This is a genomic window from Mycolicibacterium llatzerense (assembly GCF_000878195.1).
In the GTDB taxonomy this organism is placed as follows: Bacteria; Actinomycetota; Actinomycetes; order Mycobacteriales; family Mycobacteriaceae; genus Mycobacterium; species Mycobacterium llatzerense.
In genome coordinates this window covers 1-52,474 of sequence record NZ_JXST01000044.1, presented here as the reverse complement: position 1 = coordinate 52,474, position 52,474 = coordinate 1, and the positions used below count along the sequence as shown (strand labels likewise).

Below are 52,474 nucleotides of genomic sequence, written 5' to 3'. Positions count from 1 at the left end.
GGGAAACCAGCTCCGAAACTCCTGGAACGTGCGCGGATAGTCGACCCCGCCGACCGGCCCACCCTCTGCAGTACCCATGCTGACCAGCATAGGTCCAATTAAGCAGATAAGCAGTACATATGTTCGATAAAATCGAATCATGAGTACCTCGACGGAACTCGACACCATCGTCGATGGTGTCTGCGCTTTGCGTATCCCTGACGACGTCAATCGCGACGACGCTCTTGATGTGATGCGGGCGCTGGTGGTGTTGCGAAACGTCGTTGATCATCTGGCGGCGATGGTTGCTACTGCCTTGGGGCGGCTTGGTGTGGCGTCGTCGCAGGGCCGGACGCCGCGGGAGCTGCTGATTGGTCTTGGGTGCGCGCCGTCGGTGGCCGAGCGGCTGGTGCGTGTTGGTGCGGCGTCGCCGTCGCTGCCGACTTTGGTGGCGCATGCTGGTGATGGGGCGATTTCGGGTGAGCATGTCGATGCGATCATCAAGGGCGTCAATCACATTCGGGCGCGGTCGCCTGGTCCTGTTGATGAGGCGGCCCGGTTTGAACAGGTCACCGATTTGTTGGGGCAGTTCTTCTCGGGGGCGACTCCGGCGGCGATCGGTGACCGGGCGCGCCGGCTGGGGAATCGGGTGGCCGCTGCCGAGGGTGGCGTGCCCGCGGCGGAGGACCGGTCGATCAACACCGTGGACCATCGGGTGACCAGTGACGGCCGGCTACAGATCCGCGCGGATCTGGATGCCGAGGTCGGCGCCAAGTATGTGGCGGCGATGGAGGAGTTGTCGCCGCCGCGACCCGAACCGGACGGCAGCCCGGATGTGCGGTCGGCGGGGCGGCGGCGTGCTGATGCGTTGGAGGCGGTGCTGGATATCGCGGCCCGTGGTGGTGACGTCGCCAGTGCGCCGCGTACGCAGTTGTTGGTGACGGTGCCCGCTGATACACCGGACTTGGCGGAGTTGGAGTTCATGGGGCCGATCAGCGCCTTGACCCTGGACCGGCTGACCTGTGACACCGCGGTCACCACGGTGCTGGTCGACGGCGAACAGGTGCCACTGGACATGGGACGCGAGAAACGCCTGTTCCCCGCCCACCTACGCAAAGCCCTGTATCTGCGTGATCAGTGCTGCATCAAATGCGGCGCACCACCGGGACGCACCCACGCTCACCACATTGTGCATTGGAGCCACCACGGCGAAACCAGCCTGAGCAACGGCTGCCTGCTGTGCCCGGCGTGCCATGCCAACGTCCACCACGACGGCTGGGACGTCGTCATGGGCCTGGACAAACATCCGTGGCTCATCCCACCGGCCACCGTCGACCCGCACCGGCGACCCATCCCCGCCTATAACCGCCGCACCATGCGACTAGATGTGGCCGCGTAATACGTTGCGCACCTTGATAACTGAATAGTGACCCCGGCCGCAGCGTGCGGCTCGCCAATGTCGGACGCGAGCGTCGACCGGCGGTCAGTTAGTCGCTCAGCGCAGGAACTGGCCGGCGTGGTTGGCCAGGTCCAGTACTGGCTGGGGGACGGCACCCAGCGCGAGGGTCACGAAGGCCGTCAGCCCAATCATTGCGGTGCTGAGCGTTCCCGACTGCACCACTGGGCCGTCCTCGACCGGATCGGTGAAGAACATCAGGACGATCACCCGGACGTAGAAATACGCGGCGATGGCGCTGACGATCACACCGATGACCACCAGCGATGCGGCGCCACCTTCGGCCGCGGCCTTGAAGACCGCGAACTTGCTGACGAACCCGCTGGTCAGGGGAATGCCGGCGAAGGCAAGCAGGAACAGCGCGAACACGACACCGAAGAATGGATGCCGCCGGCCCAGTCCGGCCCACCGGCGCAGGTCACCTTCTTCGTCGCCGTCGGCGCGGCGGACCACGCTCACCACCGCGAACGCGCCGAGCGTGCTGAACCCGTAGACGAAGAGGTAGAACAACGATGCCGAGAGTCCGCTGGTGTTGAGCGCGATCACACCGGTGAGGATGAAACCGGTATGTGCCACCGAGGAATACGCCAACATGCGCTTCACGTCGTTCTGCGCGATGGCGATCACCGTACCCACTGTCATGGACAGCACGGCGATGATCGACAGCACCGGTCGCCAGTCGTTGGCGAGGGTGGGCAGCGCGACGTAGCAGACCCGCAGCAGCGCGCCGAACGCGGCGATCTTGGTGGCCGACGCCATGAAGGCCGTCACCGGCGTGGGTGCCCCTTGGTATACGTCAGGCACCCACGAATGGAACGGCACTGCGCCGACTTTGAACAACAGGCCGACGCACAGGAGCGCGATGCCGATGAGTCCGAGGGATGCCGGTCCGCGACCGGCGGCGACCCCCGACAGGCTCAGGCTGCCCGAATAGCCGTAGAGCATCGCGACACCGAAGAGGAAGAATGCCGACGAGAAAGCCCCCAGTAGGAAGTACTTCAGCGACGCTTCCTGCGACAGCAACCGATTTCGCCGGGCCAGGCCGCACATCAGGTACAGCGGCAGGGACAGCACCTCGAGCGCGACGAACATCGTCAGCAGGTCGTCGGATGCGCCGAACAGCATCATGCCGCCGAGCGCGAACATGGCGAGCGGGAACACCTCGGTCTGGGTCACACCGGCTTTGAGCGCGATCTGCTCAGCGGCGCTGTCGGGCACCGTCGCGGCCTGCGGCGTGAACGCGGCCAACCCGCTGCCATCCGAAACCCGTTGTGCCATCAGCAGGGTCGCCAACACACTGACCCCGAGCAAGGTGCCCTGCAGGAACAGTGCCGGACGGTCGATGGCGATGGCCCCGAGCACCGCGGACCGGCCGACCGGTGAATCCAGGTGCAGCGCTTGGCAAACCACGGCGACAAAAGCCACCGCCTGGCCGCCGATGCTCAGCACGACCTGGGCGCGGTACCGCGCGGTACGCGGGGCGAAGGCCTCCACCAGCACACCAGCCAGTGCGATGCCGAAGACGATCAGCATCGGCGACAGCAGGCCGTACTCGACGGACGGCGCGGGGATGGGCGTCACCGGGTCACCCCCTGCGCGGTGCTCGGCGCGGTATGGCCGACAGCGGGACTGATGATGTCGAGGGCGGGCTTGGGATAGACGCCCAGCACGAACAGCAGGGCGACCAGCGGCACTACCACGGCCAATTCGCGTGGCACCAGATCGCGCAGCTTGTCGTTGCCATCGGCCACGGGGCCGGTCATCATCCGCTGGTACATCCACAGGATGTAGAGCGCCGAGAGCACCAGCGCCGTAGCCGCCACGGCGGTGACGACCGGGTAGTGGATGAATGTGCCGACCAGGACCAGGAATTCGCTGATGAACGGGGCCAGGCCGGGCAGGGATAACGTGGCCAAGCCGGCGATCAGGAACGTGCCGGCGAGGACCGGCGCAACGGTCTGCACGCCGCCGTAGTCGGCGATGTTCCGAGATCCCCGGCGGGACACCAGGAACCCGGCGATCAGGAAGAGGGCGGCGGTCGAGATGCCGTGGTTCACCATGTACAGCGCGGCACCGGACTGCGCCTGCTCGGTCATCGCGAAGATGCCCAGGATGATGAAGCCGAAGTGCGATATCGAGGTGTACGAGATCAGTCGCATGACGTCCGTCTGCCCGATGGCGACGATGGCTCCGTAGACGATGCCGATGACCGCCAGCGCAATGATCAACGGCCGGAACGTCGCTGCGGACTGCGGGAAGAGCTGCAGGCAGTACCGGAGCATGCCGAAGGTACCCACCTTGTCGACGACGGCCATCATCAAGACGGCAGTAGCCGGCGTCGCGTGCACTGCCGCGTCGGGCAGCCAGCGGTGCAGCGGCCACAGCGGTGCTTTCACGGCGAACGCGAACATGAATCCGCCGAACAACGCGTTGGCCAGGCCCGGGCTGATGTTCAGCGTGCCGTAGCGTGCGGCGTCCGCGACGGCGCGGAAATCGAACGTGCCGTGAGCGAATAGCGGGCTGTTGGCAGTGGCCACGTACAGCCCGATGACCGCGGCCAGCATGATCAAGCCGCCGAACAGGTTGTACAGCAGGAACTTCACGGCTGCCTTCGAGGCGGCGGGACGGTCTGCTCCGAAACCGCCGATGAGGAAGTACATCGGGATGAGCATGGCCTCGAAGAACACGTAGAACAGCAAGATGTCCAGCGACACCAGGGAAATCAGCACCATCGACTCGACGGCGAGGATCAGCGCGAAGTAGGCATGTGTCGACTTGGCCTGCGCACCAGTGTCTTTCGTGTCAGCGTCATTCCACCCGGCGATGATCAGCAGCGGTACCAGGACCGCCGTCAGCGCGACCAACACCAGCGCCACGCCGTCCACGCCGAGGATGTAGCCGGTGCCGAACGATGGTATCCACGGATGGTTCTCGACGAACTGATAGCGCGCACCGGCGGGATCGAATCGCAGTGCCAGCACTAGTGCGATGACCAGCACCACCAGCGATACCGCGAGCGCGGCCCAGCGGGCGAAAGCCCGTGCGGTGGCAGGCAACAGGATCACTGCCGCACCGCCGGCCATCGGGACGGCCCACAACGCCGTCAGCCACCACATTCCGGTCACCACACCCTCACCGTGAGAATGGCGGCCGCAATCAATGCCGCTCCGGCCAACATGGACAGCGCATACGACCGGGCGAACCCGTTCTGCCAACGTCGAAGATCCTGCGACCCGCTGCGTACCAGGGCCGCCAGTTCGCGCGTGACGCCGTCGACCGCGACGTCGTCGAAGTCGACCAAGTCTTTGGTGAGCCGCCGGCCCGGCGCCATCAGCGCCCGCTCGTTGAACGCGTCGCCGTAGAGATCGTTGCGGGCAGCGACCGTCAGGCCGGAGACGTTGACCGGCGCACTGATCGGAATGGGTTGCAGCGCATACATCCGATACGCGATCGCCACTCCGACCCCGACCACCGCGAGCGTGACGACGGTCAGCAGCCACGCGGGGATGGCGTGCGCGGGCTCCTGGTACCCGACGATCGGTTCCAGCCAGTGCTCCAGTTTGCCGCCGACGGCGAGCAGGGCACCGGCACCGATGGACCCGCCGGCCAGCAGGACCATCGGCCAGCCCATGACCGACGGCGATTCGTGCGGATGCGCCTCGGCGCGCCAGCGCTTTTCACCGAAGAAGGTCATCAGCATGACGCGGGTCATGTAGAACGCGGTGATGCCCGCACCCAGCAGGGCCGCGCCGCCGAACAGCAGGCCTCTGGCGCCACCGGCCGCGAAGGCGGTCTCGATGATCGGGTCCTTCGAGAAGAACCCGGACAGCGGCGGGATACCGATGATCGCGAGATACCCCATGCCGAACGTCGCAAACGTTACGGGCATGGCGGTGCGCAGCCCGCCGTAGCGGCGCATGTCGGTCTCGTCGTCCATGGCGTGCATCACCGAACCGGCACCGAGGAACAGCCCGGCCTTGAAGAAGCCGTGCGCCAGCAGATGCAGGATCGCGAGCGCGTAGCCGGCCGGGCCGAGCCCCGCCGCCAGCATCATGTAGCCGATCTGGCTCATGGTCGACGCCGCGAGGGCTTTCTTGATGTCGTCCTTGGCGCAGCCGATCACCGCGCCGAACAACAGCGTGACCGCCCCGACGACGGCGACCGCCAGCCGGGCGTCGGCGGACTGGTTGAAGATCGGTGCCGACCGCACCACGAGGTACACGCCCGCGGTGACCATGGTGGCCGCGTGGATGAGCGCCGACACCGGCGTCGGGCCCTCCATCGCGTCCCCCAGCCAGGACTGCAGAGGCACCTGCGCGGACTTGCCGCAGGCCGCCAGCAGCAACAGCAGACCGATGAGCGTGGCGGTCGCCGCGGCAAGATGCGGAGCCTTGGCGAAAACACCCGTGTACGAGAGAGTTCCGGTGTGGGCGAACATGGCCGCCAGGGCCAGCGCCAGCCCGATGTCACCGACCCGGTTGACGACGAACGCCTTCTTCGCGGCCGTCGCGGCCGACGGCTTGTGCGACCAGAACCCGATCAGCAGGTACGACGCCAGGCCGACGCCTTCCCATCCGACGTACAGACCCAGGTAATTGTCGGCCAGGACCAGCAGCAGCATGGCGGCGACGAACAGATTGAGGTAGGCGAAAAATCGGCGCCGTGCCGGATCATGCGCCATGTAGCCGATCGAATAGATGTGGATCAGCGCGCCGACGCCGGTGATCAGCAGGACGAAGCACACCGACAACTGGTCCAGCCGCAGCCCGAAGTCGACCTGGAGTTGCGCGACCGGGACCCAGGAGAACAGCGTCTCGTGCACCAACCGGAAGTCGTTGGCACGCCCGGACATTGCCACGAACTGCGTCGCGCCGATGAGGAAGGCGCCGACCACCGTGGCGCAGCCGAGCAGATGACCCCACGCGTCGGTGGCCTTCCCCCCGAGCAACAGTATCGCGGCACCGGCCAGCGGCAGCGCGATCAGAAGCCACACGGATGTCGTCACGGTCACTGCTTCAGCAGGCTCGCGGCGTCCACTGACGCCGACCGTCGGGAACGGAAGATGGTCATGATGATCGCCAGTCCCACCACCACCTCACACGCAGCCACCACCATGGTGAAGAACGCCACCACCTGACCGTCGAGTTCGCCGTGCATCCGGGAGAACGTGACGAACGCCAGATTGGCGGCATTGAGCATCAATTCGACGCACATGAACATGACGATGGCATTGCGGCGTAGCAGCACACCGGCCGCGCCGATGGTGAACAGCAGCGCCGAGAGATACAGATAGTTGGTGGGATTCATGAGGCGTTCCCATCGTCGGTGGACACACTGCGCCGGGGCAGGACGGCGCTGACGGACATGTCGGCGTCCGATCCGTCGGGCAACCGGGCCAGGATGTCGACGGCGTTGTGCCGGGCGTACACACCGGGATTCGGTCGCGGCGTCGGATGCCCGCCCGGGGCGAACCGTTCGATTGCCAGCTCACGCTGGGTCTTTCGGTGTTCGAACCGTTCGCGGTGGGTCAGTACCATGGCGCCCAGCGCGGCGGTGATGAGCAGCGCGCTGGTGGTCTCGAAGGCCCACAGATAGCGCGTGAAGATCAGCACCGCCAGGCCCTGGACGTTGCCGGCCCGGTTCGCGTGTTCGAGACCAACGACGTTGGTACCGAGGCTGCCGATGCCGGCGATCACCGCGATGCCGAAGCCGATGCCGGCCACGATGGCGGCAATGCGTTGTCCCCGTATGGTTTCGACCAGGGAGTCCGCGGAATCGACACCGATGAGCATGAGGACGAACAGGAACAGCATCATGACCGCGCCGGTGTAGACCACCACCTGCACGACGCCGAGGAACACGGCGTCCTGGGCGATGTACAGCACGGCCAGGCTGATCATGGTGCTGGCCAAGAACATTGCCGAGTACACCGCTTTGGGCGCGGCCACCATCGCGATGGCGCCGAGCACCGACACCGTGCCGAGCACCCAGAACGTCACGGCCTCTCCGGTCACTTGGCCGCCTCGGGCCGCGACAGTCCGGCCGCGGTGATGTTGCCGCGGTAGTAGTCCTCGTCGGTGCTGCCCTCGGCCATCGCATGGGGCGGCGCGGTCATGTCGATCTCCAACGGAGCCAGCAGCTTGTCCTTGCCGTAGATCAGGCCGGACCGGTTGTCGCCGGCCATCTCGTAGTCGTTGGTCATGGTCAGCGCACGGGTCGGGCAGGCCTCGATGCAGAGCCCGCAGCCGATACACCGCAGATAGTTGATCTGGTACACCCGGCCGTACCGCTCGCCGGGCGAAAACCGTTGTTCCTCGGTGTTGTCCGCGCCCTCGACGAAGATGGCGTCCGCGGGGCAGGCCCACGCGCACAATTCACAGCCGATGCATTTCTCGAGGCCGTCGTCGTAGCGGTTGAGCTGATGCCGGCCGTGATAGCGAGGAGCGACCGGGCCGGGCTCCTCGGGATACTGTTCGGTGACCGACTTTTTGAACATGGTTCCGAAGGTGACGCCGAATCCGGCGATGGCGTCGATGAACTTGGGCCTACCGGGCATGGTGTATCTCCTTGGCCGGGATGGGTGGCACCGGGAACGCGCCGGGCTGAGGTTCGGCGGCCGGGACCGGGGCGCGAGCCGCCTTGCGCCGCACCGTATTCCACAGCGCACCGGCGATGGCGACCACAGCGATCAGGGCGGCGAACGCCAGTACGACGGGCCAGCTGTCGTAACCCTGCAATCGCAGCGTCCGCACGATGCTGACGATCATGATCCACGCCAGTGAGATGGGGATGAGCACCTTCCAGCCCAACGCCATGAACTGGTCGTACCGCAGGCGGGGGAGCGTGGCGCGCAGCCACATGAACAGGAACAGGAACGTCCACACCTTGCCGATGAACCACAGCAGCGGCCACCATCCGGTGTTGGCTCCGGGAATGAGGCTCAGCGGCCACGGGGCCTGCCAGCCGCCGAGGAACAACGTGGTGGCCAGTGCCGACACCGTCGTCATGTTGACGTACTCCGCGAGCATGAACATCGCGAATTTCAGCGACGAGTACTCGGTGTGGAAACCGCCGACGAGCTCGCCCTCGGCTTCGGGCAGATCGAACGGTGCCCGGTTGGTCTCGCCGACCATGGCGACGACGTAGACCAGGAACGACGGCAGCAGCAGGAAGACGTACCAGCGGCCCTGCTGGGAGGCGACGATCTGCGACGTCGACATGGTGCCGGCGTACAGGAACACCGCGGCGAACGAGAGTGCCATCGCGATCTCGTACGAGATCACCTGCGCGCTGGACCGCAACCCACCGAGCAGGGGGTAGGTGGAGCCGGAGGCCCAGCCGGCCAACACGATTCCGTACACCCCGATCGACGTGACCGCCAGGACGTACAACACCGCGACCGGCAGGTCGGTCAACTGCAGCGGGGTCTCGTGCCCGAAGACGTGGACCAGCGGTCCCATCGGGATGACGGCGAACGCCATGAACGCGGGGATCACCGCGATGATGGGTGCCATCAGGTAGATCGGCTTGTCCACCCCGGCCGGGACCAGCCCTTCCTTCAGGGCGAGCTTGACACCGTCGGCCAGGCTCTGCAGTAACCCGAAGGGGCCCACCCGGTTCGGCCCGATGCGCATCTGCATCCAGCTCAGTACCCGGCGCTCGAGCAAGATGGCGACGAGCACCGTCAGGACCAGGAACACAAAGATGCCAAGGGCTTTGGCGAGGACGAGCCACCACGGGTCGAGTCCGAACGACGACAGGTCGGGATAGTTCATGGCCTGGTCCCGTCACTGGCCCCGCTGATCGTGACGACGGCGCCCGGGGCGACGCCGAGCGTGGCGTGCACCGTCGACCCCGGGGAGTTCAGCGGCAGCCACACCACGCCGGTCGGCATATCGGTGATCTCCAGCGGCAGGGTGATGCTGCCGCGATCCGTACTGACCGTGAGCGTCTCGCCCGCGCCGATGCTCGCGGCCGTGTCGGCCGACAACCGGGCGACCGCCGGACGGGCGGTGGCAGCCAGATTCGGTTCGCCGTCCTGCATCCGCCCGGCATCCAGCAGCATGCGCCAGCCCGCGAGGACTGCCTGTCCGGGTCCCGGCACCGGGCTGGGCGGAGCGGTGAATTCCGGTGCGGCGGGGCGTGGTCCGGTCCAGCACCCCAGCCGGTTCATCTCATTGCGCACCGTCGTGACGTCGCGCAGACCCAGATCGATGCAGTGCTCATCGGCGAGCGCGGCCAACACCCCCATGTCCGCTCGCATGGCAGGTGGCAGCGCCGCGCCGAAAGATCGCCCGCGCCCTTCCCAGTTGACGAAACTGCCGGCCTTCTCGACCACCGGTGCCACCGGGAACACCACGTGCGCCAGGTCGGTGATGGCGCTGCGGCGCACCTCCATGCTCACGACGAACTTCGCCGCACCGAGTGACCGCTGAGCCAGCGCCGGGTCGGGCAGGTCGGCCAGCTCCACGCCGGCGACCAGGACCGCCTCCAGGTCACCGTCGGCTGCGGCGGCCAAGATCGCGGTGGTGTCGCGGCCCGGAGCGTCGGGCAGTTCGTCCACATGCCAGGCGACGGCAACCTCGGTACGCGCAGGCAGATCGGTCACCAAACGCCCGCCGGGCAACAGATTCGGGGCCGCCCCGGCCTCCAGGGCACCGCGCTCGCCGGCCCGCCGCGGCACCCAGCCGACGGTGGCGCCCGTCCGCCCGGCCAGCCGGGCCACCGCGGAGAACCCACCGGGGACGCCGGCCAGTCGCTCACCGGTGAGGATGACCGATCCGGGCGGCAGCACCTCGATGGCGTCGAGTGCGCGGGGCTCGCGGCCGGGTGCGGCCGTGATCAGGGTGCCGCCCATGTTCTCCAGGCCCCGGCTACTGAAAGGTGCCACCGCAACCACTTTGAGCCCGTGCTTGCGGAAGGCCTTGCGCAGCCGTAGGTAGATGATCGGTGATTCGTCTTCCGGCTCGAACCCGACGAGCAGCACGACGGGGGCCTTTTCCAGGTCGGCGTACGTCACCTGCATCGGCTGACCCGCGACGCTGGCCGCCAGGAACTGCGCTTCCTCGTCGCTGTGCACCCGGCTGCGGAAGTCGATGTCGTTGGTGCCCAACACGATCCGCGCATACTTGGCGTAGGCATAGGCGTCTTCGGTGGTGAGTCGTCCACCGACGAGCACTCCGGTGCGTGCGCCGGCGGCCGACAGGCCGCGCACCGCGACCGCGACCGCTTCGGGCCAGGACGCCGGACGTTGGGTGCCGTCGGCCTCGCGGATCAGTGGCGTGGTGATCCGGTCACCCTGCGTGGCATAGGTGAAGGCCCAGCGGCCCTTGTCGCAGTTCCACTCCTCGTTGACCTCGGGATCGTCACCGGCCAAGCGGCGCAACACCGATCCGCGTCGGTGATCGGTGCGCTGCGCACACCCGGAGGCGCAGTGTTCGCACACGCTGGGGGTGGAGACCAGGTCGAAAGGCCGGGCCCGGAAACGGTACGCGGTCCCGGTCAGAGCGCCGACGGGACAGATCTGCACGGTGTTGCCGGAGAAGTACGAGTCGAACGGATCGTCGCCGCCGATCCCCACCTGCTGCAGCGCACCACGTTCGAGGAGTTCGATGAACGGGTCGCCGGCGACCTGATTCGAGAACCGGGTGCAGCGCGCGCACAGCACACAGCGTTCGCGGTCGAGCAGTACCTGCGCCGACAGGTTGATGGGCTTGGGGTAGGTGCGCTTGACGTCCTCGAAACGAGAATCGCTGCGGCCGTTGGACATCGCCTGGTTCTGCAGGGGGCATTCGCCGCCCTTGTCGCAGACCGGGCAGTCCAGCGGATGGTTGATCAGCAGCAGCTCCATCACGCCGTGCTGCGCCTTGTCGGCAGCCTCCGACGTCACTTGGGTGCGCACCACCATGTCCGGGCTGACCGTGGTGGTGCACGACGCCAGCGGCTTCCGCTGGCCCTCCACCTCGACCAGGCATTGCCGGCAGGCGCCCACCGGCTCCAGCAGCGGATGATCGCAGAACCGGGGAATCTGGACGCCGATGAGCTCGGCCGCACGAATCACCAACGTGCCCTTGGGCACACTGATCTGCTGGTCGTCGATGGTCAGCGAGACCATCTCGACCGCAGTCGCGTCCTTCGCCGGCTCAGTCACCGTCACGCGCCCGCTCCTTCCGTGGCGAAGATCGTGGCGGCGTGCGGATCGAAGGGGCAGCCACCGTTCAGGTGCGCGACGTACTCATCGCGGAAGTACTTGAGCGAGGACATGATCGGGCTGGCCGCACCGTCACCGAGCGCGCAGAACGACTTGCCGAGGATGGCGTCGGAGATGTCGAGCAGCTTGTCCAGATCGGCCGCCTGGGCCTGCCCGCTCTCCAGGCGGGCGTAGATCTGTGCCAGCCAGTAGGTGCCTTCTCGGCACGGCGTGCACTTGCCGCAGGATTCGTGCGCATAGAACTGGGTCCAGCGCCGCACGGCCCGCACCACGCAGGTGGTCTCGTCGAAGATCTGTAGTGCCTTGGTGCCCAGCATCGAGCCGACCCCGGCCATGCCTTCATAGTCGAGCGGGATGTCCAGATGTTCGGGTGTCAGCATCGGCGTCGACGAGCCGCCCGGCGTCCAGAACTTCAACTGGTGTCCGGCTCGTACCCCGCCGGCGTACTCCAGCAGTTCACGCAGCGAAATCCCCAGTGGTGCTTCGTATTGTCCTGGCCGGGTGACATGACCCGATAGTGAGTACAACGTGAAGCCCGGTGACTTCTCCGACCCCATGGACCGGAACCAGTCGACGCCGCCGCGGATCACCGAGGGGACGCTGGCGATCGACTCGACGTTGTTTACCACGGTCGGGCACGCGTACAGTCCGGCGACCGCGGGAAACGGTGGACGCAAACGGGGTTGGCCGCGCCGGCCCTCCAGTGAGTCGAGCAGCGCGGTCTCTTCCCCGCAGATGTAGGCACCCGCCCCGGCGTGCACGACCAGGTCCAGATCGAAGCCGGTGCCGGCGATGTTGGTGCCGAGGTAGCCGTTCGCGTAGGCCTCGGCCACGGCGCCCTGCAGCCGGCGCAGGACCGGCACCACCTCGCCGCGCAGGTAGATGAATGCGTGCCGGGCGCCGATGGCGTACGACGCGATGATCGCGCCCTCCACCAGAGTGTGCGGCGAGGCCAGCATCAGCGGAATGTCCTTGCACGTCCCGGGTTCGGATTCGTCCGCGTTGACCACCAGGTAGTGCGGACGGCCGTCGTCGGGGGAGATGAACGACCACTTCGTCCCCGTCGGGAAGCCGGCACCGCCCCGGCCGCGAAGTCCGGAATCCTTCACCAGCGCAATGACTTCAGCGGGTTGCATTCGCAGCACCGCACGCAGCGGCTGGTAGCCGCCCTGGCGCAGATAGCTCTGCAGCGTCCAAGACTGCGGCTGATCCCAATGCCTGCTCAGTACCGGCGTCAGTCCCGTCGACGTCATTGCGGCGCCTCCATCCCGCGCTCTTCGGCGACGCGCAACCCGGCGAGGGTGGCCGCGCCGGGTTCGCCGTCGTTGCTGCCGGGGCGCTCGTCGGGGAACCCGGCGAGGATGCGGGCGGTCTCCTTGAAGGTGCACAGCGCCGCGCCCCGGGTCGGGGTCACCGACTCGCCGGCTCGCAGCGAGTCGACGAGATCGCGTGCCGAACCGGGGGTTTGGTTGTCGAAGAACTCCCAGTTGACCATCACCACCGGTGCGTAGTCGCAGGCGGCGTTGCATTCGATGTGTTCCAGCGTGACCCGGCCATCGGCGGTGGTGTCGCCGGCGCCGAGGCCGAGGTGTTCTTCCAGGGTCTCCAGGATGGCGTCCCCGCCCATGATGGCGCACAGCGTGTTGGTGCAGACGCCGACCAGATACTCGCCGGTCGGCGTGCGCCGGTACATCGAATAGAACGTCGCGACCGCGGTGACTTCGGCCGTGCTGAGGTCCAATTGCCCAGCACAGAAAGAGATTCCGGCTGGTGTCAGGTAGCCATCCTGGGACTGGACGAGATGCAGCAGCGGCAACAGCGCGGACCGGGCACTGGGATAACGGGCGATGATCGCGGCGGCATCAGCTGCCAATCGCTCCCGCACGTCCGCCGAATAGGACTGCGGCCCTTGGCCGATGGGAGGTCCCGGCTCGTCCGGACGCGGCCCGAGACGGAGTTCGATAGCGGTCACCTGTCCACGCCTCCCATGACCGGATCGATCGATGCCACCGCGGCGATGGCATCGGCGACCATGGATCCCTCGCACATCACCGACACCGCTTGCAGATTCGTGAACGACGGGTCGCGGTAATGCACCCGGAATGGCCGGGTGCCGCCGTCGGAGACCATGTGCACGCCCAGTTCGCCGCGCGGCGATTCGACCGCGACGTACACCTGCCCGGCCGGTACCCGGATGCCTTCGGTGACCAGCTTGAAGTGGTGGATCAGGGCCTCCATCGAGGAGCCCATGATCTTGGCGATGTGTTCCTTCGAGTTGCCCAGACCGTCGGGGCCGACTTTCAGGTCCGCGGGCCAGGCCAGCTTCTTGTCGGTGATCATCACCGGTCCCGGCCCCAGCCGACCCAATCGCTCCATGCACTGTTCGACGATCTTGATGGACTCGCGCATCTCCAGGACGCGAATCATGTAGCGGCCGTACGCATCGCACTGGTCGCGGGTGATGACGTCGAAGTCGTAGGACTCGTACCCGCAGTACGGCTGCGACTTGCGCAGATCATGCGGCAGCCCCGTCGACCGCAACACCGGACCGGTGATGCCCAGCGCCATGCATCCGGTCAGATCCAGGTAGCCGACTCCCTGGGTGCGTGCCTTCCAGATGTAATTCTCGTTGAGCAGGTTCTCCATGTCGCGCAACCGTTTCGGCAACAGCTGCAGCAGTTCCCGCAGGCGTGGCAGTGCGTCGTCGGGTAGGTCGGCCGCCAGCCCGCCGGGGCGGATGTACGCGTGGTTCATCCGGAGTCCGGTGATGGTCTCGAAGACGGACAGCACCAGTTCGCGTTCCCGGAATCCGAAGAACATCGCCGACATGGAGCCCAGCTCCATGCCGCCCGTCGCCAACGCCACCAGGTGCGACGAGATGCGGTTGAGCTCCATGAGCATGACCCGGATGACGTTGGCTCGCTCGGGAATGTCGTCGGTGACGCCGAGCAGTTTCTCGACGCCGAGGCAGTACGCCGTCTCGTTGAAGAAGGGGGAGAGGTAGTCCATCCGGGTCACGAAGGTGACGCCCTGCGTCCAGGTTCGATACTCGAGGTTCTTCTCGATTCCGGTGTGCAGGTAGCCGATTCCGCATCGGGCCTCGGTGATGGTCTCGCCGTCGATCTCCAGGATCAGGCGAAGGACGCCATGGGTGGACGGATGCTGTGGCCCCATGTTGACCACGATGCGCTCGCCGGCCACCGCGCTCTCGCGCGCTGCTGCGACAACGTCGGCCCAGTCCTGACCGCCGACGGTGACCACGCGTTCGCGGCCATCGGGTTCGTTGTCCGGAGTCATCAGTTGTAGGCCCGCCGTTCGTCCGGGGGCGGAATCTTCGCGCCGTGGTACTCGACGGGAATGCCGCCGAGAGGGTAGTCCTTGCGCTGCGGGTGGCCTACCCAGTCGTCGGGCATCTCGATGCGGGTCAGCGCGGGATGGCCGTCGAAGATGATGCCGAAGAAGTCGTAGGTCTCCCGCTCATGCCAGTCGGTCGTCGGATACACCGAATACAGCGACGGCACATGCGGATCGGCGTCCGGCGCGCACACCTCGACGCGAATCCGTCGGTTGTGGGTGATGGACATCAGCGGGTAGACGGCGTGCAGCTCGCGATCCGGGTCGTCGGGGTAGTGCACCCCGGAAACGCCCAGACACAATTCGAATCTCAGCTCGTCGCGCAGCGTCTGCGCCACCGGCACGAGGTGGTCCCGGCGCACCTCGAGGGTCAGCTCGTCGCGGAACACGACGATGCGCTCGACCGCGGCGGTGAACTGGTCCGCGCCGAGGGCCCCGGCCAACGCGTCGACGACGTCGTCGAAGTAGCCGCCGTACGGACGGGGCGAACTGCCGGGCAGGACCACCTCACGGACCAACCGGCCGTAGCCGGACGTGTCGCCGCTGCCGCGCACGCCGAACATGCCGCGCCGCGTCCCGATCACCTCGGGACCGGTCTGGTCGGGCGTGTCCGTCATGACCGCAGCAGTCCCTTCAGTTCGATGGTGGGACGTGCCTGCAACGCCGCTTCCTCGGCCGCGGCAATCGCCTCGGCCCGGTTGACCCCCAGCGGCATCTCCTGAATCTTGGCGTGCAGCATGAGGATTGCGTTGAGCAGCATCTCGGGCCGGGGCGGGCAACCCGGCAGGTAGATGTCGACCGGCACGATGTGGTCGACGCCCTGCACCACCGCGTAGTTGTTGAACATCCCGCCGGAGGAGGCGCACACCCCCATGGCCAGCACCCATTTGGGTTCGGCCATCTGGTCGTACACCTGCCGTAGCACCGGTGCCATCTTCTGGCTGACGCGGCCCGCGACGATCATCAGATCAGCCTGCCGGGGTGTCGCCGAGAACCGCTCCATGCCGAAGCGCGCGATGTCGAAGCGCGGGCCGGCGGTGGCCATCATCTCGATGGCGCAGCAGGCCAGGCCGAAGGTGGCCGGCCACAGCGACCCCTTGCGTACGTACCCCGCGACCTTCTCGACAGTGGACAGCAGGATGCCGCCGGGTAAGCGTTCTTCGAGTCCCATGGGTCCAGTCCTCAGTCCCAGCTCAGTCCGCCGCGTCGCCAGATGTATGCGTAGGCGACGAACACCGTCAGCATGAACAGCAGCATCTCCACCACGGCGAATACCCCCAGCGATTCGAAGGAAACGGCCCAGGGGTACAGGAAGACGATCTCGATGTCGAAGACGATGAACAGCATGGCGGTCAGGTAGTACTTGACCGGGAATCGCTGGCCCGTCGTCTCATGTCCCGGAGAGCCCGGCGCCATCGGTTCGATGCCGCATTCGTAGGCCTCCAGCTTGGCCCGGTTGTACCGGCGAGGGCCGATGACCAGCGCAATTCCGACCGAACCCACCGCGAACGCAGCGGCGATCGCGCCGAGTACCAGGATGGGGATGTAGACATTCATACGTGCGCCATGCCCTGTGCGGCTCCCTCGTCGAGCTGTCGATGTGAGCTGGCCCACAGCTTAGCCTGGTTAACGGAACGGCCGCCGCATTTTGGCTAGGATCATGATCAGTTCCTGACGTTCCCGCGTCGCACCGCCGCTGACGCGAAGAGTGAACGGCCACAGGCCATTTCGTGCTGGTTAACGCACTGTTTCACCGCTGTGGAGACAGCACTGCCACCACTGCCTCGCCGAGCCGGATCGGGTCGATGGGGTGCGGTACCGCGGCTTCCGCGCGCGACCACGAGGCCAGCCAGGCGTCGTCGGCGCGGCCGGTGAGCACCACGATCGGCGGGCAGTTCGCGACCTCGTCCTTGAGCTGCTTGGCCAGTCCCATCCCGCCGGCCGGAGTGGCTTCGCCGTCGAGGATCGCCAGATCGATCCCGCCGGCGTCGACGGAGCTCACCACGACGGGCGCCGTCGCCACATCGAGGTACGTCAGGTCGGGTAGGTCCGGGTGAATGCGCCGTCCCAGGGCTGTGCGCACCTGGTCGCGGGTGTTCGGATTGTCGCTGTAGACCAGGATCGTGAGGGCAGAATCGGCCACGTTCGCGATGGTACGCAGTTCGCCGGTGGGCCAGGCCCGGATCGGGCTACTCGAGGTGGTAACCCGGATGTGCGACATCCAGCCGGTATCGCACCAGTGCTCGCAGCATCGGGTCCAGTTCGGCTGTTCGATCATCGAATTCGCCGGATCGAATGGCCTTCGCCAGCGCCTGCTCGTCGTCGAAGCCCAGCAACTCAGGTTCCGGGCCGGCCTGCAACAGTTCGCGTTCGACGATCCGCAGCGCGTTCGCGGCGACGCGGGCGTGGAAGTTCAGAGCGCCCAGGTCGGCGAGCCGACTATTGCGTCCAGTGGCGTCGCGTACTTCTGTCTCCAGGAATTCCGCCACCGCGGCGATCAGTTCGGTGGCGGTGGGGCGGTAGTGGCTCATTGCGCCTCCAGCAGATTGAGCAGGTCCCATTCGGTCTCGCACACCCGCCGGCCGATGGTGGCCAACTCCACCGACCGGGTCTGTCCCGAGAGATGGCGTTCTGCCTGGTATCGGCAGATGATGCCCCAGCGCAAGGTGGCTGACACCAGCCACCAGTGAAAGGTCTTGCGGTCCAGCGTGACTGCGCTGGCTCGCTCGTAGGCGGTGAGGAAGTCCTCGATACGACCGAGACCGCCGGCGTCCAGCGCGCGCGGCGCACCGAAGCGCCAGGCCCGAATACAGAACCAGGCCAGGTCCTCGGCGCGCGAGCCCCGATGGGTGAGTTCCCAATCCAGTACCGCGGCGAGTCGGCTGCCGTCGATGATGAGGTTGCCCATCCGGAAGTCGCCGTGCACCAGCACCGGATCGCCGGTATCGGCCGGCTGGTTGCGCTCCAACCAGCGGAACGCCCACTCGAAAGTGGCTGTGGTGTCGCCGATCTCGTCGAGCTCGTGCCGCCACGATCCCAGTTGGTCCTCGCTCGACAGCCCGATTCCGGTGGGGTCGGCGCGGTGGATCGCCGCCAGCGCTTCGGCGCATTGCTCGAGCAGGGCGACCCGGCCGCCGTCGTCGAGTGCCCGCTGGATCTTGCGCACGATGGTCTCGCCGGGCACGAAGTCGCACACCAGGAACGGATTGCCCAGGGCCTCAGGCGAATTACTGGCCGCCAGCACCCGTGGGACCGGGGCACCCGCGGCCGCGGCCCGGGACAGCGCGGCGGCCTCCAGTTCCATGCCGGCGTGGATTTCGTCGGGCGGTCCGACCCGCAGGATCAGTTGGCGGACTTCGGCTGCAGTGGTCGCGGTGAACGCCCACGTCGCGCGGCTGGCGCCGCCGGTCAGCTCGCGCAGGTTCTCGACGCTGACCTCGCCGAGCCCGGGTTTGAGCGCCGCGGCGAGCGCTCGGGCCAATTCGGGGGCGTCGATCACTTGCGCCCGAACTTCAGCATCCGCTGTGCCACTCGGCGAATCTGAATCTCTTCCGCGCCTTCGGTGATCCGGTAGCGGCGGTGGTGCCGATAGATGTGCTCGAACGGCTCGTGCCGGCTGTAGCCGATACCGCCGTGGATCTGCATGGCGCGGTCGGCGGCCTCGCACACCAGCCGGTTGGCGCGGTAGTTGGCCATCGACACCTTGTCGGAGACCTCCATGTGGTGATCCCGATCCAGGTGCCAGGCGGCGTAATACACCAGCAGCCGGACCATCTGGGCCTCGGTCTGCAACTCGGCCAGCGGCCACTGCACGGCCTGGTTCACCGCCAGCGGCTTTCCGAACACGACGCGCTCACCGGCATACTGCGCGGCCCGGTCGATGCAGTATTGGGCGGCGCCCAGGCTGCTGGCGGCCTGCCGAATGCGGTTCTCGTGCAGGAACGTCTGGCCGACCTCCAAGCCGTGGTCCACCTCGCCGAGCACCGCATCATCAGGCACGCGAACATCTTTCAAATCGACTTCGCCGTGATCGCTGGGCATGTTGAACGTCCACCAGTAGTACGGCACGGTGAATCCCGGCGTATCGGTGGGGACCAGGAATGCGCTGATGCCGACCGCTTGACCGGGCTCGCCGGAGGTGCGGGCGAAGATCAGGTCGTGGGTGGCCCGGTGTACTCCGGTGTTCCAGCGCTTGCGGCCGTTGATGAGCCAACCGTCACCGTCTCGGACCGCGGTCGTCTCGAGCCAGGTGGCGTCGCTGCCGTGGTCGGGTTCGGTGAGCCCGAATGCCATCGACCGCTTGCCCGTGATCATCGCTTCGACCCACTCCGCCTGCTGTGCCGCGGTGCCGAACCGGCTCATCATGATGACCTGCGGGAAGTTGCCGACGATCGACGATTCGTCCTGCAGGTCGTTGTGCAGCCCGAGTCCCTTGTGCGCCAGGTGTTCCCGGATGACGGCCATGTCCAGGTTCGTGCCGTCGCGGCCGCCGAACTCGCTGGGCAGGCCGTACCGAAGCCAGCCGGCTGCGTCGGCGCGGCGGCGCATCTCGTCGAGCAGATCCTCCCATTCCCGGGTCGGCACACCGCCGTTCTCGAGGTCGGTGCGCGCGAATTCGCGGCGCCGGTCGAAGTACTGCATGTTCTCACGTTCCAGCGGCTTGATCTCCGCCTCGATGAAGGCGTCCATCTCGGCCAGCAGGCCCGGGAGGTGTTCCGGTAGAGCGAAATCCACGGTGATCTCTTCCTTCGGTCAGAAGCCGTACAGGGTTTTCTTCCAGATGGTCGACAGTGTGGTGATGGCGTCCTCGTCGCTGATCTGCAGTTCGGATCCCGGGTTGCCGACCACCACCACGGTGAAGTTCTCGAACAGCAATGCAATGGCAGCGGCGATGTGTTCGGCGTTGAGGCCCTGCGCATACCCTTGTTCCTCGGCGTGACGCACCGAGTCGGCGACCATATCCATACCGAAGCGGCGGAACTCGTGCTGCACCTTGGCGAATCGTGGTTGGGTGGCGCCCAACTGGGCGACCGCGATCATGATGCCGATGTTCTGCTTGAACAGGTTCCAGTATCCGGTGACCACCGTCGTGAAGTAGTCGGTCTCCTCGGGAGACTCCGGCAGTGGCACACTCATCCCCGAGGGGGTGACGATGTCGTGCAGGAATGACTCGGCCAATTCGGCCAGCAGGTCTTCCTTGTCGTCGAAGTATCGGTAGAACACCGCCGACGACTTGCCGGCTGCCGATGTGATGTCGGCCAGCGTCGTGCCGTGAAAGCCCCGCTCGGCAAACAGCTTCCGCGCCGCCATTTCGATGGCCTCCCGGGTTTGGCGGCCCTTGGCGGTCAGAGTGTCGGACGGCATCTCAGCCCAGCAACCGGTCACCGGCGCGAAGCAGCGCGCTGGGCAGTTCGTGGCCGACGACGCGCTGCGCCACCATGGCCGCGTCGATCGCCAGATCCAGGTCGATGCCAGTGTTGATGTCGCTGTCCCGCAACAGGTAGACCAGATCTTCGGTGGCGATGTTTCCGGTAGCGCCCGGTGCGAATGGGCAGCCACCCAGCCCGCCCACCGACGCGTCGAGCCGGGTCACCCCGGCCTGCACGGCGGCGTAGGCACTGGCCAGGCCGGAGCCCCGGGTGTTGTGGAAATGCGCGCCGAGCGGCAGGTCTCCGATGACCGGGCGGACCCGGCTGATCAGGTCAGTGACGCGGCGCGGGGTGGTGGTGCCGATGGTGTCGGCGATGGCCACCCGATCCGCGCCGAATTCCAGTGCTGCTGCGGCGATCTCGACGACCCGGCTCGGGTCGGTGGGGCCGTCGAACGGGCAGTCCCAGGCGGTGGCGATGATGACCTCTGCGCTCGCGCCGCTGCCGTGGGCCAGGTTCACGATGTCGGCGATCAGCGCCGTGGACTCGGCCGTCGACCGCCCGACGTTCGCCTGGCTGTGCCCGTCGGCCGCAGATACCACGTACTCGAGGGACCGCAGGCCCGCGGCGAGCGCGCGGCCTGCACCGCCCGGTCCGGCCACGAGCGCGGAGAACTCGACATCGGGAAATGCGTCCAGAGCCGCTGCCAATTCGGGAGCGTCGGCCAGCGCGGGCACCTTCGACGGCGACACGAATGCGGTCGCCTCGATCTCTCGTACCCCCGTGGCGACGATGGCTTCGAGGAGTTCGAGCTTGGCGGACAACGGAATCGGGTCTTCGAGCTGCAGACCGTCGCGCAGGCAGACTTCGCGGATGGTGACATGGGACGGTAGGTCGGTCACAGCACGCCCTCCTCACGCAGCGCCGCCAACTGCTCGGCGTCGAGACCGAGCAGGCGGCCGTACACCTCGTCGTTGTCCTGACCTGGCCGCGCCGATCCGCCATTGCGGATCGTGCCCGGCGACTCCGACAGCACCGGCACGACACCGGGACCCTTCACGTTGCGCTGCACCCGCTCGTCCCAGTGGTCGGCAATCATGTTGCGCGCCTGTAGTTGTGGATCTTGCACGACTTCGGCGACCGTGTTGATCGGTCCGCTGATCACCCCGGCCTCCGACAGCGTGGCGATGATGTCCTGGGGCTCACGCTGCGCGGCCCAGTCGCCGATGAGCTTGTCGAGCTCGTCCTGATTGCGGCCGCGCGCCAGATGGTCGACGAAACGCTCATCCGTCGCCAATTCGGGTCGGCCCATGGCCTGACACAGCCGCCGGAAAACCGTGTCCTGGTTGGCTGCGATCACCACCCAGCTGCCATTGGCACTCTGGTAGATGTTCGACGGCGCGATGCCTTCCAGGCGCGTGCCCGACGGTCCGCGCACCACACCGCCGACGTCGTAGTCGGGAATGGTGGATTCCTGGATGGCCAAACAACTTTCGGTGAGCGCCGTGTCCACGACCTGACCCTCTCCGGTGACGCTGCGCCGGTACAGCGCGGCGAGCGCGCCCTGGGCGGCGAACATGCCCGCGAGGCTGTCGCCCAGGGACAGGGCGAGCCGTGGGGGAGGACCGCCAGGGAATCCGTTCATGTGCCGCAGCCCGCTGGCCGCCTCCGCGACCGACGCGTAGCCGGCCTTCCCCGCGTCCGGACCGGTCTGCCCGTAGCCCGACACCCGCACCAGGATGATGCCTCGATTGTGTTCGCGCAGCACGTCGTAACCCAGGTTCCATTTCTCCAGGGTGCCGGGCCGGAAGTTCTCGACGATCACATCGGACTGCTTGACCAGGTCCAGGAACAGTCCCCGGCCGCGCTCGGTGCGCAGATCCAGGGTCACCGCTTTCTTGTTGCGCGCGTGCACCGTCCAGAAGAACCGGTGTCCGTCGAGTTCGGCCTGGCCCCAGGTCCGCAGCGGATCGGGCGAGGATGGCAACTCGATCTTGAGCACCTCGGCACCCATGTCGCCGAGCAGCCGCCCGGCGAATGGTCCCGAGATCAGGGTGCCGAGTTCGAGGACCCTGATGCCGTCGAGCGCACCGGCTGCGCTCATACCGAGAACCCCTGCCGGTGCAGCCAATCCGTGCAGACCCCGACCGCTTGGCGCAGGGTGCCGCGTTGATCCGGGCCGGAGTAGTAGTGGTTGGCGCCGGGGATCTCGTGCATCTCCTTGTCCGGATGCCCGATCGCCTCGTACAGCCGCCGCGTGTGGCTGGGCGTGCAGGCGTCGTCGGCGAGATTGCCGATGACGAGCGTCGGTACCGCGATATCGGGTCCCGCCTTCACGGCGTCACCGTTGGCGTCGTCGTAGCTCCACTGTGACAGCCAGCTGCGCAACGTACAGAATCGGGCCAGGCCGACCGGGCTCATGTTCACCACTCGAGGATCCCCCAGATAGCACTGTCCCGGGGTGCGTTCGTTGGGATCGACCGTCGGGTCGAGCCAGCGGGGGTCGGCCATGGTGCCGTGGACGACGAATGCGAACTCGTCATCGGGCCGCCCCGCGGCCTTGAGCTCGGCCAGCTTTTCCTTGACCCACTTGGTGATTCGCCGGTTCCGGGCGACCTGTGCGTCGTGGTAGCGCTGCAGGAACTCGGCGGTGTAGGGCGGCTGGTTGGGGTTGTCGGGGTTGTACAGGTCCAGTTCCGGATCGCGCTTCGACGGGTCGTTCTCGTCGAGGATCGAGGCGTCCATCCATTCGGTCATGGTGCCGTGGCGGCTGATGTGGGCGGCCAGCAGCATGAGACCGTCGGCGGGGATCAGGCCCAGCTTCGTCAGGTCGGGGCCGTCGCCGGAGGGGCTGGCGGTCACCGTCGGATGCTGCGCCTGCTGCTGGTAGAACACCGACAGCGAGCCGCCGCCGCTCCACCCGGCGAGCACCACCTTCGCGTAGCCCAGCCGGTTCTTGGCGTCTTTGATGCACTCGCCGAGGTCCTCGACCACCTTCTCCATGAGCAGAGCGGAGTCGGTGCCGCGGAAGCGGCTGTTGCAGTAGATGACGTGGTGGCCGGCGCGGGCCAGCGCGTTGATCATCGGCAGATACGCACCGCCACCGATCGGGTGCATGAACACCAGCACGGTGTCGGACGGCTTCGCCTTCGGCCGCAGCAGATAGCTCTCCAACACCACGAGTTCGGCGACGCCGCCGTAGACATCGCGAACCGCCGAGTTGTTCTGGTACGCAACCAGATACGGGATGCGGTCGTAATCGTGCTTTACGGGTGCTTCGGTCGTGGTCATGTCTAGTGCTGCCCCAGGTCGTTGGCGAGAATTTCGGCGGATGGTGTGAGACGTCGGCGGGTGTCGATGGCGATCACCGACCAGTCGACACGGTCGTATTGGTCGAACTTGCGGCGGGCGCGCTCACGAGCCGCTTCTGGCGCCCCGTGGTGAACCCCTTGTGGTGCATGGGAAACCAGGCCGGGCGGCATCGGGATGCCGTACAGCGAGCCGGAATGGAAGAAGGCGATCTCGTCATAGTCGACGTTGCGGTGATACCAGGGGGTGCGCTCGGTGCCGGGCACGCTCTCGGCGGGCTTGGGCAGGAAGTTCATCACGTAAACCCCGGTCGCCTGCATGAAAAGGTGCACCGTCGGCGGCAGGTGCACGCTCTCGGACGTGATGACGGTGTAGTCCTCGATGTTGAAGGTGAACGGGAAGTTGTCGCCCCGCCAGCCCTCCACGTCGAGCGGATTATGTTGGTAGAAAAGAGAAGTGGGTCCACCGTCGTGATAGAGCCGCACCTCGTACTCGTCACGGCCATCGTCATCGATCGGCTCCGGTTCGGGGATGGTGACCTGCGCCGGGTCGAACGGGAAGTGCCGGCCGAGCGTGCCGGCCGGCGGCACCCGGAAGTCCTCGGTGGCCTGGATCATGAGCCACGTCGACTCCTCATCCGGCACCTGCCGGAACGTGCACGCCTTGGGGAGGTAGACCCAGTCGCCCTCGCGGTAGCGCAGCGGGCCGAACTCGGTCTCCAGCAGCCCAGAACCCTTGTGTACGAAAAGCAGTAGATCGCCGTCGACGTACCGGACGAAGAACGGCATCTCCACACTCCGCCGGCTCAGCAGCACCTGGCAGTCGGCGTTGGAGAACATCAGCAGGGGAGCGCCCGCCGCGTCGGTGGAGTCTGACGGCTTCAGTTCGGACGACAGCACATCGGTGGGGCGCAGCGGGCCCACGGTCCGGTACGCGGTCGGGTCATTGCGCCGGTACATGTTGGCGGTGCGGCCGACGAATCCACCGCGCCCGAGTTCGTCGTCCTTGAGTCCGTCGAGGTCGGCATGTACCCGCTTGGGTGTCTTGCCTCTCCGTAAATGAACGAAGGATTCCATGTACCGCTCCTGTCGCATCGCTGGAACTAAAAGTGACATTAGTTTTACTTATGGTTCGAGGTCAATGACCTGACCGATGTGGCTAGTACTACCGGTCCATATCGACCCGCACGGTCAGCAGATTGGTGCCGAACGTGCGCACGCCGAAGCTGTTGAACTGCGGTAATTCGCGAAGGCGCGCGGCGGCGTCATCGTCGGGCACCAGGTGCGCGGTCCCGCTGTGCCACCGGCCGCGCAGCCGTACGCGCACCCGTGGGTCGGCTTGGATGTTGCGGATGTACTGCGACTGGTCGCCGAACTCCGAGACGAACCAGAACTGTCCGTCGACGAGCTTGCCGCCGAGCGGGGTGCGGCGGGGTTCACCGGACTTGCGGCCGGTGGTCTCCAGCAGGGTCTGAAATGGCATCCGCCGCATGACCGGGTTGGCGATGCGTTTCTGGAAGAAGTTGGTGAACGCGGGCTGCGAGTTTGGCATGGACCTCATTTCACACCCTCTCGGTGCGGGTTCGCCGGGCGAGTGCCAGAGCGTCCTCGCGCATCTGCGCACGATCCTCCGGCGTCCAGCGTGTTGTCGGCTCGATCGCCAAGGTTTCGACCGAATACCCGAGCATCCCGAACACATACTCCAGATACGGCCTCTGGAAATCCTGCAGCTCAGGGTGCCGCCCGTCGTATGCGCTGCTTCGAGTCAAGATGAGCTGCGCCGGTTTTCCGTCCCCCAGTGCACCCACATGCTCGCCGCGAGAGTTGAGCGTGAAGCTGGCTACCGGTTGCACGATGATGTCGATCCATGCCTTCAGAGCATGTGGCACATGCCAATTCCACATCGGTGACGAGATCACCAGCCGGTCGAACCTGCGGACCCGCTCAATCTCGTCGAGCACCTGCTGCCATATCGCACCCTGCTCGGGTGTGAATGGTTCGCCGAACAGCCCGGCGAACTTGGCGATCGCGGCGTCCCGGCCGAACCGCACCATGTTCTCATCCCACACTGAGAAGCGTTCGTACTCAGTGCCTTCCAGATAAGCCATCGCCATCTGTGAGGAGAGGGCGTCGTTCCCCTTGGGGCTGGCTTCGATCCACAGAGTGCGCATCAGGTCAGCTCCGTCAGATCATCGACGTCCGCGGGATTTTCATCCCGAGCGCGAGCGCCCCGGCCAGCTCCCGGCTGGTGTCGTAGTCGAACACGACATGCCCGGCCAGTACGTCGACGTCGCGCTTGAATCGCTGCATCGGGCTGGACAGGAAGTGGATGCTGGCCCCGCCGGCGCCCAGGAGATCGCCGATCACCGCCTTTGATTCGGCGACGATGTGCGCGGCCGCCAGCCGGGCCTGCGCGCGGACGGGCTTCTCGACGGAATCGCCGGAGTCGACGATGTCCTCGATTTCCCCGACCGTGTCGGCAAGCAGTCCGCGCAGTGACCGCAACCGCACCTGCGCTCCGGCCAAATGTGCCTGGGCGATTGGCTTGTCCTTCTGCATCACACCCTCGTACGGCAGCACTCGCTCGGCCAGCCGCTGGGCGTAGATCTCGGTGACCCGCTCGGCGCTGCCGAGCGCGGGCATCGCCGCGAGCAGGGCCAGGGCCGGCACCATCGGCCAGCGGTAGGTGGCGCTGTCATGCAGGCCCGCGCCGGGTGCGGTGCCGGCATAGATGTCGGTCACCTTGACCAGGCGGTGCTCGGGCACGAACACGTCGGTGGCCAGCGCATCGTTGGATCCGGTCGCCCGCATCCCGTCGGTGTGCCAGACGTCGTCGACCGTGACGTCGCTGATCGGCAGTAGGGCGAGAGCGGGGTAGATGCCGTCGTCCGGCCCGCACAGCGCGGCGACGATGATCCAGTTGCCGTGCATCACCCCGGTGGCCCAGGACCAGCGCCCGGTCAGTCGAATGCCGCCGTCGACGGGAAGCCCGCGCCCCGTCGGGGCCAGCGGTGCGGGCGCGAGGAACGGCCTGCTGTCGAATGCGTCCTGCTGGGCCTGTTCGCCGAACAGCGCCAGCATCCAGTTGTGCAGCGTCAAGAAGCCGATGGTCCAGGCGCTCGAGGTGCAGCCGTGGGCCAGCCGGCGCACCGGATCGAGGATGTCGGGGAACGCTGCCTGCTGTCCGCCATACCGGGCCGGCACCAGGAGTTCGGTGAATCCGGACGCGATCAGGTCAGTCACCGTGTCGTCGGGGAGGCGTCGGAGTTTCTCGGCCTCGGCGGCGCGTTCGCCGAGTGCGGTTACGAATCCATCAGTGATGCCGGCCTGCGTACTCAACATGCGCCGGACGCTACCATACCTTTTGGTATGGACGTCAGGTCGCGAGCATCAGGTCGAGAAATCGTTCGCTGCGGGCGGCCAGGCGTGGGTGCGGGGAGTCCCCGGAAAGGTGCAGGAACCCGATGCCGACGGCGAAGGTGGCGTCGGCTCGCAGTTCCGCCTCGTCGGTGTCGAAGCCGTAGTCCTCGAACGCGCGCCGGACCGCGGCGAGGATGCGCCGATCCGCTGCGCGGACGCTCTCGGCGACGGCCTGGTCGGAGCGCGCCCATTCCCGCATCGCACGTTCCAGCGTCCAATGTCTGGGGCTGACCAGCGAATTCATCATCTGGACCAGTCGGTCCCGTGGGGCCAGGGAGCCGATCGCTTCGATCTGGCTGCGGTCGGCGTCGCGGAGCTCGCTCCACCCCTGGATGAGGGCGGTCCGGTAGGCGGCGATGTTGGCGAAGTGCCAGTAGAAGCTGCCCTTGGTGACCTTCAGCCGAGCGCACAACCGGTCGATCTTCAGGGCCTTCAAACCCTCTTCTGCCAGGATTGCGTACCCGGCAGCGAGCCAGTCATCGATACCCAACCGGCTGCCCGCTCGGGAGTCCGGTGCGTCGTCGACATCGTTCCGATCGATGGTCACAAACGGCAGCCTACGGCGGGATGAACGCCGCGTAGCTCTGCGTCAGGGTGGTAGCTGAACGGTACGAAGTACGCAACAACCTGGTCTCAAGCGGGATTCGGGGGTTCCTCGGCGTGTCCGGCGCGTGTTTTACTGCCCACAGACAACTGAATCATTCGGTGCGTTCAGTTCCCGTACCAGACTGAGCCCGCCACACGCGGCCGCGAGAAATCGCGGCCGTGCCACCAACGCCGTCTGATCGCGTGGGGTGGGCACGATACCCGGTACCTGATACTGAAATGGGATTGTGAATGTTCGTTGACAAGCTTCGCGGCCGTCTGGCGCGCAGGGTCGCCGGCGCCATCTCGGCCGCCGTCCTGCTCCCGGGTCTCATCGGACTTGCCGGCCAGACAGCTACCGCCAGTGCGTTCTCGCGCCCCGGCCTGCCGGTCGAATACCTACAGGTGCCGTCGCCGTCCATGGGCCGCGACATCAAGGTGCAGTTCCAGAGTGGTGGCGCCGGGTCCCCGGCGGTGTACCTGCTCGACGGTCTCCGTGCGCAGGACGACTACAACGGCTGGGATATCAACACCGCCGCCTTCGAGTGGTACCTCAACTCCGGCCTGTCGGTCATCATGCCGGTCGGCGGCCAGTCCAGCTTCTACGCCGACTGGTACAAGCCGGCGTGCGGCAAGTCGGGTTGCTCCACCTACAAGTGGGAGACCTTCCTGACCTCGGAGCTGCCGCAGTGGCTGCAGGCCAACCGCGAGGTCAAGCCCACCGGTAGCGCCGCGGTCGGCCTCTCGATGGCTGGTTCGTCGTCCATGACCCTGGCGATCTGGCACCCCGAACAGTTCATCTACGCAGGCTCGATGTCGGGCTTCCTGAACCCGTCCGAGGGCTGGTGGCCCTTCCTGATCAACGTCTCCATGGGTGACGCCGGTGGCTACAAGGCCGACGACATGTGGGGCTCGACGGGCGACCCGAACAACGCCTGGCAGCGCAACGACCCGATGGTCAACATCCCGCGGCTCGTCGCGAACAACACCCGTCTGTGGGTCTACTGCGGTAACGGCAACCCGAGCGAGCTCGGTGGCGACAACGTGCCGGCCAAGTTCCTCGAGGGCCTGACCATCCGCACCAACCGCACCTTCCAGGACAACTACCTGGCCGCGGGCGGCAACAACGGCGTGTTCAACTTCCCGGACAGCGGTACCCACGACTGGGGCTACTGGGGCCAGCAGCTGCAGGCCATGAAGCCTGACCTGCAGCGCGTGCTGGGCGCAAACCCGTCGTCGTAACCTCAACAGCAAACAGGCCCCGGGAGAAATCCCGGGGCCTGTTTGCTTGTCACGGTGCATGATTGGGCCATGACGGTCCACGCCGGCCCAGTCGACGCGCACCTGCCGGACCCGAAAGAAGTGGTGGGACAACGAACTGGCAGCGGACATTGAAAAGCCCAGCGCCCGGGACAGTGAGTGTCATTGGGCGCTGGGCATTTTCGGTCAGACGCTGGCGACCGCGCTCCGGTAGCCCAGCGCGTGCCGGGCCACCGGAGCACCGATCACTTGAGCTGCGCCGAGGACAGGCCCAGCAGACGTCGTGCCACGACGAGCTGCTGAATCTGCTGCGTGCCTTCGAAGATATCGAGAATCTTTGAGTCGCGAGCCCACTTCTCGAGCAGCGGCTCCTCGGAATAGCCGGTGGTGCCGGCCAATTCGACGGCCTTGAGGGTGACGTCGGTGCCCATGCGCCCGGCCTTGGCCTTGCTCATGGACGCTTCCTTGGAGTTCGGGATCTTGTTGTCGGCCTGCCAGGCAGCGCGCAGCGACAGCAGGTAGGCGGCCTCCCAGTCGGACTCCATCCGCAGGAATTCCGCTGCCGGGGCGCTCTGCGCATGGGCCGGCTTGTCGTACGAGATCTCGATGCCGGCGTCGGTCAGGATCGTCCGCAGCTCCTCCAGCGCGGCGCGGCCGACACCGACGGCCATGGCGGCCACCATCGGGCGGGTGTTGTCGAAGGTCTCCATGACCCCGCCAAAACCCTTGTCCACCTTGATCTCCGGATCGCCGAGCAGGTAGTCCTTGGGGATGCGGCAGTTGTCGAAGCGGATGACCGCGGTGTCGGAGGCCTTGATGCCGAGCTTGTGCTCGAGGCGTTCGACGATGACGCCGGGGTGCTCACGCGGTACGCAGAACGACTTGATGGCCGCGCGGCCGAGCGAGCGGTCCAGCGTCGCCCACACCACGATGTGGGTGGCGCGCGAACCGGCGGTGACGAAGATCTTCTCGCCGTTGATGACCCACTCGTCGCCGTCGAGCACCGCGGTGGTCGAGACCGCCGCCGAATCGGAACCGAAGCTCGGCTCGGTGATGGCCATGGCGGCCCACACCTTGCCCCACTTGGCCAGCTGGTCCTTGGTGGCGACCGCGGAGATCGCGGCGTTGCCCAGGCCCTGGTAGGGGACGGTCAGCAGCAGGGCGACGTCGCCCCAGCTGACCTCGAGCGCGTTCAGCAGCGCAGACATGTTGGCGCCGTTGATGTTTGCGTGCTTGCTCTTGGATTCGCTGGCCGAGAATCCGGCGCCGGCGATGGAGACGGCGTTCGACTCCTGGATGCCTTCGAACAGGCTGGCCAGGGTATCGAGCTCGGCCGGATAGGCGTGCTCGGCCAGGTCGTACTTGCGGGAGATCGGGCGGAGCATCTCCGCTGCGCCCTGGTGGCCCTTCTCGACGACGGCCTGCAACTTGCGGGGTATTTCCAGATTGATTGCCATGATTGGTCTTTCGGGATATTTGGAAGTTTTGGGCGATTACCGGGTCGGGCTACAGAACGACGACACCTTCGGCGACGCCGATGGCCCGCAGATCGCGGTACCAGCGCTCGACCGGGTGTTCCTTGGTGTAGCCGTGGCCGCCGAGCAGCTGCACGCCGTCGAGGCCGATCTGCATGCCCTTGTCGGTGGCGAACCGCTTGGCGAGGGCGCCCTCGCGCAGGAACGGCATGCCCTGCTCGGCGCGCGACGCACCGCGCCACACGATCAGCCGCAGGCCATCGAGCTCGATGGCGATGTTGGCGCACATGAACGCGACCGACTGGCGGTTGGCGATGGGCTCACCGAACGCCTCGCGCTCCTTGACGTAGGGCACCACGTAGTCGAGCACCGCGTGCGAGGTGCCGACTGCCAGTGCGGCCCAACCCAATCGGGACAGTGCGATGGCTTCGGAGTAGTCGTTGTCGGTGGCCTCGTCCTCGCCGAGCCGGTTGCCCAGCGGGACCGCGACGTTGTTCAGCTCGACCTTGCCCAGGGCCGCGGCGCGGATGCCCATGCTCGGGTCGGCCGTGACCGACAGGCCCTCGGAGCCCGACTCGACGATGAACAGGGCCGGCCTGCCGTCGAGCTGCGCACCGATGATGAACACCTCGGAGTTGGCGGCGGCCGGGACCAGCGACTTGACTCCGTTGAGGCGGTAGCCACCGGGGGTGCGGACCGCGGTGGTCCGCAGTGCGGTCGGGTCGAACAGCGCGTGCGGCTCGGCGATGGCGACGCATGCCTGCGGCACGTTCTCGCCGGCGAACGACGGCAGGTAGGTGGCCTGCTGGCCGGCGCTGCCCCAGCGCGTCAGGGCCGACGCCACGCCACCGGGCGCCAGGATCGGCAGGGCCAGACCCATGTCGCCGTAGGCCAGTGCCTCGGCGACGAGAGCGGTGGTGACGGTGCTCTGGGTGGCGGCGATGCCGTCGAACTCCTCGGGCACGTTGATCGCGGTGATGCCGAGTTCAGCGGCCTTGGCGATCAGGTCGGCCGGGTAGGCCGCCGCGGCATCTGCGTCGTGCGCGGCCGGTCGCAGGATCTCCGCGGAGAACTCGCGGACCGTCTCCACGATCATTTGCTGGTCTTCGTCCGGATTCAGGTCGAAGTAGTCCGAACCGCCCGGCTTCAGGCGCGTCGGGGCGCCGTTCAGTCCGGGAATGCGCTTGAACGTACGGCTCGCGGCGCCGACGGCAGAGAAGCTCGTCTTGACTCCGTATTTCACGCCGCGGTTGAGCGGCTCGCGCAGGTTGTACTTGTCCAGGAATTCCTGGCCGACAAAAGGCGTGATCAGCGCCAGACCGATGTCGGTCGCTGTCCGCTTGTGCCGTTGCAGGCCGATGGCGCTCTCCGGGCCCTTGCGCACGGGGCGCTGGGAGGAACCGGCCGAAGTGCCGTTCTGGGGAAGGGTGTTGGTCATTTCGACAGCCTCGCGTCGTTGGGGCAGTGCGCTATGACCGTATCTTACTCCGGAGTAAGGTACGACGCTCGTGTTATCAAGTTCACACTTTGCTCAACGCCGAATGGCCGGTTCTCGCACGCAATTCGTGGAATTTCGTGCGAGAACCGGCCACTCGGCGGGGTGAAATCAGGAGAGGGCGGCGAGCACCTTGTGGTGCAGCAACCCATTGGTCGCCACCGCGCTGCCGCCGTGCGGGCCGGACGCGCCGGCCAGGTTGGTGAACGAACCGCCGGCCTCGCGCACGACGACGTCCAAGGCGGCCAGATCCCACAGCTTGACCTCCGGTTCGACGGCGATGTCGACCGCGCCTTCGGCCAGCAGGCAGTACGACCAGAAGTCGCCGTAGGCCCGCACCCGCCACACCGCGTCGGTCAGTGCGACGAACGCGTCGCGCCGGTCTTCCCATCCGGTGGTCAGATCCGAGTAGGACAGGCTCGCGGCGTCCAGCGCGTCGACACCCGATACCGAGATGGTGCGCGTCCGGCCGGCGAATGAGCTGAAGGCGCCCTCGCCGGTGCCGGCCCACCAGCGCCGTCCGAGCGCTGGGGCGCTGACCACCCCGACGATGGGCACGCCGTCCTCCAGTAGGGCGATCAAGGTGGCCCACACCGGGACGCCGCGGACGAAGTTCTTGGTACCGTCGATCGGGTCGATCACCCATTGTCGCCCCGCGAAAACTGCTGTGCCCCCGTACTCTTCGCCCAGCAAGGCGTCGTCCGGCCGAGCTGCCGACAGCGTCTCCCGCAGCACCCGTTCCACGGACTGGTCGGCATCGGTCACCGGGGTCAGATCCGGTTTGGTCTCGATGCGCAGGTCCTGTGCGCCGAAGCGGTCCAACGTCACGGCATCGGCCTGATCGGCCAATTTCAGGGCAAGGTTGATGTCGTCTGCGGTGGTACTCATGGGTGCAGTCCTACCATGGGTACGTGTGGGAATTCGTCGTGCTCATTGTCTTGCTCGGAGCGCTCGTACTGCTGGCTGCCCCGTGGCTGCGACGTACGCGTAGCGGGGAGAGCGGGACGCTGCTGATCACCGGCGTCAGTCCGCGACCCGATGCCACGGGGGAGCAGTTCGTCACCGTCGCCGGAGTCATCAACGGCCCCAGCGTGAACGAGCACGAGGTCTATGGCCGGATCGCGATGGATGTGGCCGACTGGCCCTCGGTGGGTCAACTGGTCCCCGTCGTCTACTCACCCAAGAACCCCGACAACTGGAACTTCGCGCCGCACGCCCCGCAGGCATAGTCAATCGGCCCGAACCTTTCTGCGCACGCCGCCTGGCAGTTTGCTCAGCACCCTCTGGAAATTCCATCGAATGGGCTAATTCTGGTGTTGCCCTGTGCTAATAGATTCACTGTGTGAATAGCTAGCTATTGCATCGAGCTTGCTGACCGGATGGCATGCGCGGCTCGGATTCGACCGTCGGACACAGTCTTTCCACAGAAGGGGACAAGAACGTACATGGCCAAGTCTCAGATCTCGTCGACCGGTAGGGCCACCAAGCTGATTGGGGCAGGGCTGACGGCAAGCGGATTGCTGCTCCTTGCGTCGGCGGGCGTCGCATCAGCTGACAGCGGGCCGCTCGACGGGTTGGGCAGCGCCGTGGGCGGCGAGCTCGGCTTCACGCAGCACTTCGCCACCCACAACATCGGCGGACTCGCCGGCATCGCCGCGATCAACACCGGCGGCCTTCAGGCCGGCGTGGGTTCCCTGAGCTCGGGCGTTCTGTCTGGATCGACAGCCACGTCGTCGCTGCTCAATTCGGGCGGCAGCCTCACGACTTTCGCGGTGCAGGGCATCCTGCGGCCCAGCCACTGAGCGGGCATCAAGGGTCGCGCCGGGGAGCGCACCGCTGCTCAGCCGTGCGCCACCCGCAGCATCTCCGCGACGTCCGTCAGCTTCACGCGCGGCCGGTTCAGGCCCTCGCCGGCCGACCGTTCGTGCGCGTCGATCAGGCGCCAGTGGTCATTGGTGACCAACGCGGGCTGCCGGGACAGGAACCAGGCGGCCAGGTCCTCGGCGTGGGTGGTTCCGAAATCAGCCAGCTCCGCGCCGCAGATGTCCTCGATCAGGGTGTTGACGGTGTCCTGCGAGTCCTTCTTGTTGCTGCCGATGACGCCCGACGGCCCGCGCTTGATCCAGCCGACGACGTACTCGTTGCGGCTGCCTTCGACCCGGCCCTCGGTGTGCGGGATGGTCCCGGCGCGCTCGTCGAATGGCAGGCCCGCGGTCGGCACGCCCCGATAGCCCACGGCGCGCACCACCAGCTGGGCCGGTAATTCCTCGCGGTTGCCGCTGTCCTTCGCGATGATCCGGCCGCCGTCGTCGACCAATTCGTTGTGGCCCAACACAATTGACTCGACGCGTTCGGAGCCCTTGATCTCGATCGGCGAGGTCTGGAACTTGAAGACGATGCGCCGCTCGCGCCCGAGGTCGCCACGTTCGGCGTAGCTGCGCAGAATCTTGATGTTCTGCCGCACGGTCTTGCCCGCGGCTTCCAGGTCTGCGTCGGTGATGGCGTCGACATCAGCGGGATCAACGATGACGTCGACGTCGGCCATGGCGGCCAGATCGCCGAGCTCACGCAGTTCCAGCGTCGTGAACGGCGCCTGCAGCGGGCCGCGCCGCCCGATGATCACGACCTCGCGAACGCCGCGAGCGCCCAGGGCCGTCAACGCGTGGTTGGCGATGTCGGTGGCGGCCAGTTCGGCCGGATCGCTGACCAGGATGCGGGCCACGTCCAGGGCCACGTTGCCGTTGCCGACCACCACGGCGCGGTCCTGGGTGACGTCGGGGTTCATGGTCGCGAAATGCGGATGTGCGTTGTACCAGCCGACGAAGTCGACGGCAGCGACGCTGCCGTCGAGCTCCTCGCCGGGGATGCCCAGTGGCCGGTCGGATTGCGCGCCGATGGCGTAGATGACCGCGTCGTACCGCTGCGCCAGCTCGGCCGCCTGCACATGCTCACCCACAGTGACGTTGCCGAAGAAGCGGAACCGGGCATCGTCGGCGACCTTGTCGAACTGCGCCGAGACCGTCTTGATCTTCGGATGATCCGGAGCCACACCGGAGCGGACCAGTCCCCACGGGGTGGGCAGCATCTCGATCATGTCGATCTGGACGTCGACCGGATCGTCGGTGGCGGCCTTGGCATCGGCGAATTTCAACAGTGACGCGGCAGCGAAAAACCCTGACGGGCCGGATCCGACAACCGCCACATGGTAAGGGCGCATATGTATGGTTTGCCTTCTTGTTCTGCTCAGTGCGCGCAAGGGGCTGTCGCGACGCGCGGAGCGGGTTACACGGCGATGCTAAACCGGTCTAATCGATCATGGCTTGCAATGCGTAAGTCCGTCTCACTGGTCGGTACCCTCATGCTTTGTGGACCTCGATCGCCAAGCTGACATTGCCGCCCTCGACAGCACCCTGACCACTGTGGAGCGGGTGCTCGACGTCGACGGTCTGCGCGCGCGGATCGCCAAACTCGAGGACGAAGCCTCCGATCCCAAGTTGTGGGATGACCAGGCCAATGCGCAGAAGGTGACCAGCAGCCTGTCGCATGCACAGGGTGAGCTGCGCCGCGTCGAGGAGTTGCGCGGACGGATCGAGGATCTGCCCGTGCTCTACGAGCTGGCCGAGGAGGAAGAGGGCGCCGCCAAGACCGATGCCGTGGCCGACGCCGACGCCGAACTGGCCAAGCTGCGCGAGGACATCGAGGCGCTTGAGGTTCGAACGCTGCTGTCGGGGGAATACGACGAGCGGGAAGCTGTCGTGACCATCCGCTCCGGCGCCGGTGGTGTGGACGCAGCCGACTGGGCCGAGATGCTGATGCGCATGTACATCCGCTGGGCCGAGAAGCACGGGTATCCGGTCGAGGTCTTCGACACGTCGTACGCAGAGGAGGCGGGCATCAAGAGCGCGACCTTCGCAGTGCACACGCCGTTCGCGTACGGCACCTTGTCGGTCGAACAGGGCACCCACCGGCTCGTGCGGATCAGCCCGTTCGACAACCAGAGCCGGCGCCAGACGTCGTTCGCCGACGTCGAGGTGCTGCCGGTCGTCGAGACCGCCGACTCCATCGACATCCCCGAAGGTGACATCCGGGTCGACGTTTACCGGTCCAGCGGTCCGGGTGGTCAGTCCGTGAACACCACCGACTCCGCGGTCCGGCTGACACACATCCCGACGGGCATCGTCGTGACCTGTCAGAACGAGAAATCGCAGCTGCAGAACAAGGTTTCCGCGATGCGCGTGCTCAGCGCCAAGCTGCTGGAACGCAAGCGCCAGGAAGAGCGGGCCGAGATGGACGCCCTCAAGGGCGACGGCGGCAGCTCCTGGGGCAACCAGATGCGCTCGTACGTGCTGCACCCCTATCAGATGGTGAAGGACCTGCGCACCGAGTTCGAGGTCGGCAACCCGGCCTCGGTGCTCGACGGCGACATCGACGGCTTCCTGGAGGCCGGAATCCGCTGGCGCAACCGAAAAGACGATGATTAATTTTTCTCTGATCGCCGCGAGCCAACCGGAGTCATTCGGTTGGTGGGCCCAGCAGTGGCACGACTTCTGGCGGGGCTCGATCGGCGCGTGGATCATCACCCGCGGACTGCGGATAGTCATGCTCGTCATCGCGGCGATGCTGATCGCGCGGTTCGTCGGCTGGCTGACACACCGGATCACCGCCCGTATCGACGAGCGTTTTCAGGAGAGCGACGCGCTGGTCCGGTCGGAGACCACCAAGCACCGGCAAGCCGTCGCTTCGGTGATCTCGTGGGTGTCGATTGCTCTGGTTTCTGTGGTCGTGCTGGTCGACGTCATCGAAATCCTCGGGATACCCATCGGTTCGCTGGTCGCGCCCGCCGCCGTGCTGGGCGCGGCGCTGGGCTTCGGCGCGCAGCGCATCGTGCAGGACCTGCTGGCCGGGTTCTTCATCATCACCGAGAAGCAGTACGGCTTCGGTGACCTCGTGTCCCTCACCGTCAGCGGCATCAACACGCCCGCCGAGGGCACGGTCGAAGACGTCACGCTGCGCGTCACCAAGCTGCGGTCCAGCGACGGCGAGGTGTACACGATCCCGAACGGGCAGATCGCCAAGACTGTCAACCTCTCCAAGGACTGGGCACGTGCGGTCGTGGACATTCCGGTACCGACGACCGCGGACCTGGGCAAGGTCAACGAGGTACTGGGCCGGGTCTGCGAACGCGCGATGGCGGACCACCAATTACGCACCCTGCTCCTCGACAAGCCCCAGTTGATGGGCGTGGAGAGTATCGAGCTGGACACCGTGAACCTGCGGATGGTGGCCCGGACGCTGCCCGGCAAGCAGTTCGAGGTCGGCCGGCGGCTGCGGGTGATGGTCGTCTCCGCGCTGGGCCGGGCAGGTATCGAGAGCCCGCACGACAGCGAGCCCGAAGTGGAGGCCATGGTGCACCCGGCCACTGTCGCCGGTGCCGAAGACAAGACCCAGGGGCCGGGGGACGAGCACTGATGAATGCGCTGTCTCGTCTGGCTGCCAAGCACAGCGACTCGCGAGCGTGGCCCGAGTACATCCTGGGCCGGGTCCGGACGTCGACTCTCGGCCTGATCGTGGCGTTCTTCGTGGCGTACTGGGTGCACCAGACCTATGCGCCGCCGCCACCACCGCCGACACCGCCGCCCGCGGTCGTGCCGCCGGGCTTCGTGCCCAACCCCGATTACACCTGGGTGCCGCGCACCGATGTGAACACTCGCCCGAAGTCGACGTACCGGCCGACGCCGACGGAGACCACCGAGACGACTGAAACGACTGAAACGACGACGACCACCACCTCGACGACGTCCAGCACGTCGGCGCCGCCCACCACGACGGTCATCACCCCGGCGCCCGGGATCCTGCCGCCGGTCACGCTGCCGGTGCTGCCCGGCCTGGCGCCGGCCCCGACCCCGGCCCCGGCACCCGCGGCGCCGCCCGGCCCGCTGCCGGCCGCTGCGCCGCCCGGCCCGGTCACGACCACCATCGTTTCGCCCGGCGCGGCACCGGCGCCGAGCTAGCAGCATCAGCCTCACCCGTCACACGGCGGCGTCCGACTACACTGGCGTGCCGTGATGATCACCCTCGACCACGTGAGCAAGAACTACAAGTCTTCGGCACGCCCAGCCCTGGACAACGTGTCGCTCAAGATTGACAAGGGTGAGTTCGTCTTTCTCATCGGACCGTCCGGTTCCGGCAAGTCGACGTTCATGCGGCTGTTGCTCGGCGCCGAGGTCCCGACCTCGGGTGACATTCGCGTCTCGAAGTTCCATGTGAACAAGCTGCACGGTCGCCAGATCCCAAGCCTGCGGCAGGTGCTCGGCTGCGTGTTCCAGGACTTCCGGCTGCTGCAGCAGAAGACGGCGTTCGAGAACGTGGCGTTCGCGCTCGAGGTGATCGGCAAGCGCCCGGACACCATCAACCGCATCGTGCCCGATGTGCTGGAGATGGTGGGGCTGTCGGGCAAGGCCAACCGGCTGCCCGGCGAGCTGTCCGGTGGCGAACAGCAGCGGGTCGCGATCGCCCGGGCTTTCGTCAACCGGCCGCTGGTGCTGCTGGCAGACGAACCCACCGGAAACTTGGACCCCGAGACGAGCAACGACATCATGGACCTGCTGGAGCGGATCAACCGCACCGGCACGACGGTCGTGATGGCCACCCACGACCATCACATCGTCGACTCGATGCGTCAGCGCGTCATCGAACTCGAACTCGGCCGCCTCATCCGCGATGAGCAGAGCGGCGTCTACGGAATGGATCGCTAAGTGCGCTTCGGCTTTCTTGTCAATGAAGTCCTGACCGGATTTCGTCGCAACGTCACCATGACGGTCGCCATGATCCTGACGACCGCCATCTCCATCGGCCTGTTCGGCGGTGGTCTGCTGATCGTCCGGCTGGCCGACCAGTCCAAGCAGATCTATCTGGACCGCGTGGAGAGCCAGGTCTTCCTGACCGACGACGTCTCGTCCAACGACCCCAACTGCGACGCCGACCCGTGCAAGTCGCTGCGCAAGCTGATCGACGACCGTAAGGACGTCAAGTCGGTGCGCTACATGAACCGGGACCAGGCGTACGACGACGCCGTCCGACGGATTCCGGCGTTCAAGGATTACGCGAGCAAGAAGGCGTTCCCGGCGTCGTTCGTCGTCAAGCTCGACAATCCCGAGCAGCACAAGGGATTCGAGGACGCGCTGCGCGGACGTCCCGGCGTGCGCCAGGTGACAGATCAGAAGGAACTGGTCGACCGCCTGTTCGGCATCCTCGGCGGCATCAGCAACGCGGCGTTCGCGGTGGCGCTGGTGCAGGCCGTCGCCGCAGTCCTGTTGATCGCCAACATGGTTCAGGTCGCGGCCTACACCCGGCGTACCGAGATCGGCATCATGCGACTGGTCGGTGCCACCCGCTGGTACACCCAGTTGCCGTTCCTGGTCGAGGCGATGCTGGCCGCCACCATCGGTGTGGTCGGCGCTGTCATCGGCTTGATCGTGGTGCGGGCGATGTTCCTCGAGGACGTGCTCAACCAGTTCTATCAAGCCGGCCTGATCGCCAAGGTCGACTACGCCGACGTTCTCTTCTATTGCGCGCCAATCATGTTGGCACTGGGCCTGACCATGTCCGGGGTCACTGCCTACGCCACGCTGCGCGCGTATATCCGGCGATGATGATGGCCAAGAAGAAAGACACCGACAAGGACAAGTCGGGCAACAACTCGGTCGTCGCAACCAACCGGAAAGCGCGACACAACTATTCGATCATCGATACCTACGAGGCGGGTATCGCGCTGGTCGGTACCGAGGTGAAGAGCCTGCGCGAGGGCCTGGCGTCGCTGGCCGATGCGTTCGCCACCGTGGACGACGGCGAGGTGTGGCTGCGCAACCTGCACATCGCCGAGTACCACCACGGCACCTGGACCAACCACGCCCCGCGGCGCAACCGAAAGCTGTTGCTGCACCGCAAGCAGATCGACATGCTGGTCGGCAAGCTGCGGGACGGCAACTTCACGCTGGTGCCGCTCAAGCTGTACTTCTCCGATGGTCGGGTCAAGGTCGAGTTGGCATTGGCCCGCGGTAAGGAAGCACACGACAAGCGTCAGGACATCGCCAAGCGCGATGCGCAGCGGGAGATCACCCGCGAGATGGGTCGACGTTTCAAGGGCAAGATCTGACCGGGGTTCTGCTGGCGCTGCTGTCGGCGCTGGGCTACGGCATCAGCGATTTCGTCGGCGGCATCGCCTCACGGCGTGTCGCCGCGCTGCGGGTCGTGCTGGTGTCATACCCCATTGCCGGCGTACTGCTGACGCTGATGGCGTGCGTTGTCGGCGGCCAGGTTTCGTCGAATGCGGTGCTCTGGGGCGTGTTGTGCGGCGTTCTGCAAGCGTTCGGCATCTGGTGGTTCTACGCCGCGTTGGGCTCCGGACCGATATCCGTCGTCTCGCCGCTGACCGCGATCCTGGTGTCGGCGGGGCCGATCGTCGTCGGTGTCGCAATGGGAGAGCGGCCCAGCGGGCTGGCGATCGCCGGGATCGCGCTGGCGTTGGTCGCGGTGGCATTGGTCAGTGCCCAGGCCACCGATGAGGACGAGACACCACACCGATTCACCGCCAAAGTCGCCTGGCTGACCGTCGGCTCAGGATTGACCTTCGGGCTCAGCTTCGCCGTCATCCATCAGGTGCCGCACGAGGCGAAGCTCTGGCCGTTGGTGTTCGCCCGCTTCGCAGCCACCGCGGTGGTGATGGTCGCCGCGTTGGCGACCCACAATTTCGCTCTGCCACGCGGACTTCCGCTGAAGCTCGCTCTGATCGCGGCGGCGCTCGACGTCATCGCGAACGTGGGGATGCTGCTGGCGCTGCAGGCTTCCATGCTGTCGTTGGCGAGCGTGCTGATCTCGCTCTATCCGGCGGCGACCGTCGCGCTGGCCATGGTGGTGCTCAAAGAGCGGGTTCGGGCCTGGCAGGCCGTCGGCATGGCTCTGGCTTTGGGTTCGGTTGCGATGATCGCCGCCGGATAGCCGGTTGAACTAGAGCTGGTTGATCCTGATCAGGTTGCCGGACGGATCGCGAAAGGCGCAGTCGCGCACGCCGTAATCCTGGTCGGTGGGTTCCTGCAGGACGTCGGCGCCGGCAGCCTCCAGGCGCGCGAACAGCGCGTCCAGATCATCGGTGGCCAAGGTGACAGCGCCATAGGAGCCCTTGGCGATCAACTCCAGGATGGTGCGACGCTCGTCGTCGGTGATGCCGGGGTCGGCGCCCGGCGGGTGCAGCACGATCGACGTGCCCGGCTGTCCGGGCGGGCCGACGGTGATCCATCGCATGTCTTGGTAGCCAACGTCTTTGCGAACTTCGAAGCCCAGCGCGTCGCGGTAGAACGTCAGGGCGGCCTCGGCGTCGGTGTGGGGCAGGAATGCGTAGTGAATGGATATGTCCATGCCCATGACGGTAGTGGCGCTCAGTGCGGCGGTGCTTCTTGATTCCTGACCGGTCTGGTGACTTGCCGTGCCAGGCAAGCGGGGATGCCGTCGGCCGCCTGCGAGTGGTCGCGGCGGTACACGCTGGGCGCGACCCCGACCAGCTCGGTGAATCGGGTGCTGAACGTGCCCAGTGATGAAAAGCCAACGGCGAAGCAGACATCCGTCACGCTGAGATCGCCGCGCCGGAGCAGCGTCATGGCCCGTTCGATGCGTCGTGTCATGAGGTACGAGTAGGGCGATTCGCCGTAGATGCGCCGGAACTCCCGGCTGAGGTGGCCGGCCGACATGTGCGCGCCGCGGGCCAGGTCTTCGACATTGAGCGGCTTGGCGTACTCCCGGTCGATCCGGTCCCGCACCTTGCGGATCACCGTGATGTCCCGTAGGCGTTGCGCTTCCGCCCGGTCGTCCGCCATGAGGGTCATCGTCGCACGACAAAATTGGGACGCATCGCGCAATTCCCTGTCTGGACGGGTCTGCCGTCGTACGGTCAATCAGTGAGCAGCTCAACGCGACCCGTCACCGTTCTGGAGAAGTCCGATGTTTTACCCGCCCTGTTCGGGGTATGGGACGACCTGGACAAACTGCTGGCCACCATCTCCGAAGCGGAGCTGCTGACCACTCAGACCGAACTGCCCGGCTGGCACGTCCGGGACGTCGTCGCGCACCTCATCGGCACCGAGCTGATGCTCAAGGGCGAGCCGGTGCCGGAGGCCGACGTCGACGTCTCGGAGCTGGACCACGTCCACAACCCCATCGGCGTGATGAACGAGTGCTGGGTCCGATCGTTCGGCGCCCTCTCGAGTACCGAGTTGCTGGAGAAGTTCCGTGCCGTCACCGGTGATCGACGGGCCACGTTGACCGCGATGTCGGACGAGGAGTGGAACACCCCGACGATGACGCCGGCCGGTCAGGACAGCCTCGGTCGCTTCATGCGGATCCGGACGTTCGACTCGTGGATGCACGAGCAGGACATCCGCGAGTCGGTCGCACGACCGGCGCCGGACGCGGCGTTGCAGAAGCCGGAAGCGCGGCTGTCGCTCGACGAGATCGAGACGATGATGGGGTTCGTCGTCGCCAAGCGCGGGGGAGCGCCGGACGGATCGCGGGTAGCGATCGAACTGACCGGCCCCATGGCGCGCACCATTCGGGTCGCGGTCGACGGCCGCGCAGCGGTGGTGCCCGACTTCGGCGGTCCCGAGCCGACCACGGTGATCCGGCTGGATGGCTGGCAGTTCACGCGGCTGTGCGGCGGACGCCCGCTGGGCGCGGTGCGGCCGGTCGTCATCGAGTTCGAGGGTGACGCCGAGGTCGGCAAGCGCATCGTCGAGAATCTGGGTTACGTCATCTGACCTGGTCGAACGGCTGCGCCGGATACTCGGTGGAAGTTGTCGGTGCGGCCGGTATGATGGAGTGTCCTACCGAAAGTCGGTAGGGGTGCGAGGGGCTGAACGGTTTCGACTTCGCGCATCGAATCAAGAGAAGCGTGCCGGTGCAGGCAACTGACCACCGTAAGCGTCGTTGTAAACCAATTAAGCGCCGATTCCAATCAGCGCGACTACGCCCTCGCTGCCTAAGTAGCGACCGCGTGTCTGTCAGACCGGGAACGCCCTCGGCCCGGACCCTGGCATCGACTAGAGGGAACCACCCACGGGTTCGGTCGCGGAACCCATGGGGACATCAAACAGCGACTGGGATCGTCATCTCGGCTTGTTCGCGTGACCGGGAGATCCAAGTAGAGGCATAGCGAACTGCGCACGGAGAAGTCTTGAGGGAATGCCGTAGGACCCGGGTTCAATTCCCGGCAGCTCCACTGTTTGACCAGCGGAAACACAACAAAATAATTCTCAACGCACACCGAAATGCACACCGTGCCGTCCTAGGCTGGATGGCGTGGCAAGCATTTCTGAGCGCACAAGCAAGGCCGGAACGAGCTATGTGGTCCGGTGGCGCGACGAAGGGCGAGGGTCCCAGCAAAGAACTGTGACCGTCGCCCTTCGTGCTGACGCCGAGAAGTTCGTGGCGGTCGTTGAGGCGTTCGGCGGCCGTACGGCGTGCGAGATGTACGACCGTCTGGACGTCTACACCAAGGGGGAGCCGACGCCGGTCGGCCCGACGCTGTCGGAGTTCCTGACCGCCCATGTGAACGGACTCACGGGCGTCGAGAAGCGCACCCGGTCGCAGTACCGCGATTACATCCGCAAGGACATTGACCCAGTCATTGGCATGATGCCGGTGGACAGGGTCACCCGTGCCGATATCCGCCGGTGGGTGCAACACATGGAGGAGTCCGGCGCGGCGGGCAAGACCATGAAGAACAAGCACGGTTTCGTCTCCGGGGTGTTCAACGCCGCGATCACCGAAGGCACCTACTCCAAGGCCAACCCCTGCGTTGGGGTCGCGATCAAAGAAACCGAGACCGGCGAAATGGTGTTCCTGACACAGGCCGAGTACCAGACGTTTCTGGCGGCGTTCACCGACCGGTACAAGCCGGTGATGCGGTTCCTGGTCGCGTCCGGCGTCCGCTTCTCGGAGATGGCGGCGTTGCGGCCGTCGGACGTGGACTACCAGACCGGCTCTGTGCGGATCAGCCGCGCATGGAAGAAGGTGGACGACGCCGCTTTGAGCTGGGAGCTGGGGCCACCGAAAACTAAGAAATCCAAACGGACCATCGTGGTGCCGGTGGACTGCCTGCCCGTGGTGCCGGACGGGCAGGAATACCTGTTCGTCAACACGCACGGCAACCCGCTGCGGTCGACCACGTTCGGCCCGAATGTGTTCAAGAAGACCCTGGCCCGCCTCCAGAAGGCGGACAAGACGTTCACCAAAACCCTGCGCGTGCACGACATGCGGCACACCTGCGCCAGCTGGATGATCCAGGCCGGGGTGCCCCTGCCGGTGATCCAGCGGCACTTGGGCCACGAGTCGATCCAGACCACAGTGGACCGGTACGGGCATCTGGACCAGTCGGCCGCGAAGCTGGCGGCTGACGCGATGGCGGCGATGCTGGGCGGTATGCCGGACAACGTGACGCCGATACGCAAGGCTTCGTGACGCACTCGAACGGGAGATGGCACCCCATCAATATTTGGGTGCGCTTTGCTCCTGTCGCTGCGCCCCCGGCATAGCGGTGATTGGGATTCGTTGCATCACAGCAGTTTTGGCAACAATTCCGGGTATTGACGTTCGACGCGACGCGGGTGTAACGTCTTGCCATCGAGTCGCGTACTGCAACAGTTCCATCCGCTTCGGCGGCGCGTCTTGCCTAACGGCCAGCTTCTGGGTTGGTCCATGTATTGGCCCCACCTGGGGTCGAGCCATGCACTGAGCAAGATAAAGGAACTGAATTGACAAGTGACACAAGCAGGTTCGTAGCGGATGACAGCCAGCAGTACAGCACGGAGGACACCGTGCTGGGGGCGGCGTTCGGCGGCAACGGCGAATACCGGCACCGGCGCGACGGCTGGCCCGAACCGCTTTACACGGACGGTAAGCACTACGGGTGGGACCACGAAAAGGGCGAACTGACCGGCGCTGCGTTCCGTAGCGCATGGTCGATATTAGGCCGCAACCATGCCCCTTTCCTTCTGTTTGATCTGTATTACCTTGGTGGACTGGATATTACGACGCATCCCGAAGTGGTAGCCGACGCATGGTCGGGTGCAGAGTTTCCAAGCCGAGCGCTCACACGTGCAATGTGGGTCGAACTGTTCAACGTGGCCGGATACACCAGCGCGGGTCAGCCAGCAGAACCGCCCGAACAGGTGACAGTATGGCGCGGATGCACACCGGGTCGGCGACATGGCATGTCGTGGACCGCCGATCGTGATAAGGCTCAGTGGTTCGCCGATCGTCCGGGGTATGCCTCACGGGGCCGGGTGTATGTCCATCGGGCGTCTGGCTACGAGTTGCTGGCTTACATCAGTGACCGCAATGAATCCGAGTACGTGATTGACCCGCAGTACTTGGCCGGCGGCGTAGTGCACCCCGCCTAAAACTGTGGTGGTGTCGGGAGTTCGGCTCCCGGCACCACCACAACACCAACTCACAGCTCGGGCCTCCGCTAATGAATAGTGTTGGTCTGCAACAAATTACGAATTGTTATGTAGTTGTTACAACGGTAAATGCAAAGAATCGCGACACCATATGCGATCTTAGATATAAGACAGTACGTAGTGCGTCGGCAGGTCCAGAGCGTCAGCGATGGAGCCGCCCGTCGTCCCCCGGATGGGGGCGACAGTCACCACCCTCACGCCGCCGGTCTTTGCAATCCAATATTCATAGGATTGAAATTGCAAGACACCAGCCCGAACGCAGCTGGTCGGACATTGCGAAAGCAAGTGGTCACCAACCTAGTTACGTTAATCGGGTACGTTACTTGTGATCCGAAAACCTAACTCGCACAATTGAATACAGGAGGAATCATGGTTGATCTGATGACGCTGCCAGAAACGGTTGCGTTCACCGGCATACCCGAAGGCACATTGCGCCGCTGGCGCTTGCATGGGACCGGCCCGCAATCGGCCAAGGTCGGTAAGCGCATCTACTACCGTCGCCGCGACATTTTGGAATGGCTCGATATGCAATTCGCAGAAGCCAGGAATAAAAAGCCCCGGTAAAGCGCTGTGCTATCATTAGAGGTGTACATCGGACGGTAGTACGGCGTCCGGTGGTAAAACCATTGGGTGTGTCCACTCCGCCCGTCGGTGAAATTCCGTAAAGCAGCGTGGCTGGACGCTACCCAAAATCGGGTGGCGTCTTTTTTGTACCCGTAAATCGATCATTTTCGACCGCCTGTGTTCGTTTCTAAGCGCCACAGACGCGGCAGGCGGGTAAGCCGGACCAGCGACACGGTTAGCGGCAGCCTGCGTTGCGTAGAGAGCCTCTGGGCTATGTGGAGAAACGAAGAGACAACGAGGAATGGAATTGAAGTTGACGAACAACGCGACAGATACGGACAGCATTGAAGATCGGTGACCGGGTAGTCATCGCACGCGACGAACAGACGTATCCAAGTAAGGGAACGTGGCCACGGTTTCGGGGCAAGGTCGGAACGGTCGTAGAGATCAACCACGACCGCAGGCGGCCGGACCGCACGGAATACGCGGTGTGTTGGGGCCGGGTGCGGCCAAGCGCGCACAGGTTCGGCGGCTATGACTGGGACGCCTACGCCGTGGCATGGTTCAAGAGCCAGGAAATGCGGCCCATGTGCCCACAGATTGACGCTGACGCACGAACAGACACACCCGCGATAGAAGACAGCGGACAGCGCGAAATGGCCGCACATGGTTGACGGCATCGACATCGAGCCGATTGCAGAAGGCGGCGGAATCGCTTTGACAATCGGAACTGAAACCGCGTTGATCGCATCCGAACACGTGCCCAACCTGGTCGCGGCCATCCGCATAGCGTCCAGAGCGCGAGCGGTAGCAGTACCACCCTCACAGGCACGGATGGGCCAACTGGTGCGGTTCGAGGCAACCCGCAACCCGGCCGCCAACGACCAGCCATAACACGCAAATACGTTGCTGCCGTGCGTGTTTGGCAATGCTTACTGCACACTCGCCATGCGGGAGGGGTGGGCAGGAATCTCTACCAGGATGCCGAATCCACCCGTTGCCCGGCGGATTTCTGTGCCGTGCAGTTTTACAAAATCATGCCAGATGTAAAGAAAGAGTGACATGGCGAAGAAGAAGCTAAGCCCAATCAAGTTGGCGCGCTACATGATTGAGATAGATAAGACATTCAAGCGCATTGCCGAGGTCGACAACGCATGTGAACGAAATCGTTCACGTGAGCGGGTGTCGCAGTGACGACATGGGAGGACCCGATAGCCGGTCTCGGATGGGAGGCGTTCGACCTGTTGGCCGGATCGCCGGTCACTGACCTCCGGCCGTTGGCGTCGGCGGCGCTGTTCGCGGCGCTGACGGCCGAGGACAGCCCGTACATGCGTAAGGCCGAGAAGCTGGCCGATGCTGTGCTGTCGGCGGCGGCCGACCCGTCGCCGGACGCTCTGGCGGTTCTCCGTGATGCGTCGGAGGCGTTCGAGCTGGAACGCATACGCATCAACAGGTGACGTAGTCACCCCGCACACGGCCAGGTGAACGAAATCGTTCACCTGCGTACACGTGTGAGTGACAAAGACTTTGTGTTACCCGCCGTAGGCCGCTCTGGACCCGGTGCCGCTCCGTGATGGACCCGCACCCGCTCCGGCCCGCCGAACGCCGCTGACACGAAAACCCGACGTGAGTCGGAACAACTGAATATCAGCAATAACCGGCGTCGCTTGTTTGTCGCCGGACAACTTAATAGAGGTAACCACAATTGAATACCATCAATAAAGACAATGTCTTTAAGGTTCTCGCGAATCGCAGCGAGGCCGAACTACGAGAAATCATCCGGGCCAATTTCCCGGCCAAGACCCAAGACTCCAGGGCCATCCAGGCGGCTAAGTTCTGGGGCGGCGATGCCGCAACCGGACCGGTCGAGACACCCGCCGATGGCGAGTACAAGCGTGGTGCTGAGGTCAACCCGCTTAAGGTCGATGCAAAGGCATTGAAGGGTCTGCATGAGCGGGCCGTGCGGCGGGAATCGTTTGCAACAAAGGCGTTTTCGACTGTCGATAGCCTTTTGCCCGCGCAGCTTGATCCGCAGGTTCTCGCGAAGATTCACGAGAACCGCATCATGGACCTGTTGCCGGTCGAGTCGATCTCTGCACCGTCGTACGAGGTCCTGGTGCATCAAAGCACCACCGGATCGCCCGCTCCGACCGCCGAGGGTGCGGCTAAGCCTGAAATTTCGTTCAACATGAGTTCGCAGGTTTTTTCTGCCATTAAGGTGGCCTGCCACTTCGGCCTGTCGCACGAGGTGTTGCAGGATTTCGGCGCATTCCAGGGCTACACCCAGAACGAGGCCATGCGGCTGATGGGTGACGTTGAGAACGCACAGATTCTGTCCGGTAGCGGCACGGGCGGAAACATGACCGGCCTTATCAACACGTCGGGTGTGCTGACGCATGACGCGTCCACGGATACAGGCACCAATGTGACGGCAATCGACTCCATTGAGATCGCGGCCAACGCATTGCGTATCGGTTCGGCGCTGGCAGAAGCCAATCTTTTGATTCTGCACCCGTCGACGTTCTCGGCAATCCGCCGGTTGAAGAACACCCTTGGCAACTTCCTCATTGGCGATCCCGCCGAGGTCGGTCGCCGTGAGTTGTTCGGTATCCCGGTGATTCTGACGACGGCACAGACCGCCGGTACGGGCGTCATGCTGGATACGACGAAATTCGGCCGCGTCCTGTTGCGTGAAGGCCTGTCCATTCACGTCGGTACAAGCGGTACGGACCTAGTCTCTAACATCGCGCGCTTTGTTCTCGAGGAACGATTCGTGATCGCGGTAGAGCGTCCGGCGGCCGTGATGGTTGTCAGTAATCTTCCGACGACTCCATGAGCGTTTCTGGTGAGCCTGCCGGGACCGGTTTGCGCCGGTCCCGCAAGGGCAATGCCAATGAGCTGGCGTTTATCGATAACTGCCAGATCAGTGACAAGCCGGAGATTGAGATAGTGGTGCCTGACCGAATCGTGAAGGTTCGGGTGCTGCCGCCGTTTTCAGTCTGTCACAACGGTATTCGGTCATGTCCTGGTGACGTGGCCGAGGTGCCTACCAGCGATGCCGCCGAATGGCGGTTGCATGGGTGGGTTGAGTAGTAGCTTCACGCCATCCAAGGCGTGTTGATGGCACGGTATCGGCTGTGTCATATCTAACTAGATGAAAATCAAAACAGTTGAAATTCGTCTAGCAGGATCAATTGGAATGCAACCGTCATCTGCATACCAATGCCCGGCTACCCATTTTTGAACGCAGGTCTATTATCCTTCTGTCGCGTTCGAGGGTAGTCGGGCACCCTAAAAAAACTCTGCCCCGATACCTTTTCTACCAGCGGCCTTTGAAGTGCCTTTATAGCCGCCCCGGCGGCCCGACCGAGAGTGCCCTCTACCGCTCGATGGGTGTCGGGGGACACTCATACGTTCTTGCCGGTTACCTGTGGCCTGATAGATGACGGGTCGCTGGCGGTAACGTCGGCCTCGGGTGGCCAGTCAGGCTCGTTTTATACGTGGGCCTGGCCTGTCCGCATACCTCCCGACCGACATCCGGGATATTCTTCCCTCTGTCAGCCTCTAGAGGCAGCGACAGCAGGGGGATTGATGAGCATTCAGCCCGATGTGCCGGACACCCCACGGACAACCGACGGTGATTACATTCGTCACGTACGACGGTACCGGCCGTCGACGCTGATCCCGTTGATCGCTGGCGTTGGTGCCGAGTACGCCGACAATGGGTCCTGGTTGAACGGCGACTACATGCGGTTCACGCCGTGGGCTCTCTCGGATATCGCACGGGTCAGCTTGATCGGCGGCAACGAGTATCGTTCTGATCCGACGCGCAACGACTTGCTGTTGTGCGCGGAAGATTATCGAAACCTGTCTGATCCAGAACTGGGGACCGACGCTCCGAATGCGGCGGCTAATTTTCTTCTGCGCGTCGGCTACGAGCAGCAACCCTTCGGGCAGTCCATCAGGAGCGAGATAGCCCGCAATATAGCGATTCTCGAGCAGACAGAGCCGTCGCGCGCTCTGAAAGTGATCCGGCCGGGTTGGCAGGAAGAGCTTTTGGGATGCAACCTCTCGCAGTATGCGGGAATCGGTCTAAGCGTCTTCGGTGTTGCCAAGGGGCAGCGCGGTCAGTTCTCGGCAAGTTGGTTTGACGCGCCCGAATTGCTACCCATCACGTCGCATATCCCTGTATCCGTGATGCACGATGTAGTCGAGCACGAGTTCACCGGCGACCGCGACTGGTATCGGTCCGCGGCCACGAACGAACCGTCCCCCTACCGCCGGTACGGCTTCAATCCCCTGACGAAACGCCCGGTCGTGCGTCTCAACGACCGGATGTGGGTTCCGGTCCCCCTGCAAGTTATTCGGAAGATCAGCCCGGTCGGCCTCTGGTACTCCGGGTTTGACCGATGGCGTAACGCATTCGCCGAAGACTTCGGTCACCTGTTTGAGCGATACGTCGGCCGTGTTCTAGGAACCATCCCGGACGCAAAGGTGCATCCAGAGATCGCATACGACCCCGATGGCAATAAGCTGTCGGTTGACTGGATTGTTGTGTGGCACAACGTGGTTCTCTTGGTTGAGGTGAAATCGACCAGATCGACCGACGAGATTCGGATGGGCACCGCCGAGGGATGGGTCGCGCTACGCAATCGGCTGGCGAAGGGCTACGACCAGATTGCTCTTTCTTCCAAGCTGATCGGCGACGATCACCCAAAGTTCTCGCATATACCCAAGGACCTACCCCGGATCGGTCTGATCGTGACGTTGGAGCCGTTCCCGTTCATTGATGCAGGGCTTGTGCGCGACGAGCTCGGCGTTACGCCATCGGTTCCGATGCGAGTGTGCTCTATCAACGATCTCGAATGGTTGGTGTGTCTGCCAGATCGCAGCGTCGGCGAGCACTTACTTGAACTGGTGACCGACGCCGATAGGGAAGGCTGGGGAGTCCTCGGCCAAGAACACGCCGGGATTGAGTTCGCGCCGAGCACCATACTGGAGGAAGCGTGGAACGCGTTCCCGTGGGCTCCAGATGCAGAATAGTCAATGCGTCGCATGCCCGGGGGGCATCGTCTTCACGTCAGGACGCGAAATCGTGAACGTTATCGTCTGGTTGTCCGGGTGGTCTGGGTCTGACCACGCGGAATGTGTTGAGACTTGGCCCATCCCAGCGCGGTAGGGTGCCTCTTGCTTCCATTGCCAGCCGGAGCGGTCGAAGTATCCAAAGCTGCTCATTGCGGTTGGTAGGGACGGGCCCCCGAGGTTGGACATCACAGACAGTCCGTGCCCGTAGTACTTGTGTGCCCCACGCGGAATGTGGACGCATAGCGCATCCATGCCGACAGACTTCTTCTTGTCCGTCTTTGAGACTCGCCGTTGCAGGTCGACCATCAGGCGCACCGCCGGATTGAGGCCGTCATCCTTGCCTAGAGCCTTGGGTACGTACTTTTCGAGCACCATTTTCTGCTCGGCGTTCATCGTGGCTCCGATGGAATGGACACAGGCGTGGTGTCCTGCCGGGATCGTGAGTTCATCGATAGCGAAGCGCGTTACCTCGGCTGATCGGTTGGTCTGCAAGTCCATGTTCGTTACGCAGGCCGCGACTGGGCCATCTCGGTCGTCGAACCCGGCCAAGACGATGGCCAATCGCAGGTCCCAGTTTTTCGGAAGTTTCTTGGTCCGCTTTTCTGCTTCTGCCCTTAGCGCGGACACCCCGTCTTCGAACAGCCCGTGGCCCGACAGTGTGTCAGCGATCCAGCGTGCTGTTTTTAGCTTCTGGCGGCGGTCGATTCGGGATTGGCCAGTAAACCCGACGGTGTACCGGTCGTTCCAGAGAACCAGCTTGGTGTAGTAGTCGTCTACCAGCTTGCCGCCGTTGCTCAGTCGTCGGTCAGAAACCTGTATCACGCGGTCTTTGGTAAATACAGTCTGTATCAGTGTCATCGCCGCTGTGAGCCTTGAGAAGCGGCGGTGGTGTCGACCCTCTGGTCTTGAACGCGCAACGTGCCGGGTGCGGACATGATCGCGACGCTACTCACCACGACGCACCCGGTCTACTCGTTTGGCTGACGCGCGGTCAGATTGATTCGGTGCGCCTATCCTATGGCCCTGGCTGGTGGTGGCCGGTCGAGTTCTGGCGGCGGCAAAGTCTGAACAAAGAGCAGAACCGCAAACCTAAATGTCAGTGGACAGGATTCAGCAGTGAGGCCAATCTCTCCGGTTCGCAGACCGGGCAGGCCTCTCCTATGAGGTGGTCGTCTACTTGGGGGCCTCTGTCCATCATCACCTGAATCCGGTAGCCGTGGCGCGGCACGCAGCAGAGTTCGGGCGACTGTTGCGGGTAGGGCTGACCTCGCATGGGGCTGTTCCTTAAGTTTGTAGTTGCAGTTATTTCGAGCTGTTACGGCAGTTACGGTGTGCTGCGACCCGGGTGGGTCGGGTAAGGCTTGTGGGTTGTTTGCCGGCCCGGTGGTGCGGCTTGAAAGGACTGG

General features: G+C 65.1%; 53 protein-coding genes, 1 other RNA gene and 1 pseudogene. 21 read left to right on the top strand and 34 right to left on the bottom strand.

Annotated elements, in window-relative coordinates; translation table 11 throughout:
- The first annotated feature begins 139 nt into the window (after positions 1–139).
- Complete coding sequence (locus tag TL10_RS24545; RefSeq protein ID WP_043987726.1) at positions 140–1,378, top strand: HNH endonuclease; 1,239 nt, start codon at positions 140–142, stop codon at positions 1,376–1,378.
- 96 nt (positions 1,379–1,474) lie between these two features.
- On the opposite strand, the gene nuoN is transcribed toward TL10_RS24545, so the two are convergent.
- The 27 genes and pseudogenes from nuoN to TL10_RS24410 form a co-directional block, all read right to left on the bottom strand.
- A complete protein-coding gene (gene nuoN / locus TL10_RS24540) occupies positions 1,475–3,007 on the bottom strand; it encodes an NADH-quinone oxidoreductase subunit NuoN (protein ID WP_110789210.1) in 1,533 nt (510 codons plus the stop codon).
- A 5-nt stretch (positions 3,008–3,012) separates the two neighbouring features.
- A complete protein-coding gene (locus TL10_RS24535) occupies positions 3,013–4,551 on the bottom strand; it encodes an NADH-quinone oxidoreductase subunit M (RefSeq protein WP_192830299.1) in 1,539 nt (512 codons plus the stop codon).
- Positions 4,552–4,556: 5 nt separating this feature from the next.
- On the bottom strand, positions 4,557–6,440 hold the full coding sequence (gene nuoL, locus TL10_RS24530; protein ID WP_043987730.1) for an NADH-quinone oxidoreductase subunit L: 1,884 nt from the start codon (positions 6,438–6,440) through the stop codon (positions 4,557–4,559).
- A 2-nt stretch (positions 6,441–6,442) separates the two neighbouring features.
- A complete protein-coding gene (gene nuoK / locus TL10_RS24525) occupies positions 6,443–6,742 on the bottom strand; it encodes an NADH-quinone oxidoreductase subunit NuoK (RefSeq protein ID WP_043400812.1) in 300 nt (99 codons plus the stop codon).
- Positions 6,739–7,449, bottom strand: coding sequence for an NADH-quinone oxidoreductase subunit J (locus TL10_RS24520; RefSeq protein WP_043400809.1), 711 nt, complete (start codon positions 7,447–7,449; stop codon positions 6,739–6,741). Before TL10_RS24520 ends, nuoK begins: the two co-directional genes overlap by 4 nt.
- Positions 7,432–7,991 (bottom strand): annotated as a pseudogene (gene nuoI, locus TL10_RS24515) (NADH-quinone oxidoreductase subunit NuoI); the annotation flags it as partial. The pseudogene nuoI and the gene TL10_RS24520, both read right to left, overlap by 18 nt.
- Entirely contained in the window at positions 7,981–9,210 is a 1,230-nt protein-coding gene (gene nuoH, locus TL10_RS24510; protein WP_043987723.1) for an NADH-quinone oxidoreductase subunit NuoH, read from the bottom strand. The gene nuoH and the pseudogene nuoI, both read right to left, overlap by 11 nt.
- On the bottom strand, positions 9,207–11,591 hold the full coding sequence (locus TL10_RS24505) for an NADH-quinone oxidoreductase subunit G (protein WP_043987722.1): 2,385 nt from the start codon (positions 11,589–11,591) through the stop codon (positions 9,207–9,209). Before TL10_RS24505 ends, nuoH begins: the two co-directional genes overlap by 4 nt.
- Positions 11,588–12,898 (bottom strand): NADH-quinone oxidoreductase subunit NuoF, encoded by a 1,311-nt coding sequence (nuoF, locus tag TL10_RS24500; RefSeq protein WP_043987721.1) that lies wholly within the window; start codon positions 12,896–12,898, stop codon positions 11,588–11,590. Before nuoF ends, TL10_RS24505 begins: the two co-directional genes overlap by 4 nt.
- Positions 12,895–13,617, bottom strand: a complete 723-nt coding sequence (gene nuoE, locus TL10_RS24495; RefSeq protein ID WP_043987720.1) for an NADH-quinone oxidoreductase subunit NuoE — start codon at positions 13,615–13,617, stop codon at positions 12,895–12,897. The genes nuoF and nuoE overlap by 4 nt, the downstream gene beginning before the upstream one ends.
- A complete protein-coding gene (gene nuoD / locus TL10_RS24490; RefSeq protein WP_043987719.1) occupies positions 13,614–14,942 on the bottom strand; it encodes an NADH dehydrogenase (quinone) subunit D in 1,329 nt (442 codons plus the stop codon). Before nuoD ends, nuoE begins: the two co-directional genes overlap by 4 nt.
- On the bottom strand, positions 14,942–15,616 hold the full coding sequence (locus TL10_RS24485; protein ID WP_043987718.1) for an NADH-quinone oxidoreductase subunit C: 675 nt from the start codon (positions 15,614–15,616) through the stop codon (positions 14,942–14,944). The genes nuoD and TL10_RS24485 overlap by 1 nt, the downstream gene beginning before the upstream one ends.
- On the bottom strand, positions 15,613–16,170 hold the full coding sequence (locus TL10_RS24480; protein WP_043400788.1) for a NuoB/complex I 20 kDa subunit family protein: 558 nt from the start codon (positions 16,168–16,170) through the stop codon (positions 15,613–15,615). The genes TL10_RS24485 and TL10_RS24480 overlap by 4 nt, the downstream gene beginning before the upstream one ends.
- Positions 16,171–16,181: 11 nt before the next feature.
- Entirely contained in the window at positions 16,182–16,556 is a 375-nt protein-coding gene (locus TL10_RS24475) for an NADH-quinone oxidoreductase subunit A (RefSeq protein WP_043400785.1), read from the bottom strand.
- Between the two features lie 193 nt (positions 16,557–16,749).
- Positions 16,750–17,142 carry an Rv3143 family two-component system response regulator gene (locus TL10_RS24470; RefSeq protein ID WP_043400825.1) on the bottom strand — a complete coding sequence of 131 codons (393 nt, stop codon included), beginning with the start codon at positions 17,140–17,142 and terminating at the stop codon, positions 16,750–16,752.
- 46 nt (positions 17,143–17,188) lie between these two features.
- Positions 17,189–17,530, bottom strand: coding sequence for a DUF6285 domain-containing protein (locus TL10_RS31790; protein WP_043987717.1), 342 nt, complete (start codon positions 17,528–17,530; stop codon positions 17,189–17,191).
- Entirely contained in the window at positions 17,527–18,498 is a 972-nt protein-coding gene (locus tag TL10_RS24460; protein WP_043987716.1) for a phosphotransferase family protein, read from the bottom strand. The genes TL10_RS31790 and TL10_RS24460 overlap by 4 nt, the downstream gene beginning before the upstream one ends.
- Positions 18,495–19,733, bottom strand: coding sequence for an acyl-CoA dehydrogenase family protein (locus TL10_RS24455; protein ID WP_043987715.1), 1,239 nt, complete (start codon positions 19,731–19,733; stop codon positions 18,495–18,497). The genes TL10_RS24460 and TL10_RS24455 overlap by 4 nt, the downstream gene beginning before the upstream one ends.
- 18 nt (positions 19,734–19,751) lie before the next feature.
- Positions 19,752–20,363 carry a TetR/AcrR family transcriptional regulator gene (locus TL10_RS24450; protein ID WP_043987714.1) on the bottom strand — a complete coding sequence of 204 codons (612 nt, stop codon included), beginning with the start codon at positions 20,361–20,363 and terminating at the stop codon, positions 19,752–19,754.
- Between the two features lies 1 nt (position 20,364).
- A complete protein-coding gene (locus TL10_RS24445; protein ID WP_043987713.1) occupies positions 20,365–21,270 on the bottom strand; it encodes a hydroxymethylglutaryl-CoA lyase in 906 nt (301 codons plus the stop codon).
- Complete coding sequence (locus TL10_RS24440) at positions 21,267–22,472, bottom strand: CaiB/BaiF CoA transferase family protein (RefSeq protein WP_043987712.1); 1,206 nt, start codon at positions 22,470–22,472, stop codon at positions 21,267–21,269. The genes TL10_RS24445 and TL10_RS24440 overlap by 4 nt, the downstream gene beginning before the upstream one ends.
- Entirely contained in the window at positions 22,469–23,659 is a 1,191-nt protein-coding gene (locus TL10_RS24435; protein ID WP_043987711.1) for an alpha/beta hydrolase family protein, read from the bottom strand. The genes TL10_RS24440 and TL10_RS24435 overlap by 4 nt, the downstream gene beginning before the upstream one ends.
- Positions 23,660–23,661: 2 nt before the next feature.
- Positions 23,662–24,753, bottom strand: a complete 1,092-nt coding sequence (locus TL10_RS24430; protein ID WP_043987710.1) for a homogentisate 1,2-dioxygenase — start codon at positions 24,751–24,753, stop codon at positions 23,662–23,664.
- An 88-nt stretch (positions 24,754–24,841) separates the two neighbouring features.
- Positions 24,842–25,228, bottom strand: coding sequence for a nitroreductase/quinone reductase family protein (locus tag TL10_RS24425; RefSeq protein ID WP_043987709.1), 387 nt, complete (start codon positions 25,226–25,228; stop codon positions 24,842–24,844).
- Positions 25,229–25,238: 10 nt separating this feature from the next.
- Entirely contained in the window at positions 25,239–25,847 is a 609-nt protein-coding gene (locus tag TL10_RS24420) for an NAD(P)H-dependent oxidoreductase (protein ID WP_043400762.1), read from the bottom strand.
- A 13-nt stretch (positions 25,848–25,860) separates the two neighbouring features.
- Complete coding sequence (locus TL10_RS24415; RefSeq protein ID WP_043400759.1) at positions 25,861–27,018, bottom strand: acyl-CoA dehydrogenase family protein; 1,158 nt, start codon at positions 27,016–27,018, stop codon at positions 25,861–25,863.
- Between the two features lie 34 nt (positions 27,019–27,052).
- Positions 27,053–27,643: a TetR/AcrR family transcriptional regulator gene (locus tag TL10_RS24410; RefSeq protein WP_043987708.1), complete on the bottom strand. Its 591-nt coding sequence runs from the start codon at positions 27,641–27,643 to the stop codon at positions 27,053–27,055.
- 290 nt (positions 27,644–27,933) lie between these two features.
- On the opposite strand from TL10_RS24410, the gene TL10_RS24405 reads away from it, so the two are divergent.
- Entirely contained in the window at positions 27,934–28,923 is a 990-nt protein-coding gene (locus tag TL10_RS24405; RefSeq protein ID WP_043987707.1) for an esterase family protein, read from the top strand.
- Positions 28,924–29,186: 263 nt separating this feature from the next.
- On the opposite strand, the gene TL10_RS24400 is transcribed toward TL10_RS24405, so the two are convergent.
- From TL10_RS24400 to hisN, 3 genes are all read right to left on the bottom strand, one after another.
- A complete protein-coding gene (locus tag TL10_RS24400; RefSeq protein ID WP_043394708.1) occupies positions 29,187–30,398 on the bottom strand; it encodes an acyl-CoA dehydrogenase family protein in 1,212 nt (403 codons plus the stop codon).
- Positions 30,399–30,447: 49 nt separating this feature from the next.
- Positions 30,448–31,854 carry an acyl-CoA dehydrogenase family protein gene (locus TL10_RS24395; RefSeq protein WP_043987706.1) on the bottom strand — a complete coding sequence of 469 codons (1,407 nt, stop codon included), beginning with the start codon at positions 31,852–31,854 and terminating at the stop codon, positions 30,448–30,450.
- A gap of 168 nt (positions 31,855–32,022) precedes the next feature.
- A complete protein-coding gene (hisN, locus tag TL10_RS24390) occupies positions 32,023–32,799 on the bottom strand; it encodes a histidinol-phosphatase (RefSeq protein WP_043987705.1) in 777 nt (258 codons plus the stop codon).
- A gap of 44 nt (positions 32,800–32,843) precedes the next feature.
- Between hisN and TL10_RS24385 the strand changes: the two genes are divergently transcribed.
- Both TL10_RS24385 and TL10_RS24380 read left to right on the top strand, forming a co-directional pair.
- Positions 32,844–33,140, top strand: a complete 297-nt coding sequence (locus TL10_RS24385) for a hypothetical protein (protein WP_377042159.1) — start codon at positions 32,844–32,846, stop codon at positions 33,138–33,140.
- A 216-nt stretch (positions 33,141–33,356) separates the two neighbouring features.
- The gene (locus tag TL10_RS24380; RefSeq protein WP_043394714.1) at positions 33,357–33,713 is read left to right on the top strand and encodes a hypothetical protein; all 357 of its coding nucleotides are present in this window, start codon (positions 33,357–33,359) and stop codon (positions 33,711–33,713) included.
- Between the two features lie 38 nt (positions 33,714–33,751).
- Here TL10_RS24380 and TL10_RS24375 read toward each other — a convergent pair whose 3' ends face one another.
- Positions 33,752–35,128 (bottom strand): FAD-dependent oxidoreductase, encoded by a 1,377-nt coding sequence (locus TL10_RS24375; RefSeq protein ID WP_043987704.1) that lies wholly within the window; start codon positions 35,126–35,128, stop codon positions 33,752–33,754.
- A gap of 148 nt (positions 35,129–35,276) precedes the next feature.
- On the opposite strand from TL10_RS24375, the gene prfB reads away from it, so the two are divergent.
- From prfB to TL10_RS24340, 7 genes are read left to right on the top strand one after another with little or no spacing between them, the layout of a single operon-like run.
- Positions 35,277–36,392, top strand: a complete 1,116-nt coding sequence (prfB, locus tag TL10_RS24370) for a peptide chain release factor 2 (protein WP_043987703.1) — start codon at positions 35,277–35,279, stop codon at positions 36,390–36,392.
- A complete protein-coding gene (locus tag TL10_RS24365; protein ID WP_043987702.1) occupies positions 36,385–37,380 on the top strand; it encodes a mechanosensitive ion channel family protein in 996 nt (331 codons plus the stop codon). The genes prfB and TL10_RS24365 overlap by 8 nt, the downstream gene beginning before the upstream one ends.
- Positions 37,380–37,922 (top strand): Rv3103c family proline-rich protein, encoded by a 543-nt coding sequence (locus tag TL10_RS24360; protein WP_043987701.1) that lies wholly within the window; start codon positions 37,380–37,382, stop codon positions 37,920–37,922. The genes TL10_RS24365 and TL10_RS24360 overlap by 1 nt, the downstream gene beginning before the upstream one ends.
- Before the next feature lie 54 nt (positions 37,923–37,976).
- Entirely contained in the window at positions 37,977–38,666 is a 690-nt protein-coding gene (gene ftsE / locus TL10_RS24355) for a cell division ATP-binding protein FtsE (protein ID WP_043394723.1), read from the top strand.
- Positions 38,667–39,563, top strand: a complete 897-nt coding sequence (gene ftsX, locus TL10_RS24350; RefSeq protein ID WP_043394725.1) for a permease-like cell division protein FtsX — start codon at positions 38,667–38,669, stop codon at positions 39,561–39,563. It begins immediately after the preceding gene.
- Positions 39,564–39,565: 2 nt separating this feature from the next.
- Entirely contained in the window at positions 39,566–40,066 is a 501-nt protein-coding gene (gene smpB / locus TL10_RS24345; RefSeq protein WP_043395258.1) for an SsrA-binding protein SmpB, read from the top strand.
- Complete coding sequence (locus TL10_RS24340; RefSeq protein ID WP_192830298.1) at positions 40,063–40,908, top strand: EamA family transporter; 846 nt, start codon at positions 40,063–40,065, stop codon at positions 40,906–40,908. Before smpB ends, TL10_RS24340 begins: the two co-directional genes overlap by 4 nt.
- 9 nt (positions 40,909–40,917) lie before the next feature.
- Here TL10_RS24340 and TL10_RS24335 read toward each other — a convergent pair whose 3' ends face one another.
- Entirely contained in the window at positions 40,918–41,325 is a 408-nt protein-coding gene (locus TL10_RS24335) for a VOC family protein (RefSeq protein ID WP_043395260.1), read from the bottom strand.
- A 20-nt stretch (positions 41,326–41,345) separates the two neighbouring features.
- A complete protein-coding gene (locus TL10_RS24330; RefSeq protein WP_043394729.1) occupies positions 41,346–41,780 on the bottom strand; it encodes a helix-turn-helix transcriptional regulator in 435 nt (144 codons plus the stop codon).
- An 81-nt stretch (positions 41,781–41,861) separates the two neighbouring features.
- On the opposite strand from TL10_RS24330, the gene TL10_RS24325 reads away from it, so the two are divergent.
- The 10 genes from TL10_RS24325 (at position 41,862) to TL10_RS24290 (ending at position 51,026) form a co-directional block, all read left to right on the top strand.
- Positions 41,862–42,716: a maleylpyruvate isomerase family mycothiol-dependent enzyme gene (locus tag TL10_RS24325; protein WP_043987700.1), complete on the top strand. Its 855-nt coding sequence runs from the start codon at positions 41,862–41,864 to the stop codon at positions 42,714–42,716.
- A gap of 91 nt (positions 42,717–42,807) precedes the next feature.
- Positions 42,808–43,180, top strand: a transfer-messenger RNA (tmRNA) gene (gene ssrA, locus TL10_RS30350).
- A gap of 77 nt (positions 43,181–43,257) precedes the next feature.
- Positions 43,258–44,418: a tyrosine-type recombinase/integrase gene (locus TL10_RS24320; RefSeq protein WP_043987699.1), complete on the top strand. Its 1,161-nt coding sequence runs from the start codon at positions 43,258–43,260 to the stop codon at positions 44,416–44,418.
- Positions 44,419–44,711: 293 nt separating this feature from the next.
- Positions 44,712–45,359 (top strand): hypothetical protein, encoded by a 648-nt coding sequence (locus TL10_RS31035; RefSeq protein WP_131630804.1) that lies wholly within the window; start codon positions 44,712–44,714, stop codon positions 45,357–45,359.
- Between the two features lie 429 nt (positions 45,360–45,788).
- Positions 45,789–45,983: a helix-turn-helix transcriptional regulator gene (locus TL10_RS24310; protein WP_043987698.1), complete on the top strand. Its 195-nt coding sequence runs from the start codon at positions 45,789–45,791 to the stop codon at positions 45,981–45,983.
- A 1,062-nt stretch (positions 45,984–47,045) separates the two neighbouring features.
- Positions 47,046–47,177: a hypothetical protein gene (locus TL10_RS32010; protein WP_260972675.1), complete on the top strand. Its 132-nt coding sequence runs from the start codon at positions 47,046–47,048 to the stop codon at positions 47,175–47,177.
- Positions 47,174–47,440 carry a hypothetical protein gene (locus TL10_RS24300; protein WP_043987696.1) on the top strand — a complete coding sequence of 89 codons (267 nt, stop codon included), beginning with the start codon at positions 47,174–47,176 and terminating at the stop codon, positions 47,438–47,440. The genes TL10_RS32010 and TL10_RS24300 overlap by 4 nt, the downstream gene beginning before the upstream one ends.
- Positions 47,441–47,688: 248 nt before the next feature.
- Positions 47,689–48,819, top strand: a complete 1,131-nt coding sequence (locus TL10_RS24295) for a phage major capsid protein (RefSeq protein ID WP_052506529.1) — start codon at positions 47,689–47,691, stop codon at positions 48,817–48,819.
- Entirely contained in the window at positions 48,816–49,076 is a 261-nt protein-coding gene (locus TL10_RS31030) for a hypothetical protein (RefSeq protein ID WP_131630803.1), read from the top strand. The genes TL10_RS24295 and TL10_RS31030 overlap by 4 nt, the downstream gene beginning before the upstream one ends.
- 498 nt (positions 49,077–49,574) lie before the next feature.
- Complete coding sequence (locus TL10_RS24290; RefSeq protein WP_131630802.1) at positions 49,575–51,026, top strand: hypothetical protein; 1,452 nt, start codon at positions 49,575–49,577, stop codon at positions 51,024–51,026.
- Here the strand turns inward: TL10_RS24290 and TL10_RS24285 are convergent, their stop codons facing one another.
- Complete coding sequence (locus TL10_RS24285; protein WP_043987694.1) at positions 51,027–51,926, bottom strand: Ntn hydrolase family protein; 900 nt, start codon at positions 51,924–51,926, stop codon at positions 51,027–51,029.
- Positions 51,927–52,474 lie beyond the last annotated feature (548 nt).

Coding starts and splice junctions, on each gene's coding strand:
- TL10_RS24545 (WP_043987726.1), top strand. CDS start 140: ATGAGTACCTCGACGGAACTCGACACCATCGTCGATGGTGTCTGCGCT.
- TL10_RS24535 (WP_192830299.1), bottom strand. CDS start 4,551: ATGTGGTGGCTGACGGCGTTGTGGGCCGTCCCGATGGCCGGCGGTGCG.
- nuoK (WP_043400812.1), bottom strand. CDS start 6,742: ATGAATCCCACCAACTATCTGTATCTCTCGGCGCTGCTGTTCACCATC.
- nuoH (WP_043987723.1), bottom strand. CDS start 9,210: ATGAACTATCCCGACCTGTCGTCGTTCGGACTCGACCCGTGGTGGCTC.
- nuoF (WP_043987721.1), bottom strand. CDS start 12,898: ATGACGTCGACGGGACTGACGCCGGTACTGAGCAGGCATTGGGATCAG.
- nuoD (WP_043987719.1), bottom strand. CDS start 14,942: ATGACTCCGGACAACGAACCCGATGGCCGCGAACGCGTGGTCACCGTC.
- TL10_RS24485 (WP_043987718.1), bottom strand. CDS start 15,616: ATGACGGACACGCCCGACCAGACCGGTCCCGAGGTGATCGGGACGCGG.
- TL10_RS24480 (WP_043400788.1), bottom strand. CDS start 16,170: ATGGGACTCGAAGAACGCTTACCCGGCGGCATCCTGCTGTCCACTGTC.
- TL10_RS24475 (WP_043400785.1), bottom strand. CDS start 16,556: ATGAATGTCTACATCCCCATCCTGGTACTCGGCGCGATCGCCGCTGCG.
- TL10_RS31790 (WP_043987717.1), bottom strand. CDS start 17,530: ATGAGCCACTACCGCCCCACCGCCACCGAACTGATCGCCGCGGTGGCG.
- TL10_RS24450 (WP_043987714.1), bottom strand. CDS start 20,363: ATGCCGTCCGACACTCTGACCGCCAAGGGCCGCCAAACCCGGGAGGCC.
- TL10_RS24440 (WP_043987712.1), bottom strand. CDS start 22,472: ATGAGCGCAGCCGGTGCGCTCGACGGCATCAGGGTCCTCGAACTCGGC.
- TL10_RS24435 (WP_043987711.1), bottom strand. CDS start 23,659: ATGACCACGACCGAAGCACCCGTAAAGCACGATTACGACCGCATCCCG.
- TL10_RS24430 (WP_043987710.1), bottom strand. CDS start 24,753: ATGGAATCCTTCGTTCATTTACGGAGAGGCAAGACACCCAAGCGGGTA.
- TL10_RS24425 (WP_043987709.1), bottom strand. CDS start 25,228: ATGCCAAACTCGCAGCCCGCGTTCACCAACTTCTTCCAGAAACGCATC.
- TL10_RS24420 (WP_043400762.1), bottom strand. CDS start 25,847: ATGCGCACTCTGTGGATCGAAGCCAGCCCCAAGGGGAACGACGCCCTC.
- TL10_RS24415 (WP_043400759.1), bottom strand. CDS start 27,018: ATGTTGAGTACGCAGGCCGGCATCACTGATGGATTCGTAACCGCACTC.
- TL10_RS24405 (WP_043987707.1), top strand. CDS start 27,934: ATGTTCGTTGACAAGCTTCGCGGCCGTCTGGCGCGCAGGGTCGCCGGC.
- TL10_RS24400 (WP_043394708.1), bottom strand. CDS start 30,398: ATGGCAATCAATCTGGAAATACCCCGCAAGTTGCAGGCCGTCGTCGAG.
- TL10_RS24395 (WP_043987706.1), bottom strand. CDS start 31,854: ATGACCAACACCCTTCCCCAGAACGGCACTTCGGCCGGTTCCTCCCAG.
- hisN (WP_043987705.1), bottom strand. CDS start 32,799: ATGAGTACCACCGCAGACGACATCAACCTTGCCCTGAAATTGGCCGAT.
- TL10_RS24380 (WP_043394714.1), top strand. CDS start 33,357: ATGGCCAAGTCTCAGATCTCGTCGACCGGTAGGGCCACCAAGCTGATT.
- TL10_RS24375 (WP_043987704.1), bottom strand. CDS start 35,128: ATGCGCCCTTACCATGTGGCGGTTGTCGGATCCGGCCCGTCAGGGTTT.
- TL10_RS24365 (WP_043987702.1), top strand. CDS start 36,385: ATGATTAATTTTTCTCTGATCGCCGCGAGCCAACCGGAGTCATTCGGT.
- TL10_RS24360 (WP_043987701.1), top strand. CDS start 37,380: ATGAATGCGCTGTCTCGTCTGGCTGCCAAGCACAGCGACTCGCGAGCG.
- ftsE (WP_043394723.1), top strand. CDS start 37,977: ATGATCACCCTCGACCACGTGAGCAAGAACTACAAGTCTTCGGCACGC.
- smpB (WP_043395258.1), top strand. CDS start 39,566: ATGGCCAAGAAGAAAGACACCGACAAGGACAAGTCGGGCAACAACTCG.
- TL10_RS24335 (WP_043395260.1), bottom strand. CDS start 41,325: ATGGACATATCCATTCACTACGCATTCCTGCCCCACACCGACGCCGAG.
- TL10_RS24330 (WP_043394729.1), bottom strand. CDS start 41,780: ATGGCGGACGACCGGGCGGAAGCGCAACGCCTACGGGACATCACGGTG.
- TL10_RS24310 (WP_043987698.1), top strand. CDS start 45,789: ATGGTTGATCTGATGACGCTGCCAGAAACGGTTGCGTTCACCGGCATA.
- TL10_RS32010 (WP_260972675.1), top strand. CDS start 47,046: ATGGCGAAGAAGAAGCTAAGCCCAATCAAGTTGGCGCGCTACATGATT.
- TL10_RS31030 (WP_131630803.1), top strand. CDS start 48,816: ATGAGCGTTTCTGGTGAGCCTGCCGGGACCGGTTTGCGCCGGTCCCGC.
- TL10_RS24290 (WP_131630802.1), top strand. CDS start 49,575: ATGAGCATTCAGCCCGATGTGCCGGACACCCCACGGACAACCGACGGT.
- TL10_RS24285 (WP_043987694.1), bottom strand. CDS start 51,926: ATGACACTGATACAGACTGTATTTACCAAAGACCGCGTGATACAGGTT.